Raw genomic sequence first — 42350 nt, 5'->3', positions numbered from 1 at the left:
TCGCCGCCGGACAATTGTTGCGGGAAGGGGTTCCACCCTTGGGGTGGGGCCCCTTCCTGGTGTGTGGGGGGCCTTCGCCGGTGGCGGGGGCCTTTTTTGCGTTTCCGCCGGGCTTTGGGGAAGCCCCCACCCGGGGAGTATTCCCCCCGGAAACCGTGTACCGCTCTGCTGTGGGAGTCGCTGCGCGCGGGAGGCGTTCTGCCTTTCTGTCCCGGGAGCGTCCCGGGAGCCCGGCCGTCCTGGAAAACGGTCTGGACAGGGGTTCCGGGGGTGCGGAGGGGTGCTCCCCTCGGGGGTTCCGGGAGGTTCCCCGGGGTGTCGGACCCGGGGTGTCGGACCCGATGTGCGGGCGGCGGCGTTCCACAGGCCCGGGGGCTCCGCCGGCCCGGGGGATTCCCGGGCCCGGACCCGGGATGCAGGATCCGATGTGCGGGCGGCGGCGTTCCACAGCCCCAGGGGCTCCACCGGCCCGGGGGTTTCGGAGGCCTGCACCAGGCCCCGGGTCTTCATGGGCCCGGCCGTTCGGGCGAGCCCCGGCCGCTCGGGTGGGCTCCGGCCGTTCGCGGCGGGTCAATTCATCGGCTCCAGGGCCTCGGCGATGGCCATGGGGTTCTGGTACTCGCGCCAGAGAATCGTCTTCCCGTTCCGCACGCCGAGAATCGCGATGAAGGGGGCAGAGGCCTGGCGACCCGTGGTGGTGACGGTTCCGGAGAGCTCGTACTCGACGACGATCACTTCGGGGTTCCCGGTGTCGTGAATGACGATGTTGCGTACCTCGTCAAAGCGGACGGGGAAGGCGGCCCTTCCCGGAACGGCGAAGGACAGGAAGTCCTCCCGCCCTTCGAAGCGCCGGCGTCTGCCAGGTGGGGCGAACGGCACTTCCACGATGACATCGTCGGCCAGGTCCTCCCAGCTGTCGGGGATGAGGCCGAGCCATTGCTGCCGCATGCGCTCGAAGATCTCGTGAGGACCCGGTATGGCGGGCGTGGTGGATTCGGTCATGGCTGGCCCCTTCCCCGGCGGCGATAAGATGAGTGGAGACTCATTTTCATGATGTTGAGTAGAGACTCACTTTGTCAATGCCACTCGTTTGTCGGTGTGGCATGGAAGGCTGACCGGATGACTCCGTCCATGCCGTCCCCGGAAGCGACCGGCGACAGACCGTTGCGCGCCGACGCCCGGCGCAACAGGGAACGCATTCTCGCCGCGGCTGAGGCGGTTTTCGCCGAGAAAGGGGCCACTGCGTCGACCGACGAGGTCGCCGCCCGCGCGGGGGTGGCCATCGGCACGGTTTTCAAGCACTTCCCGACCAAGCAGGCCTTGCTGCAGGCCATCATGAAAGGGCTGCTGGCCCGGCTGACCCGAGAACTGGAGGCGCTCGCCGCGGACGGCGCACCCGCCGAAGGGCTGTTCGCCTTCATCGCCCGCATGGTCGAGCAGGCGGCGCAGAAGCGAACCGTTGTCGGCCTCCTGGCTGAGGCGGGCGTGGGCCTCCAGCTCGGTGACTCGGTTCAGATGCTTCGTGAGGGCATCGGGAACCTCCTCCTTCGCGCGCAAGACGCCGGTGTCGTCCGGGAGGACGTCCGGCTGGACGAGGTGGTCGCTCTGCTCGTCGGCGTCTGCCAGGGTGCGCTCCACGCGGGGTGGGACCCCGACCTCCAGCGTCGTACTCTCGCCATCGTCTTCGACGGTCTCCGTACGTCTGAGGCACGCGCGAGCGCCACCGGTTGCTGACGGCGCGGGGGTTCCGAGAGGCAGAAGAAAGCGCGGGGTCCCCGAGAGGCGAAGGAGGAGGGCGGGGTCAGGCGCCGACGGTGGCCCGGAGGAGGGGTTCGATCCGGAAGGGCACCTGCACGGACAGGGCGATCGTGGTGTCGGTGCGCTGCACCGCCGGGGAGGCCAGGATGCGGGCGATGATCTCCTGGAGGTCGGGGGTGCTGCGGGCGACCACACGGCAGAGCAGGTCGGCCTGGCCGCTGGTGCCGTAGACCTCCAGGATCTCCGGAAGGGCCTTCAGCGCCTGTACTGCCTCGGTCAGACGTCCCTGGGCGATCTGCAGTGAGACGAACGCCAAGATCGGATAGCCGGCCCCTTCCGGGGTGACCGTGGGGCCGAAGTCGGAGATGACGCCGCGTGCGGTCAGTTTCTCCACGCGGGCCTGCACGGTGCCCCGGGCCACGCCGAGGAGACGGGCCAGCTCGGTCAGGCCGATGCGTGGATTCGCGCGCATGGTGATCAGAAGGCGGCTGTCGAGCGCGTCGAGTGGCATCGCATCAGAGTAGGCGATACGACCAGCTTGGAGAAGGTTTGATCATACATTTCTATGCGGATTGCCTAGAAAAACTGCACAGTCTTGTCAAGCTTTCCGAGAATTGCTGTCATTTCATACATGTTCGAGGAAGCGCAGTACTTCGCACCGGTGGCCACCAAGGACGACGGCACGATCGAGGTCAAGCTCGCCGCCAGTCATCCCGGTTTCGCCGACCCGGTCTACCGCGCCCGCCGCAACGCGATCGCCGCGCTGGCGGTGGGATACGTGCCCGGTACGCCCATTCCGACGGCCGAGTACACCGATCAGGAGCATGAGGTCTGGGCCCTGGTCAGCAGAGAGCTCGCTACCAAGCACCGCAGGTATGCCACCGCCGAGTACCTGGGCGCGGTGGAACGGCTGGGACTGCCGGCCGACCGGATCCCGCAACTCCAGGAGGTCGGCGACCTGCTGGAACCACTGACCGGGTTCCGTTACATCCCAGCAGCCGGGCTGGTTCCGCTGAGGGAGTTCTACGGTGTGCTGGCCGACGGGCTCTTCCACTCCACGCAGTACATCCGGCACCACTCCACGCCGCTGTACACGCCCGAACCGGACGTCATCCACGAGGTGATCGGTCACGCCAACGCGCTCGCCTCCGACCGGTACGCGCAGTTGTACCGACTGGCCGGGCAGGCGGCTCGGAGGGTCGAAAGCCAGGAGGCGCTGGAGTTCGTCTCGAAGGTCTTCTGGTTCACGCTGGAGTTCGGCGTGATGACGGACCAGAACGAGCTCCGGGCGTACGGTGCGGGCATTCTCTCGTCGTACGGCGAGATCGAGGAGTTCAGGGGCATGGACATCCGGCCGCTCGACATCACCGCCATGGGCACCACGCACTACGACATCACCAAGTACCAGGACGTGCTGTTCCGGGCCGAGTCGCTGGAGCATCTGGAGGATGTGGTCGGTGGGTTCTGGGCGACCTGCGACGACGAGATGATCGCCCGGCTAACCGCCGGCACTCGTTAAGGCTCGGTATCCGTTCCGGAGAAAGGATCCAGATCTCACCCTCTTACCACCGATTTTCTGGTTCGTCGCCTTTCTTCCGCTTCTTGGTGGATATATCCCGATCTTGAGGGATGAAAGTAGCGGTTGGGATCGGTGATGGGTGTGGGCTATCAGATCTCCACGGTGATAGTGCTGGTGTCCGTGCTGGCCGGTGGTTGCACGTGCCAGGATCTGACGCCGGTGAGCGACACCGCAGTGGTCGGTTCCGCCACGCCCGGCCCCGTCTCCGAAAGGTCGGCCTCCGCTCCGTCCTCGGCCGCCGCGCCCACCGCCGGATCGGCGCGGCGGGCCGAACGGTCCACTACGGCCTTCGGGGGAAGGACGAGGCCCGCGGCGCCATCGGCGGCCGGTGGCGCGGCGTCCCTGGTCCTGGGGCCGCTGGGACGGCCCGTCGCAGTGCTCGCGTTTCCCGGAGCCGACGCCTCGCGAGCGCGTACCTCGCCGCGGATCTCCGCCGGGAGGTTGACCCGTACCCTGGACCGGTTCCTCGGCAGGTACGGCGGCCGGGTCACCGCGGCGGCGCACGACCTGACCACCGGCCGCTCCTACCGTTACCGTCCCGGCCTGCAACTGCCGACGGCCAGCACTTCGAAGATCGGCATCCTGATGGCGCTGCTGCTGCGCACGCGGTGGCAGGACCTGAGCCGGCCGGTGAGACAGGACGCGGAGCAGATGATCCGCCTCAGCGACAACGGGGCGGCCGACCGGCTCTACCGGCGGATCGGCCTGCAGGCCGGTCTGGCCGGGGCGAACCGGCGGTTCGGCCTCACACGTACCTTCACCCCCGCCGGGCGGTGCCTGGATCTGCACTGCTGGGGTATCACGCGGACCACCGCCGAGGACCAGGTCCGCCTCGTCAGGGCGCTGGCCGTCGCCGCGAGCCCGCTGGCGGACGAGGATCGGCGGCAGGTGCTCCGGCTGATGGAGAAGGTGACCCCGGACCAGAAATGGGGCATCAGCGCGGGAGCGTGCGAAGGCGACCGGGTGGCGTTGAAGAACGGCTGGCTGCGGCACGTCTCGAACGGGCGCTGGGTGACCGCCAGCACCGGGCTGATCCGTGGCCACGGGCACGACTACGCCATCGCCATCATCGCCGAGGACAGCGCGAACATGGCGGTGGGCGTCGCCAAGGTCGAGGGCACGGCGGAGCGTATTCTGAACGCCTTTCGGGGACGGCGGGGATGCGTGGCGGGCGGTCACTGAGCCGCACGCCCCCCGTTCGACCCCGGAAGGCGGGTACCGGCGGCGCGGGCCGGGAGGGGCGGTGCGGCGCCGGTTATACGGTCTTGCCGGCCGGGCGGTACGGATGCCCGGCGGTACGGATGCCGGCTACGCGGTCTTGTCGACCAGGCGGTAGCCCACCCCGCGCACGGTCTGAATCAGCTGGTCGTCGGTGTCGCCCAGACGGGCGCGGAGACGCTTGACGTGCACGGCGATGGTGTTGGTCGACGTGGTGTCGGTGGAGTTCCAGACGTGCCGCATGATCTGCTCGCGCGTCACCGTGCGGTGCGCGTTGCGCATCAGGTAGTGCAGCAGCTCGAACTCTCGCAGCGGAAGGTGGACGGTCCGGCCGCCGACCCTGACCTGGTAGGCGTTCACGTCGAGCTCCACCTTGCCGACCACGAGCGTCCTGCGGGTCCCGGAGTCGCCCGCGAACGCGGCATGGACCAGGGGGAGCAGTTCCGGCACCCGGTAGGGCCGGGCCACGCACGCGGTCGCCCCGGCGGCCAACGCCTGAACGGCCTGCTGGGCGTGTCCCTCGCCCACGCCCAGCAGGACCGGGATCGCCCGCGTCAGCCGTACGGCGCGGACGAACTCCACTGCCCCGATCACCGGCAGCGAGGCGCTGACGAGGACCACGTCAGGCCGGAGCGCCCCGGCCTGTAACAGGGCCTGGGCGCCGTCGGTGACGCCCATGACCTCGACACCCTCGCGTTCCAGGGCGGTGGCCAGGCCCTCGACCATGGCCGACTCCGGATCGGCGACCAGCAACATTGGCGCTGTCCGTGTGTCCCCGTCCACCTCGGGTGCCGTCTGCGGCTGGATCACCCGGATCCTCCAAGTATCGGGTTAGCCGAAGCGACCGGTGATGTAGTCCTCGGTCCGCTTGTCGCTCGGGTTGGTGAAAATGCGGCTGGTCTCGTCGAACTCCACCAGGCGGCCGTGCCGTACGCCGGCCTCGTCCACCTCGGCGGTGAAGAAGGCCGTGCGGTCCGAGACACGTGCGGCCTGCTGCATGTTGTGGGTGACGATGACGATCGTGTAATCGCGCGTCAGCTCCTGCATCAGGTCTTCGATCTTGGTGGTCGCGATCGGGTCCAGGGCCGAGCAGGGCTCGTCCATCAGGATCACGTCGGGCTTCACCGCGATCGCCCGCGCGATGCACAGGCGCTGCTGCTGACCGCCGGAGAGGGACAGTCCGCTCTGCTTGAGCTTGTCCTTGACCTCTTCCCAGAGGGCCGCCTTGGTCAGCGCCTCCTCGACGAGGTCGTCCAGGTTGCCCTTGACCCCGTTCACCCGGGGGCCGTAGGCGATGTTGTCGTAGATCGACTTGGGGAAGGGGTTCGGCTTCTGGAAGACCATGCCGATCCGGCGGCGGACCTCGATCGGGTCCACGTGGTCGCCGTACAGGTCCTCGTCATGGTAGAGGATCTTTCCGGCGGCGCGAGCGCCGGGGATCAGGTCGTTCATCCGGTTGAAGCAGCGGAGCACGGTGCTCTTGCCGCAGCCGGACGGGCCGATCATGGCGGTGATCTCGCGGTTGCCGATGGTCATGTTGACGTCGCGCACCGCCTCGTAGTCGCCGTAGAAGACACTGAGGTCGGAGACGGTGAAGACGGGGTCGAGGGCTTCGATGGTGCGGGGGACTTCGGGGCCGCGCACGTGGACGTTCGGCACGGAGATTCCAATTTCGGACATTGCTTACCTCACCAGCGCTTCTGGTAGCGGTTACGGAGCCAGATCGCGACGGAGTTCATCAGGAGCAGGATCGCCAGCAGAACCACGATCGCGGCGGCGGCGAGGACGGCGAACTCAGCCTGGGGACGGGTGATGAAGCTGTAGATCTGGAGAGGGAGGACGGTGAAGCTGCTCCAGACGCCCTCGGGGTTGAACCGGACCAGCGTCGCGGCGCCGAGCATCAGGAACGGGGCGGCCTCGCCGATCGCCCGGGAGAGGGCGAGGATCGAGCCCGTGGCGATGCCGGGGATCGACGCCGGGAGGACCTGGCGATATATGGTCTGCCACTGGGTCGCGCCCAGCGCCAGCGAGCCCTCGCGGATCGACGGCGGCACCGCCCGGATGGCCTCTCGGGCAGAGATGATCACGATGGGCAGCACGAGCAGCGAGATGGTGATCGCGCCGGTCATGACGGTGAAGCCGAACTGCATCCAGCGGGCGATGATGCCGAGCCCGAGGATGCCGTAGACGATCGAGGGAACGGCCGCCAGGTTGGAGATGTTCAGCTCGATCAGCTTGTTGTACCACTTGGTCTTGTCGGCGTACTCCTCCAGGTAGACCGCGGCGAGGATGCCCGTGGGCAGTGCCATCAGGGCGGTCAGCGCGATGATCCAGAGAGTGCCGAAGATGCCCGACTGGATGCCGGAGGTCTCCGGGCGCCGGATCGAGGGCTGGTTCTCCCACAGCATGGAGTTGAGCCGGGGCCAGCCCTCCTGCACAACGTAGACCAGCAGCATGGCCAGGAAGAGCAGGGCGATCGCGAGGCTGGCCAGCAGCGCGACGCGGAAGAGGTGCTCCTTGAGCGGGCGTCCCTTGCTGGCCAGCTGCACGGCCGAGCGGGGGGTCGAGAGGATGGCCATCAGTCGTAGACCTCGCGATACTTCTGGACCAAGCGGGCGCTGAGGTAGTTCATCGCGAAGGTGATCACGAAGAGCAGCGAACCCACCGCGAAGATGGTCTTGTAGGCGATCGAGCCGACCGACGCGTCACCGGAGCCGGCCTGGGCGATGAAGGCCGCCATCGTGGCCATCTCGTTGCCGGGGTAGAGGGTGAACACCGATTTGAAGCCGCCCGCGATCGCGACGATCATCGTCTCGCCCGCGGCCCGGGAGATCGCGAGGATGATGGCGGCGACGATGCCGGAGAAGGCGGCCGGGACGACCACCCGCACCGAGGTGAGCATCTTGGACGCGCCGAGGGCGAAGGAGCCCTCGCGCAGGCCGTTCGGCACCGCGGCCATCGAGTCCTCGGAGAGCGACGCGACGATCGGGATGATCATCACGCCGACCAGCAGGCCGGCGCTGAGCGCGTTCTTGGCCTCCAGTTGGAGGAAGGGGAGGAAGTCGCGCAGCACCGGGGTGACGAAGGTCAGGGCGAAGAAGCCGAAGACCACGGTGGGAACGCCCGCGAGGACCTCCAGCACCGGCTTGAAGATCTTGCGGGTCCGGGCGGAGGCGTACTCGGACAGGTAGATCGCGGCGGCCAGGCCGAGCGGCACGGCGACCACCACCGCGATGAGGGTGATCTCGAAGGTCGCGACGATGAGCGGCCACACGCCGAAGGCAGGGGGGTTGAACAGCGGTCCCCAGTCGGTGGAGCCGAAGAACTCGGCGATGCTCACCGAGCCGAAGAACTCGATGGTCGGCTCGACGAGCGCGACGACGATGCCGATCGTGGTCGCCACCGAGACCAGGGCCGCCGCCAGGAGGATGACCTTGACGGCGACCTCACCGTAACGCGGGCGCGACCGCGCCAGGGACCGGGGGGCCCCTGGGGCGGTCGTGCGGTGCTCCGCCTTCATCAGCCGGCGCTCTTCAGCGAGGCGATGTCGGCCTTGAGCTTCGCCTCCTGCTCGGCGTTGAGCGGGATGAACTTCGCGTCCTTGGCGATCGCGTTGATGTTGTTCGCGTAGTAGTCGAGGAAGGCCGCGACCTCGGGTCGCTTCGCGGCGGCGGCGGAGGGGTAGATGAACAGCGGGCGGGCCAGCGGGGTGTACTTGCCACCCTGGGCGGCCTCGACGCTCGGGGCGACGCAGCCGCTGCCCGAGTCGATCTCGACGGCCTTCAGCTTGTCGGCGTTCTCCTCGAAGTAGGTGAAGCCGAAGTAGCCCAGGCCGCCCTTGGCGCCGGCGACGCCGGTGACGATGTCGTTGTCGTTCTCGCTCGGGCTGTAGTCCTTGCGGCTCGCGCCCTCCTCACCGTTGATCTCGTCGGTGAAGTAGTCGAACGTGCCGGAGTCGGTGCCGGGACCGTAGAGCTTCAGTTCCTCGGCCGGGAACTTGGCGTCGACGTCCTTCCAGGTCTTGACCTTGCCCTCGGCCGCCGGCTCCCACATCTTCTTGAGCTGGTCGGTGGTGAGGCAGGTGACCCAGTCGTTCTCCTTGGAGACCACGACGGTCAGCGCGTCGGTCGCCACCGTGAGCTCGGTGAACTTGATGCCCTTCGCCTCGCAGGCCGCCTTCTCCTCGTCCTTGATCGCGCGGGAGGCGTTGGAGATGTCGGTCTCGCCGGCGCAGAACTTCTCGAAGCCGCCACCGGTGCCGGAGGTGCCGACCGGCACCTTGACCTGGGGCTGCTCCTCGCCGAAGAGCTCGGAGGCTGCCTGGGTGAGGGGCGCAACAGTGCTGGAACCGTCGATCTTGATCTCGCCGCTCAGAGCCGCGCCGCCGCCGGACTCGGCGGGGGAGGCGGCGGTGGTGCTGCCGTCACTGGCGGGCTTGGCGTCGCCGCCGCATGCCGCCGCGAGCGAGACGACGAGCGCGGCCGTCGCCACCGCGCTGAGCCGGCGCTGTGCACTGGTCACGGTATGTTCCTTCTCCGTAGTGAGACCCGTTCTCGATGTCTTCGATGAAACCCAGGCAAAGTGAACGGAAGTGAAACGAGCCGTGACCGGGGCTGGAAAAGGTGCGCCCGCACGTGTGAATACCGGGTCTTTGCCGGGGGTTTGATCTACGTTGTGGTTCCCGTGCGGCGGGTGTGCGGAGCCTTGGAGGTTCCCCGACCAAGCCTCGATCCGGGGTGGTGGTGTGGGCCGCTCGGGGTGCGCCCGCCGCGGTGGAGATCCTTTACCTGTGTCCTTTCGTTCACCTTTCCGTCATGCGGCGGGGCCTGTTCCGTCATACGGCGGGGCCTGGCACGCGAGGGGACGCCGGATCGGTCGGCGGGGGGCCTCGCCCGCGCCGCTCCGTCCTGTAGGGGAGTGGCTCGTCCACTTTCTGCACCTTCTGTGCCTTCTGGTGCGGACGGCTCAGGATCTCTGATGCGGTGGTCGTGCGGTGGCGGGGTGTACGAGCCGTGCGGCGGGCGATGGGGGTCAGGAGCCGGGTGGCGGGGTGCACGAGCCGTGCGGTGCGCGGCGGGGGGGGCGTACCGGTCGTGTGGTGGAAGGTGCGGAGGTGCGGGTACGCCGGGAGACCGGCAGGTGGAGAACCACGCGACGCGGACGGCGGGATCGCGTCGGTGGAGGCTCGTGCGGGGCCGCAGGGTGGGGGATCGTGGGGTGCGCAGATGAGGTTCGCCCGGAGCCGCGCCGGTGGAGTTCACGCGGGGGCGTAAGGCGGTTCGTACGGGGTTGCGTAAGGCGGATGTGGGGTCGGCGCGGAAGTGCTACGCGGGGCGGACGTAGGGCAGGCGGAGCCGACGCGGGGTGCCTGCGCAGGGCGGATGTGGAGCCGACGCGGGGTGCCTGCGCAGGGTCGACGCGGGAAGGCGAGGGCTACACCGGCAGGGTGAGGGGGCCGCTGCCGAGGCGCTTGAGGGCTTCGTTGTGCAACGGGCCGTTGGTGCACAGCAGGCTGCCGCCGTCGATGCCGGGGACGCCGGACAGGTCGGTCCAGATGCCGCCGGCCTCCTCGACGATCACGGTCAGCGCCGCGATGTCCCACGGGGACAGCTCGGGCTCCGCGGACATGTCGACCGCACCCTCGGCGACCAGCATGTGCGACCAGAAATCGCCGTAGGCGCGGCTGCGCCAGACGGAGCGGTTCAGGTCGAGGAACGCGTCGAGCTTGCCCGCCGTCTCCCAGCCGTCGAGGCTGGAGTAGGAGAACGACGCGTCCTCCAGGCGGGTGACCGAGGAGACGTGGCAGCGGGTGGCCTTGGTGAGGCTCCGGCCGGTCCAGGCGCCGCTGTCGCGGGCGGCCCACCACCGGCGGCCCAGGGCGGGGGCGGAGACCAGGCCCACGACGACGCGGCCCTGGTCCATCAGTGCGATGAGCGTGGCCCAGACGGGCACGCCGCGCACGTAATTCTTGGTGCCGTCGATCGGGTCGACGATCCAGGAGCGGGCGCCGTAACCGGTCGCGCCGAACTCCTCACCGAGGATCGCATCGCGCGGCCTGGCCCGGTTGAGGGTGCTGCGAATCGCCTCCTCGACGGCCTGGTCGGCGTCGCTGACCGGCGTGAGGTCCGGCTTGGTCTCCACCCGCAGGTCGATGGCCTTGAACCGGCGCATGGTCAGGTCGTCGGCGGCGTCGGCCATGACATGTGCCAGCCGCAGGTCGTCGTTGTAACCCGTCACGGGTGGTAACGCTATCGCGTCGAGGACGGGGAGGTGGAGAGCGGGGAGCATGTGGAGGAACTGTGTCGCCTCCAGCCAGTGGCTGGAATGCCTCGCAAATCGCTCGCAAATCATGCGTTGGCAGTTGTGTTACTCCAGAGTATTATTCTGGACATGAGTTTTGACGCCGGTGCCTTGATGCTGCAGAGCGTTCCGTTCGCCAGGACGCTGGGAATCTCCTTCGACAAGGTGGAGCCGGGCCTGGCGATTGCCCGCATGCCCGACCGGGGTGACCTGCACAACCACGTGGGCGGTCCGCACGCCGGAGTGCTGTTCAGCGTGGCGGAGGTCGCGTCGGGCGCCGCCATGATCGCCGCCTTCGGTGACCAGCTGTCCCGGGCGGTCCCGCTGGTCACGAACGCGACGATCCGCTACACCAAGCTTGCGAAGGGGGAGATCGTGGCCGAGGCCCACCTGCGGTCTTCCCGCGAGGAGGTCGTGGCCCTGCTGGACGCCGGGAAGCGCCCCGAGTTCGAGATCGCCATCGAGGTCAGGACCGCCGACGGCACACCGGTCTCCGAGATGACCGTTTTCTGGACTCTCCGGCCCAACCGCTGAACCTCCGCCCCGGGGCGGTGCGGGTCGCTCCAGGCCTGACCTGGACGGGGTGAATTGCCCGGACAAGGGCGGGACGGGCTGGATTGCGCTGGGCCGGACCGAGGCGGGGTGGATTGCCCTGAGCAAGGGCGGGACGGGTCGGGCGGCCCTGGACGGGAACCGAGCCGGCCGGATCGGGTCGTTCCGGCCGGGTCGGTGTGGCCGCCGGCCCTTCCTCTTCAGGCCAGGACGTCGCGGGCCCGGTCCGGCAGCTCCGGGTCCGGCCGTCGCGGGTGGGGCCCGGCACGGTTCGGGGCCGGGTTCATCCCAGGCCGGGTGCCGGGTCCGCCGCGGAGCGGGCCTGGTCGTCGTCCGAGGCGCCCTCGCGGCTGGCGAGCAGGCGCCGCAGGGACTCCAGTCGCGCCGGGTCGGCGTGGTCGTCGGCCACCCAGGCGTCGAGGGCGCACTCCTCGGACAGGTGGGTACAGCCCTTGGGGCAGTGGACGGTGCCCTCGATGAGATCGGGGAACCCGGCGAGGACGGTCTCCACGGAGACGTGGGCCAGACCGAAGCTGCGCACGCCCGGGGTGTCGATGATCCAGCCGCCGCCGGGGAGCTCCAGTGCCACCGCCGAGGTGGAGGTGTGGCGGCCCCGGCCGGTCACCGCGTTCACGTGCGAGACCGCCCGGTTGGCGTCCGGCACCAGGGCGTTGACCAGAGTGGACTTGCCCACACCGGAGTGGCCGACGAGCACGCTGATCCGGTCTTTGACGCGCTCACGCAGCTCGTCCAGGTCGCCGCCCTTCTGGACCACGACGTACGGCACTCCGAGGGGAGCGTAGAGAGCGACCAGCTCGTCGGGCGGGGCCAGGTCGGACTTGGTCAGGCAGAGCATCGGCTCGATGTCGGCGTCGAACGCGGCGACCAGCATCCTGTCGATCATGCGGGGCCGGGGCGGCGGATCGGCCAGGGCGGTCACGATCACCAACTGGTCGGCGTTGGCGACCACGGGACGCTCGATGCCGTCGGTGTTGTCGGTGTCGTCCGCGGAGCGGCGCAGCATCGAGGTGCGGGGTTCCACACGGACGACCCGGGCCAGGGTGTCGGGTCTGCCGGAGACGTCGCCCACCAGGGCCACCCGGTCGCCGACCACGATCCCCTTGCGGCCGAGCTCGCGGGCCTTCATGGCGACCACGGTCCGGTGGCCCGTCCCGGTGCCGTCCGCCTGGCTCTTCCTGCGGCGGCGGCCTCGCTCGCCGGCCGGCTCGACCAGGCAGGTGTAGCGCCCGCGGTCGACGGCGATCACGAAACCCGGGACCGCGTCCTCGTGGGCAGGGCGGATCCGGGTCCGGGGCCGGGAGCCCTTGCCCGGCCTGACCCTGACATCGTCCTCGTCGTATTCGCGCTTTCTCAGCTTCGCCGCCTTATCCGGCCCGGCCGGCCCTCATGAGGGGGCCGCGACGGTGGTCCGTCACCACCGGGCATCTCCTCCGCGACCTGTCGGCCGGTCGCCTCTCATCGCGCATCGCGCAGCATGCTCGCCCACATGGAGGCGAACTCCGGAAGGGTCTTACCCGTGGTGGCGATGTCCTCCACCTCGACGCCGGGCACGGCCAGGCCGATCACCGCTCCGGCGGTGGCCATCCGGTGGTCGGCGTAGGAGTGGAAGACCCCGCCGGTGAGCGGGCGCGGCCGGATCTCCAGGCCGTCCTCGGTCTCGTTCGCGTCGCCCCCGAGACCGTTGATCTCGGCGACCAGCGCGGCCAGCCGGTCGGTCTCGTGCCCGCGGATGTGGGCGACGCCGCTGATCCTGCTGGGGGAGTCGGCGAGCGCGGCGAGCGCGGCGAGCGTCGGGGTCAGCTCGGCCACGTCCCGCAGGTCGGCCTCGATGCCGGTGATCCGCCCGGTGCCGGTGACCGCCAGCCCCTCGGGCGTGCGCTCCACCGAGGCGCCCATGGCGGCCAGCAGGGTGCGGAGCTGGTCGCCCGGCTGGGTGGTCTCCGCGGGCCAGCCGGGGATCGTGACCGTGCCGCCGGTGACCATGGCGGCCGACAGGAACGGCGCCGCGTTGGACAGGTCGGGCTCGACCGTGAACTCCCGGGCCGCGATGGCGCCGGGCTCGACCCGCCAGACGTCCGGCTCGGAGTCGTCGACCCGGACGCCGTACTCGCGGAGCATCCGGACGGTCATCTGGATGTGGGGTTGCGACGGGATCGGCGGGCCGTCGTGGCGCACCGTCACGCCCTTCTCGAAGCGCGCCGCGGTCAGCAGCAGGCCGGAGAGGAACTGCGACGACCCGGAGGCGTCGAGCGTGACCTCCCCGCCGGTCAGCGGACCCCGGATCGTGAACGGCAGGGCGTCGCCCGTCACCTCGGCGCCCAGCGCCCGCAGGGCGCGGAGGATCGGGCCCATCGGGCGCTTGCGCGCGTGCGGGTCGCCGTCGAAGGACACCTCCCCGTCCGCCAGCGCCGCCATGGGCGGCACGAAACGCATGACGGTGCCCGCGAGCCCCACGTCGATCCGGGCCCCACCGGTGACGGGGCCCGGCGTGATCATCCAGTCGACGCCGGAGGCGCTCTCGTTGGCGGGGGTCATGACCGTGCCCAGCGCCCGCAGCGCGTCGGCCATCAGGTCGGCGTCGCGGCTGCGCAGCGCCCGCCGTACCGTGCCCGGACCTTCGGCCAGCGCGGCGAGCAGCAGCGCGCGGTTGGTCACGGACTTCGACCCGGGCAGGGGAACGGTCGCGCGGACGGGTTCGGTCGCCGTCGGGGCGGGCCACAGCGGAGCGGACATGGCCAAAAGCCTACCGGGACCGCGGCCTGCACTCTCTGAGACGTGTGCACGGCCGGTTTCACGGGGCGGGCACGCGCACGGCGGGGCCGGTTTCGCGGTACGGGCGCATGCGAGGCCATTCCACGTCGTTCCGTGCGGGGCGGGATTCCGCGCGGGGAAAGATCAAAAACTGGGGTTGCCGGGTTTTGGCGTGCTCAAGCGTGGCAGGGTGGAGATATGTGCGGGAGATATGCGTCTGCGCGGGCCAAGCAGGAGTTGCTGGAGGAGTTCCAGGTCGAGCTGGACGCCGCCGACCAGGAGCTGAGGCCCGACTACAACGTCGCGCCCACCAAACCGGTCTACGCCGTGCTCAGCCGGGTGCCGAAGAGCGCCCCGGAGAGCCGCCCGATCCGGCAGTTGCGTGTGCTCCGCTGGGGTCTGGTCCCCGCCTGGGCGAAGGACCCGTCCGTCGGCTCGAAGATGATCAACGCCCGGGTGGAGACGGTGGCGGAGAAGCCCGCCTACCGCAGGGCGTTCGCCGAGCGCAGGTGCCTGCTCCCGGCCGACGGCTACTTCGAGTGGGCGGTCCTCGACGAGAAGGACGCCAAGGGCAAGCCGAAGAAGCAGCCCTATTTCGTCCGTCCCAAGGACGGGGGCGTGATGGCCATGGCGGGGCTGTACGAGTTCTGGCGAGACCGGGGCAGGCCCGAGGACGACCCCCTCGCGTGGCTGACGACCTGCACGGTCATCACCACCACCGCGGTGGACGAGGCCGGCACGGTCCACGACCGGATGCCGATGCTGATCGAGCATGATCGCTGGGGCGAGTGGCTTGACCCGGGGGTGCCCGACGCGCGGGATTTCCTGATTCCCGCTGGTTCCACCGGCCTGGAGATCTACCCGGTCTCCACCGCGGTCAACTCGGTGCGCAACAACGGCCCGGAGCTCGTCGAGCCGCTGAAGGAGGGCGGGGGCGACAGCCAGGAGCTTTTCTGAGGCTTTTTGTGGAAGTTGCGGAAGCTTGCTGAGGGTTAGACATCTTTAGTCCGCTTTTGTGGGCTAATTTCCCTCGGTAAAACCCATTGATCTGTGAAAAGCCCGCCGATCGGTGTAGAACGCGCGGTGAATGGGCATTCGCTCAGAAAGCGTGGTGCCCTGTCACAGGTCGCCACGCAGAGATCATCCCCTTTGCGCCTGACGGGACAGTCGGGGATCCCTTCACAGGCCGCCCCCGAACCCTGGAGGTGCGGATCCGTGGACGTCGTGACCGCGCGCGAGCGCCTGGAGAGCATGCTCGTAGAGCTCGACCGGTCCATCGGAGTGCTTCGCGGAGATCCCGGGGCACTGCGGGACCGGTCCCCGGCGGACGCGGGCGCCGATCTGACCGACGCCGACCGCAACCAGGCGATGCTGGAGGTGGCCACGCGGCAGCGCAGCTCGGTGCTGGAGGCGCTCAAGCGCATGAACGAGGGCCGCTACGGCCTGTGCGTCGACTGCGGTGTCCCGGTCCCGGAGGGCAGGCTGGAGGCACGGCCCGAGGCCGCCCGCTGCGTGCAGTGCCAGTCGAAGCGCGAGCGCAGGCGCTGACGCGCGGGCGCGGTACGGGGGCCGGGTGCGGTACGGGGGCGGGCGCGGCCCCGACGCGCGGGCGCGGTACGGAGACCGGGCCGTCCCGCGCTGCCGGGCGCGGAGGGTTCAGCGGCGGCGGGCGCTGGCCACCAGGTGGATGCCGACCGTGTCGTCGTCGGCCGGGTGGGTGTCGAGCTCGGTGTTGACCAGCCAGGCGAGCGCCCGGGGGTCGGAGGCGAGCACGTGGTCGACCGTCGAGGGCGACAGCACCGTGCGAGGCCGGATCCACTCGACCTCCAGCCCGGCGCTGGTGAGCAACTCGCGGAGCTGGCCGCTGCTGAAGCAGCGGGTGATGCTGCCGTCGGGCCAGGGCACGAGCATGACTTCGCCGGTCTGGCGCAGGTGGGCCCAGTAGTTCTGCTCGGCGAGGATCGCCATGCCCAGCACCAGGGAGTCGACGCAGACCAGCGCCCGCCCGCCGGGGCGCAGAACCCTGGCGATGTCGTCGACCGCGGACTCGGCCATGAGCTCGATGGACATCGCACGTTCCTCGGCGAGCACGGCGTCGACGCTGCAGTCGGGCAGGAAGCGCAGATCGTCGGCGCGGACCTGGCTGACCTTGGAGGCGTCGTGCAGGGAGCGGCCCTCCGCGGGGCGGCGGAAGTCGACCACCTCGATCACGCGGTGCCCGGCCCGGGCCGCCTGGGCGGCCCAGCGGCCCTTGCCACAGGACATGTCGAGGATGGTCGAGGGGCTCTCCGGCAGCCAGCGGTTCAGTTGCTCGGCCACGACCGCGTGGTAAAAGGTCCAGTACGGCCCGAGCGCACCTGAGCCGTTCAGCTCTTCGGCCGGGATGGGCAGCACAAGCAGCTCCTGGCGTCGGGAGGATCCGGTGGTCTACCAATTACCTACCGGTACGTATGTTCTTTTCCCCGTACCGGGCCTTTCGTCACCTTCTATCTTGCGGGAACAGATGCCTGAGCGGGCGTGTTGCAAGCGGACAACGCACAATCCTTCCGGAGGGTCGGCACGCAAATGCTCGCCTTGATCGAACCGGTCACCCGCCCCGGTGACCCGCCTTTCCGTGTTGAGCGGGTATCCTCCGCTCAGTACGGTGTCCCGCGTCAGCAGGACTCCGGCGATCTTAAGGGGGTGGGTCCGGTCCCTGCGACAGAAGAGGAGACTCTGGAGCAGCGGAGCATGCGGTTCGAGCGGGATGTGATGCCCTACCTCGACCAGCTTTACTCTGCCGCGCTTCGGATGACCCGGAACCCTGCGGATGCCGAAGACCTCCTCCAGGAGACGTTCGCCAAGGCCTTCGCGTCCTTCCACCAGTTCCAGCAAGGCACGAACCTCAAGGCCTGGCTGTACCGCATTCTGACCAACACCTTCATCAACAGCTACCGCAAGAAGCAGCGGGAGCCCAAGCAGTCGGGTGCCGAGGAGATCGAGGACTGGCAGCTCGCCAGGGCCGAGTCGCACACCTCGGGCGGGCTGAAGTCGGCGGAGATCGAGGCGCTGGAGCACCTCCCCGACACGGATGTGAAGCAGGCACTGGCCGCGCTCCCCGAGGAGTTCCGCATCGCAGTCTACCTGGCCGATGTCGAGGGCTTCCCTTACAAGGAGATCGCCGACATCATGGGCACCCCGATCGGGACCGTGATGTCGCGGCTGCACCGTGGCCGTCGCCAGCTGCGGACCCAACTTGAGGACTACGCGCGCGAGCGCGGCCTGGTTCCGGCGGAGGGTGCGAAGTGAGCGAGCGAGACAGCCACCGGGCGTCCGCGGGCGCGGGCGCGGTATTTCTGGGCGGGGTGATCGCATGAGCTGCGGCAACCACCACGACACCGACTGCCGTGAGGTCCTGGAGAAGGTCTACAGCTATCTCGACGGTGAGCTCGACGAGGGCAAGTACGCCGACATCCGCCAGCACCTCGACGAGTGTCACCCGTGCCTGGAAGAGTACGGCCTGGAGCAGGTCATCAAGCAGCTGATCGCCAAGCACTGCGGCTGTGACCAGGCCTCCGCCGATCTGCGGGCCAAGGTGCTCAACCGCATCGACCAGGTCCGCTCCGAGCTGGCCAGCTGACCTCCTAGGATCTTCGGTACGGCCGTGGCCATACCGAAGATAGGGGTTCACCATGCGGATACTCGTGACCGGCGGGGCGGGGTTCATCGGATCCACCCTGGTCGACCGGTTGCTGGCCGACGGTCACGAGGTCGTGGCGGTGGACGACCTGTCCGGGGGCGACCGGGGCAACCTGGCCCGCGCCGCGGAGAGCCCTCACTTCGCCCTGCACGTGATGGACATCCGCGACCCGGCCCTGATCGGCCTGGCCGCCGAGTGGCGGCCCGAGGTCGTCTGCCACCTCGCCGCGCAGATCAGCGTGCGCAAGAGCGTGGCCGACCCGGTCCACGACGCCCGGCTCAACGTCGAGGGCACCGCCTCGGTGCTCACCGCCGCCCAGCGCGCCGGCACCCGCAAGGTCGTCTTCGCCTCCTCGGTCGCGGTGTACGGCAGGCCGCCGGTCATCCCGGTCCCCGGTGACGCGGCCACCGACCCGCGCTCGCCGTACGCGGCCTCCAAGCTCAGCGCCGAGACCTACCTGGCCACCTTCAAGGCGCTCTACGGCATCGACTACACGACGCTGGTGCTCTCCAACGTCTACGGCCCGCGCCAGTCGCCCGACGGCGAGGCCGGGGTCGTCGCCATCTTCACCGACGCGTTGCTCAACGGCACGCCCACGGTCGTGTACGGCGACGGCGGCCAGACCCGCGACTACATTTTCGTCGACGACGTGGTCGACGGGTTCGCCCGCGCCTGCGGCGACCGGGGCAACGGCCGCCGCTTCAACCTGGGCACCGGCGTGGAGACCACCGACCGGGCGCTGCACTCCCTGGTGGCCGAGGCGGCGGGTGCCCCCGACAGCCCGGAGAGCGCCCCGGCCCGCCTGGGCGACCTGCCGGCGATGGCCGTCGATCCGGCCCCCGCCCTCGAAGGGCTCGGCTGGCGTCCCCAGACCGACCTGGCCACCGGCCTGAAGGCCACCGTCGACTGGGCGCGGGCCCGCCTGTCGGAGCGGTAGGTCCCCTCCGAGGTCTTCTCCGCCAGTCCTTCTCCGCGGTCTTCTCCGCGACGGTCTCCTTCACGGTCCCCGCCGTCGTCCTCCGTACAGCTGGTGGACTTCCGCCGCGCCGACGCCGGGCCGTTGGCCGCTCACTGCGGTCTTGTCGTCGTCCTCCGTGTGACGGGTGGACTTCCGCCGCGCCCCTCCCACGGCGACCCTCCGGCGCGGTTCCGCATTCGCCGCGTCCCCGCCCGCCGCGCGGGTGGGCGGGGACGCTCCGGTCCGGCGAGCGCCGATGGCGGGTGGTGATGGGTTGATTACGCTTTGCTTGCGATTCGCGGTCTCTCTCTCCCCGCCTGGTTCGCTTCTGTAGCCTGAGTGCGAAATCGACGTGGAGGCAGCGCATGTTGAAGGAAACGGTCAACCCGGTCTTCCCCGGGATTTCCTGGACTTGAGCACGCGCCCGTAGGACCCAAGGGTGGCCGCTTTGCGTGGACTGCCGTGGTTTGCCAAGGTCTATCTGACCGTTGTCATCGGAGCCGCGTTCGTGCTGCTCGGATACAGCGTGGCAGCGGGCGGCCGGTTCGAGCGGCTTGACTGGTCCAACCTCATGGTGCTCGCCCTGCTGTTCCTGGTGTGCGAGTCGGTGCCCACCCTGCTGAACGTGAAGCAGGCCGCGGTGTCGGTCAGCTTCTCCGCGGTGCTCGCCGCGGTGGTGCTCCTCGGCCCCGAGGGGGCGGCTCTGGTCGGCATGACGGCCATGTTCAGCGTGCGGCCGGGTCTGCCACTGGTGAAGCGGCTGTTCAACAGCGCCCAGTTCGCCATCTGCGGCTATGTCGCGGGCCGCGTCTACGTGCTGCTGGGCGGCACGACCGACGTACCGGGGGTCGCCGGGTTCGACGACCTCATTCTGCCCTTCGCGGGCGCGGCGGCGGTCTTCGTACCGCTCAACTTCCTCCTGATCGCGCTCGTGCTGGTGCTCACCGGCCAGGCCGACCAGGTCCCGTTGCGGGGACTGGCCCAGTTCATGATCTCCTACCTCGGCTACGCCACCTTCGGACTGCTGATCGCCGGGCTGTGGGCCACCGTCAACTCGATCTCCGCCGTGCTCGTGCTGCTCCCGCTCTTCGTGGCCCGCTGGGCCTTCGGGCAGTACCACGCGCAGCAGCGCGCCTACGACGCCACGATCGCCGCGCTCTGCCAGGCGGTCGAGACCAAGGACTACTACACGCGCGGCCACTGCACCCGCGTCTCGCTCGCCGCCGGAATGATCGCTCAGGAGATCGGCATGGGGTCCGAACGGCTGCGCGCGATCCGTTACGCGGGCATGCTCCACGACGTCGGCAAGCTGGGCGTGCCGACCAAGGTGCTGCAGAAGGACGGCCCGCTCACCGAGGAGGAGTTCGCCGCCATTCAGCTTCACCCGATGCGCGGGCTGGAGATCGTGCGGGGCATCGACTTCCTGGACGAGGCGTTCGCCGGGATCATGCACCACCACGAGCGGCAGGACGGCAAGGGCTATCCGATGGGGTTGGCGGGTGACGAGATCCCGGAGTTCGCGAGGATCATCGCGGTGGCCGACGCCTTCGACTCGATGACCTCCGACCGCTCCTACCGGGGCGCCCGGCCGATCGACGTGGCCGTGGCCGAGCTCCGCAAGAGCGCCGGCACCCAGTTCGACCCCGTGATGGTGGTGGCCTTCATCAAAGCTCTCGACCGTCACGGCTGGGAGCCGCCGCGCAAGGTCGTCGCCCCGCCGGCCGATGAGGCGCAGACCACCACCAAGGACCACGACGATCCGACCATGCCCATCCAGGTGGTGTCGGAGCGATGAGCGGTCTCGGCGCCAACCGGGCCTTCCAGACGCTCGACTCGGGTCAGCTGCTGCTGATCTGCGCGGCGGGCCTGCTGGCGGTGGCCGGGGTGGCGCACACGGCCGCGACCGGGCTGGTCGAGCCCGAGATCGCCATCGGCTTCGGCGCGCTGATCGCGGTCGGGGAGCTGGCCAGGCTCACCATGCCCGGCAACCGCGAGGTGGCGCCCATCGGTTCGGCCGCCGCGCTCGGCTACACGCTCCTGCTGGACATGGGCGGCGTCCCCGTCCGGCACTCCGCGCTCCAGGTCGTCGCCGTGCTGTCGGTCGGCATGATCGCCGGGGCGCTGCCGCATCTGGCGGTGGGGCGCCCGCCCCGCCTCGACGCGATGGCGCGCAGGCTGCTCACCGGGGCGCTGCTCGCGCTGGCCTACCGGCCGCTGGCCGGGTCGCTGTTCGAGGTCGCCAGCGGGGGCGAGAGCGGCTGGTGGCCGGCGCTCGGCGTGATGGCCGTGCTCATCGTCGTCATGGTCCTGGTCGACGTGCTGCTGGCCGCCGTGCTCCGCGCCGAGCAGGTGCGCGCGGCCTTCGGGGTGGCCGTCCACGACGAGCTGCGGATGGCCGGGCCGCTGGGGGCCGCCGTCGCCGCCTCCGGAATCCTGCTGGCGCTCGCCTCGCACAGCATGGGCATGGCCGCGCTGCTGGTCTTCGCCGCGCCGCTGCTAGTCACCCAGGTCGCCTTCCGCAAGTACGCCGGGATCAGGGCCACCTACCTGCAGACCGTCCGTGCGCTGTCGCGGGTCACCGAGGTCGGCGGTTACGTCGAGCCCGGCCACTCGCGCCGGGTGAGCCGGCTGGCCGTGGCGGTCGGGCGCGAGCTCGGCACGGCCGAACCCGAGCTGCTGGAGCTGGAGTACGCCGCGCTCATGCACGACATCGGCCAGCTGTCGCTGCGCGACCCCATCCCGGGCGGCGCCACCGTGCTCACCGATCCCGAGCAGGCCCGGCGCATCGCCGAGCTGGGTGCGGAGGTGATCCGGCAGACCGGCGTGCTGGACCGGGTGGCCGAGATCGTCCGGCGCCAGTGCGACACCTGCGTCGAGATGCCGCCGCTGGCCAGCCGCATCATCAAGGCCACCAACGCCTACGACGACCTGGTGGGCGGTTCCACCGACCGCGACCGGGCCGGCGCGGCGCTCGAAAGGCTCCGACTGGGTGTGGGCCGGGAGTACGATCCGGCGGTCGTCGAAGCGCTGGCCCGCGTGATCGACAGGTTGGCTCCACTCCATCGACTCTGAGATTTCCATTCCCGCACAGTTGTGGGGTTCCTACAGATCGGGTTGCCGCGATCGGTGGTTTCGGGCGAAGGGTGCGGCGAATGTCCCAGTCGTAGGGTGGAGCGGTCGAAAGGGGTCCACCAACGTGTTCGAGTCCGTTCTGGTCGCCAACCGTGGCGAAATCGCCCGGCGAATCATCCGCACGGTCCAGCGCATGGGGTTGCGCGCCGTCGCGGTGTACTCGGAGGCCGACGCCGACCTGCCGTTCGTCGCGGAGGCCGACGAGGCGGTCCTGCTGGGGCCGGCCAACCCGGCGCAGAGCTACCTCGACGCCGACAAGGTGCTGGCGGCCGCCCGCGAGTCGGGCGCCCAGGCGATTCACCCGGGTTACGGGTTCTTCTCGGAGAACGCCGCGTTCGCCCGCGCCGTCGTGGACGCCGGCCTGGTCTGGATCGGCCCCTCTCCCGAGGCGATCGAGCGGATGGGTGACAAGATCAACGCTCGTAACCTGATGGAGAAGGCGGGCGTGCCCGTCGCCGCGGGCACCCGCGAGCCCGTCACCGACCTGGAGCAGGCCGTCGCGGCCGCCGCGGAGATCGGTTACCCGGTCATGGTGAAGACGGCCGGCGGGGGCGGCGGCATCGGCATGGGCGTCGCCCGTGACGAGGCCGGGCTGGCCAAGGCCTTCGATCAGGCGTCCCGGGCCGCCGCCCGCTTCGGCGGCACGCCGGCGATCCTGCTGGAGCGCTACATCGAGCGGGCTCGCCACGTCGAGGTGCAGATCCTCGGCCTGACGGACGGGACCGTCGTCGCGCTCGGCGAGCGCGACTGCTCGGTGCAGCGCCGCCACCAGAAGGTCGTGGAGGAGACGCCGTCGCCCGGCATCGGGCCGGAGCTGCGCGAGCGCATGCTCGCGGCGGCCGTGCGCGCGGGGGAGGCGGTCGGCTACCTGGGCGCCGGGACCGTCGAGTGCCTCGTCGACGCCGACAAGCAGGACTTCGTGTTCCTGGAGATGAACACCCGGCTCCAGGTCGAGCACCCGGTGACCGAGCTGGTCACCGGTATCGACCTGGTCGAGCAGCAGTTGCGGATCGCCGCGGGCGAGACGGTGCGGCTCTCGGCGGTCCCGAGCGGCCACGCGATCGAGTTCCGCGTCTACGCCGAGGACCCCAAGCGGTTCTTCCCGGGGCCCGGGAAGATCGACGTGTGGGAGGAGCCCTCGGGCGAGGGCGTCCGGGTCGACTCCGGCTACGCCGCGGGCAACACGGTCACGCCGTTCTACGACCCGCTCATGGCCAAGCTCTGCGTGTACGCGCCGACCCGGGCCGAGGCGCTGCGGCGCGCCCGCGAGGCCGTGGCGGGTTTCCGCGTGGAAGGTCCCAAGAACAACCTGCCGTTCTGCGCGGAACTGCTGGACCGGCCGGAGTTCGTCGACGGGAACTACGACACAGGACTGGTGTCCCGTATGAGGGCATGATCGGTTCTGTCTGGCACAGTTGAAGCAGGTTGAACGAGGGGAGTTCCCGGTGGCTGAAGTACGCGCGGAAATGGTGGCGAACGTCTGGAAGGTCCTCGTGGCCGAGGGTGACTCCGTCGAAGACGGCGACACCTTGATCATTTTGGAGTCCATGAAGATGGAGATCCCGGTCATCGCCGAGGACGAGGGCGTGATCGCCCAGCTCAAGGTGGCCGAGGGTGACGTCATCCAGGAGGGCGACCTGATCGCCGTCATCGAGTAGCCGCCCGGCCGGACGTGGCCGTTCCCGAGAGGCCGCGTCGCGCACGGGTACGGGAACGGCGTCGGTGGGGCACGGGACCCCGGGCGCCGGTGCCGCGTACGGGCCGCGGGGTCGGTGGGTCACGGGACTTCCGGGCGCCGGACGGCGCCGCGTGCGGGTACGTCGTCAGCGGGTTCCGCGGGGCACCGGGTGTCAGGCGGTGTCGTACGGCGGCGTCAGCGGGCGAGCCTCGCGAGGAAGCGCTCGCGGTCGACGACCACGCGTTCGATCGTGCCGGTGGCGACGAGGGTCTCCCGGTCGCGGGCGGTGACGCCGAAGACCAGGCGGCGGCCGTCGACCTCGGTGAGCTCGACGGCGATCTCGACGTGGGTGCCGATCGCGCTGGCCGCCAGGTGTTCCAGGGTGACCCTGGTGCCCACCGAGGTCTGGCCGGGGTCGAGGGCACCCGCCACCGCCTGGACGGTCGCCTGCTCGGCCAGGGCCAGCAGGCGGGGCGTGGCCAGCACCGGGACGTCCCCGCTGCCGACCTTCGCGGCGGTGTCCTCCTTCTCGACCATGATGAGAAGCCGAGCCTGCAGACCGGGAGCGAGCGTCATGTGCGCCAGCATAGAGTCTGATCCGTGACCTCATACTGCGACCACTGCGGCCGCCCCGAGGCCGAGGCCGACCACGCGGCGTGCCGTGCCGCACGCGAGATGGAGCCACCGCGCTACTGCGCCCGCTGCCGCCGCCGGATGGTGGTCCAGGTGACCCCCGGCGGCTGGTCGGCGCGTTGCGCCGAGCACGGCGCGTCGTACGGCTGACCCCTGCGCTCCCCACCCCGGGGCGCTCCCGCCCGGCGGGTTCTGGATACCGCCTGATTCACCTGGTTTATGCTGCCTTTGCCGTCACTTGTAGGCTTCTATGGAGTTCGCTATGGTTGCGCGGTCATCGCTCCCGTGGCGGCGGCGGTGATCGGGACGGCCGTTGCCGACAGGACTTCCGGGAGATTCCGGATGTGAGGGCTTGCAGGGTGTATAAGTACGCCCAAAAGTGGTGGGTTTTGTGCGATGCTACGGCACGCGTCTTATTTGTGAGCCGTACGGTATGCAGGGTTTCGTGACATGCCCGTGACGGTGCCGCGATACAGATCCGCTTTGTTGGAGAACTCTGGGGTGGGAGCGGAGAGGGTTACGGGGGAGTCATGGTGGCCCAAGGCACGACGCTGGCGGGGCGGTATCGCCTGGATACCCGCATTGGCGCCGGTGGTATGGGCGAGGTGTGGCGGGGCGAGGACACGGTCCTAGCCCGTACCGTCGCCGTCAAGGTGCTGCTTCCCGGCCGTACGGACGACCCGGGCTTCCTGGTGCGTTTCCAGGGTGAGGCGCGGGCGATGGCGACGATCAACCACCCGGGGGTCGTCGACGTCTACGACTACGGGGTTCACGAGGTGCCCGGCGCGGGGGCGACGGCGTACCTGGTGATGAAGTTCGTCGACGGCGAGCCGCTCGACCGCCTTCTCGGGCGGCTGGGCCGGATCGCCCCCGGCGCCGCGATGGATCTCATCTCCCAGGCGGCCTCGGCCCTGCAGGCGGTGCACGACCAGGGCATCGTGCACCGGGACATCAAGCCCGGCAACCTCCTGGTGCGCCCGGACGGCGCGCTCGTGCTCACCGACTTCGGCATCGCCAGGTCCGACACCGCCAGCAGGCTGACCGACGCGGGCATGGTGCTCGGCACCGCCGCCTACTGCGCGCCCGAGCAGGCCGAGGGCGCGCCCGTCACGCCCGCGGTCGACATCTACGCGCTGGGTGTGGTGGCCTACGAGTGCCTGGCGGGGCAGCGCCCGTTCGACGGTGACACGCCGGTCACGATCGCCCTCAAGCACATCCGCGAGGCGCCGCCGCCGCTGCCGCCGGACATCCCCCCGGCGGTACGGGCGCTGGTGGAGCGTTCCCTGTCCAAGGACCCGGCCCGCCGCTTCCCTAGCGCCGCGGCCATGAGCACCGCCGCGCGGCAGGCGGTCCTGGGCGGCGAGAGCGGCATGGCCGCGGCGCCCGCGTCACCGGCCCCGGGCGTGCCGGAGACCGGCTGGCAGGCGCAGATGCCGCAGGGCGGCTGGCAGCAGGCCGCTCCGCAGCCGGGCCGGCACGACCAGGGTGCCGCCCCGCAGACCGGCTGGCAGGGGCAGGCGCAGGGTCCCGTCCCGCAGACCGGCTGGCAGGCGGCGCACTCGGCGCCGACGGGAAGCTGGCAGGGGGCCACGCACTCCACCGCCGCCTCCCCGGCAGCGGGCACCGGACCGGCCACCGAGGCTGTCCCGCAGGGCCGCCGCCGCGCCGCGCCGAAGCCCAGGCGCAGGGGCGGGCTGCTCGCGGCGTCCGCGGCGGCCGGCGTGATGTGCGTCGGCCTCGCCGCGGTGGTGATCAACGGGATGATGGTCAGCAGCACCGCCGACCCCGATCACATGGCGAAGGCCGAGCCGACGCTCACCGCCACCGCCCCGACGAAATCGTCACCTGGCAAGCCCAGGAGGTCCACCACCCCCAAGCCCACGGTGACCCAGACCCGCTCATCGGGGAACGACCGGCCGATCCCGACGCGCACCCCCAGTGAGACCCCGGAGCCGACCCCGACCCCGACACCCTCGAAGACGCCGACCGCGACCCCCAGCCCCAGCCCCACTCCGCGGCCGAAGAAACCGGTTCCCAACGTCATCGAGTTGGCACCGGACGCGGCGGTGGCCGCCCTCAAGCAGGCGGGTTTCGTGGCGCTGGTGACCCACAGCGCCGACGTCGACGAGACGCAGTGCCTGAAGGTGGTGGAGTCGCGCCCGGCGGCGGGGACCATGTGGGACCCGGCCAAGAAGGTGGAGATCATCGTGATCAGCTACAAGTGCGAGCCCACGCCGACCCCCACGCCCACTCCCGCCCCGACGTCCACCGCCAAGTAGCGGCGGCCGGCCCGGCGGGCCGGCCGCCGCCGCTACACGCCGGTGGTGGTGCGCGGGTAGGCCACGGCCGGGTCGGTGACGATGTTGACCATGTACGGCACGCCGGAGTCGAACGCGCGGCGCAGCGCCGGGCCGATCTCCGCCGGGTCGGTGACGAGCTCGCCGCCGCCGCCGAGCGCGGTCACCACCTGGTCGTACCGGCACCCCCGCTGGAGCTCGGCGGCCACGTCGTAGCCGTACAGCATCTGCATGGGGTGCTTCTCCAGGCCCCACATGCCGTTGTTGCCGCAGACCATGACGACCGGGAGCCGGTGGCGCACGAGCGTGTCGACGTCCATCAGCGAGAAGCCGGCCGCGCCGTCGCCGAGCAGGAGCACCACCTGCGAGGAGGGCCGGGCCAGCCGGGCGGCGATGGAGTAGCCCAGGCCGGTGCCCAGGCAGCCGTAGGGGCCCGGGTCGAGCCAGTTGCCCGGCTGCCTGGGCTCGACGTACTTGCCCGCGTAGGAGACGAAGTCACCGCCGTCGCCGATCACCACGGCGTCCTCGGCGAGGACCTTCCCCAGCTCACCGTAGATCCGCATCGGGTGGATCGGGTCGGAGTCGGACGCCAGCAGCTCGGCGTCGGAGGCGACGGCGGCCGAGGCGGCCTCGGTGAGGCGCTCCAGCCAGGGCGCGTGGGACTTGGGCGACACGCCCGCCTCGGCGCAGGCCGCGCCGAGGCCCCAGAAGAGCAGCGACAGGTCGCCGGCGGCGGTGCCGGCGGGCTCCATGTGGGTGGTCAGCTGCGACGGGGCGTCGGCCAGGTGCACGACCTTGGCGAGCGGGGCGCCGTCCTTGCCGCCGAACCAGCCGTAGCCGAGGCGGAAGTCGACCGGGGTGCCCGCGATGATCACCAGGTCGGCCTGGGAGAAGGCCAGGCCCCTGGCCCGGGTCACCAGCAGCTCGTGCCCGGCCGGCAGGATGCCGCGGCCCTGGCCGTTGGGGATGACCGGCAGGCGGTACTCCTCGGCGAAGCCGCGGGCGACCTCCTCGGCGCGGTCCATCCAGACATCGGAGCCGAGGACCAGGACCGGGCGCTCGGCCTCGGCGAGCAGGCGGGCGATCCGGGCGAGCGCGTCGGGGTCGGGCTCCAGCGGTGACGGGGTCAGCGTCTCGGGAGCCTGGTCGAGCGGGGGGGCGGCCGAGAAGAGGTGGTCCATGTGGAAGTCGAGGAAGACGGGACCGCGGTGCGGGGCGAGAGCGGTGCGGAAGGCCATCTCCACGTCCTGGCCGATGGAGTCGGCACCGGAGCCGGTGAAGGCGAGCTTGGTGATCGGCGCGAACAGCGGCGGGTGGTCGAGCTCCTGCAGCGCGCCGGACCCCCACCGCGACTGCGGCGCCCGGCCGCCCATGATCACGACCGGGGAGCCGTTGAAGTGCGCGGTGGCCACCCCGCTGACGCCGTTGGTGATGCCGGGGCCCGCGGTCAGCACGGCGAGTCCGGGCTTACGGGTCAGTCGCGCGGTCGCCTCGGCGGCGAACACGGCGCTCTGCTCGTGCCGGACGTCCAGGATGGGCATGCCCTCGTGGACCGCCCCGTCGTACAGCGGGAAGACGTGCCCGCCCGACAGGGTGAACATGGTCTCGACGCCGTATGCCTTGGAGACGGCGACGGCGATGTCGCCTGCGTGCTTGGGGGACTCCATATAGCGCAACCTACCAGTCAGTCACCACGGGCCCGGCTGTCCTTTGCCGAGCGCCTACCGCGTGGATGTCCTGCCCTTTAAGGAATGGGGGAAACGCGGAGGGGCCCCGTGGCGCGGCCTCCGGCCGCATTGGGAACGGCCGAGCGCGGTGGCCGGTCCGGCGTCGTCCGCCACCGTTCCGGGGGACGGGGTGGCGGTACGGGGGCGGCCGGGAGGAGGCGGCCTGTGGGAGGGCCGGGCCGCGGTGCGGGGAATCCTCCGGCCGGCAGGTGGGGAGTCCTCCGGCCGGCAGGCGGGGTGAGGGTGTGTGCCGGTGGGCCGGGTCCGGTGCCGGGCCCACCCGGCCCGCGTGGGATCAGAGCGTGTCGGAGAGCGCCTTGATGGGCATCCTGAGGTCGGCCAGCAGGTCGAGGTCGGCCTGGGCGGTGCGGCCCAGCGTGGTCAGGTAGTTGCCCACGATGATCGCGTTGATGCCGCCGAGCATGCCGTCGCGGGTGCCCAGGTCGCCCAGGGTCAGCTCGCGCCCGCCGGCGTAGCGCAGGATCGTGCGCGGCAGCGCCAGCCGGAAGGTGGCGATCGTCTGGAGCGCCTCGGCCCCCTCCAGCAGGGGGAGGGACGCGAAGGGCGTGCCGGGACGCGGGTTGAGGAAGTTCAGCGGCACCTCGTCGGGAGCCAGCTCGCCGAGCTGCCCGGCGAACTCGGCCCGCTGCTCCCGCGTCTCGCCCATGCCGACGATGCCGCCGCAGCACAGTTCCATCCCGGCCTCGCGCACCATCAGGCAGGTCTCCCAGCGCTCCTCCCAGGTGTGGGTGGTGACGACCTTCCCGAAGTGCGACCTCGCGGTCTCCAGGTTGTGGTTGTAGCGGTGCACGCCCATCTCGGCGAGCTCGTCGACCTGGGCCTGGGTGAGCATGCCCAGGGAGCAGGCGACGTTGATGCCGACCGCCTCGCGGATCGCCTTCACGCCCTCGCGGACCTGGTCCATCAGGCGCCGGTCGGGGCCCCGTACGGCCGCCACGATGCAGAACTCGGTGGCACCGGTGCGCGCGGTCTCCTTGGCGGCCTCCACCAGGGAGGGGATGTCCAGCCAGGCGGCGCGGACCGGGGAGGAGAACTGCCCGGACTGCGAGCAGAAGTGGCAGTCTTCGGGGCAGCCGCCGGTCTTGAGGGAGACGATCCCCTCGACCTCCACCTCCGGGCCGCACCACTTCATCCGTACCTCGTGGGCGAGAGCCAGCAGCTCGGCCAGGCGGTCACGGGGCAGTTCCAGGCAGCGCAGGGCCTGCGCGGCGTCGAGACCACGGCCCTCCTCCAGGACCTGGACCCGGGCGATCTCGAGGATGTCGCTCATCAAATGCCTCCAGCGTGGCGATCCCGGGTGCCGGCCCCGGGGGAAGGGGTGTATCCCCGGCTGCCGCCGGGCGAGGACGTCGGGTCGTGCCGGTCTGGCGTCTGTCGCCTACGGGGCAAGCCTAAAGGTGGCCCGGAAGGCCGCGGGATCGAACCCGCCGCCCAGCGCGGGCCCCAGCCCGGCGCGGGCCACGCGGGCGAAGGACTCCCGGTCCAGCCGCCCCGCGCCCTCCGGGAGGGCGCCCGCCAGCGGCCGGGCGGCCAGCATCTCCAGGTCCGCCACGTTGCACCGCTCGGCCAGGCCCGGTTCGGCCGGCCACGAGCCGATCACCACCCCGGCCGGCTCCAGCCCCCGGTGGGCCATCGCCTCCAGCGTCAGCGCGGTGTGGTTGAGCGTGCCCAGCCCGGCCCTGGTCACCAGGAGCACCGGCGCGGACAGCGCCCTGGCCAGGTCGGCGAGGGTGGCCCCCTCCTCGTCGAAGCGGACGAGGAGCCCGCCCGCCCCCTCGACGACCACCAGCCGGTGCGAGGCGGCCAGTTCCCCGATCCTGGCCACGGCGCGGGAGAGGGAGACCGGCGGCAGGCCGGAGACGCGGGCGGCGGCGGCAGGGGACAGCGCGGCGGGATACCTGGCCAGCTCGAAGGTCGTCCGCACCCCGGAGAGCCGGATGACGTCGTCCAGGTCCCCGGGTTCGGCCTCGCCCACCCCGGTCTGCGCGGGCTTGACGACCGCGACGGAGGCGCCCCGCTCCTCGGCCAGCACCGCCACCGCCGCGGTGACGACCGTCTTGCCCACCCCGGTGTCGGTCCCGGTGACCACGAGAATGCTCACCCGCCTCACCTTAGGCGCGGTCCGGCCCGGGACGGTCCGGCGCCGCGGATCTCCGGCCGCGTCCTGGACCCCGGCCCGCCGTCTCCGGGACGGTCCGGCGCCGCCGGTCTCGGCCGCCGGTCCACGTCCGGTACGGGGCCCGGAGCGGTGGGACGGGCGTTCGGGCCGGTCGCTCGGGGGTCAGGGCCGGTCGGGACCGGGCCGGCGCAGGCGGGTGACGAACTTGTACCGGTCGCCCCGGTAGAGGGACTGGGCCCACTCCACCGGGTTGCCGTCGGCGTCGAAGGCGTGCCGGGTGAGCAGGAGCATCGGCAGCCCGACGTCCACGCTCAGCACCTGGGCGTCGTACGGTGTGGCCAGCACGGTCTCGATGATCTCCTCGGCGTCGGTCAGCCGGACGCTGTAGGCGTTGTACAGCGTCTCGTACAGCGAGGAGTGCACCTCGAGCTCCCGCCTGAGCCGGGGGAAGCGCCGGGCCGACAGGTGGGTGGTGTCGATCGACATCGGTTCGCCGTTGGCCAGGCGGAGCCGGTGGATGCGGAGTACCCGCCCCCCGGCGTTGATGGCCAGGCGGCGGGCCAGGGCCTCGTCAGCGGTGATGTAGCTGATGTCGAGGATCTTGGTGTCGGGTTCGAGGCCGACGGTCCGCAGGTCCCCGGTGTAGGAGGTCAGCTGCAGGACCTGGGCGACCTTGGGCTGCGCGACGAACGTCCCCTTGCCCTGGATGCGCACCAGGCGGCCTTCGACCACGAGTTCCGACAGGGCCTGGCGCACGGTGGTGCGTGACGTCTCGAAGCGCACCGCGAGGGTCCGCTCCGGGGGCAGCGCGCTGCCCGCGGGCAGGCTCTTCGTGAGAGCCAGCAGGTTCCGCTTGACGTCGTAGTACTTCGGGATCCTAGGGGAGTCTTCGCTCACATGGTCACCTTCATCTCGGCCACGGCGGTGAGTGCACCCCTGATCACCGCTAGATCATCGGAACTCAGATTGGCCCTTGCGGTCAACCGCAGGCAAGAGCGGCCGACCGGTACCGAGGGCGGCCGGAAGCATCCGGCGCGCACCCCCCGTTCCGCGCAGATGAGGGCGGCCCGAAGTGCGGCCTCGGGCGGTCCGAGCACGATGGGGACGACCGCACCCGCCGGCTCGCCGGTCTCCAGGCCGAGTTCGCGGGCCATCCCGGCCAGCTCCCTCGCCCTGGTCCGCACGAGTCTAGGCAGTTCGGGCTGATTGTGAAGGATATCGACAGCGGCGAGTGCCGCCGCCGCGCTTCCGGGCGCCAGGCCGGTGTCGAAGATGAACGAGCGACCGGTGTCGACGAGGGTCTGGATCACCTCGGGGGCGGCGAGCACGGCACCTCCCTGGGCTCCCAGCGACTTGGAGAGTGTGATCGTTCTCACAATTCCCGGCTCGCCCGCGAGTCCCGCCGCGTGCACCGCGCCCTGCCCGCGAGGGCCGATCACCCCGATCGCGTGGGCCTCGTCGACGATCAGCAGCGCGCCGTGCCGCGCCGCCGCCGCGTGCAGCTCGCCCAGCGGCGCCAGGTCCCCGTCGACCGAGAAGACCGCGTCGGTGACCACGACCGCGTGCTCCTCGTCCCGGCCCGCCAGCGCCTTCTCCACCGCCGTGACGTCTTTGTGCGGGGTGACCACCACGCGGGAGCGCGAGAGCCGGCAGGCGTCGACGATCGAGGCGTGGTTGCCCGCCTCGGAGACCACCAGCGCGTCCCGGCCCAGGGCCGCGACGGCCGCGAGGTTGGCCAGGTAACCTGAGGAGAACACCAGGGCGCCCGCCGCGTCGGTGAAGGCGCACAGGCGTGCCTCCAGGTGGGCGTGCAGGGCCGTGGAACCGGTGACCAGGCGTGAGCCCGTGGACCCGGTGCCCCAGGTCCGGGTGGCCGTGACGGCGGCCTCGACCAGCCGCTCGTCCCTGGCCAGGCCGAGGTAGTCGTTGGAGGCCAGGTCGATGAGACCGTCGTCGTCAGGGGTACGGGCGCGCAGGACCCGCCGCAGTCCCGCCGCCTCCCTTGTGGCCGCCGCCATGCGCAACCGCGCCAGCGGATCGGGGATCTGCTCCATAGGCGGCATTTTCGCAGTCGAAGTCACCCGATTCGCGTTCGGGCCTGCAAAGAACGCATGATGCACGAGTGCCGACTCTAAGCGACCTGGCGGTTCGTCACACCGCGCTCGACGATGCGGACCTCGAATGGACGCACTCGCTGGTCTCCGACTGGCAGCTCCTGGCGGACCTGTCCTTCGCCGACCTGATCCTGTGGATCCCCCTCAAGGACGGTTCCGGATGGATCGCGATCGCGCAGATGCGTCCCACCACGGGGCCGACGGTCTACCACGACGACATCGTGGGCATGATCGTGCCCAAGGGGGAGCGGGTGCTCCTGGAGACCGCGTGGAACGAGCGGCGCATCTGCCGTGAGGGCGACCCCGACTGGTCGAGCGGGGTCCCGGTCCGGGAGGAGACCATCCCGGTCCGACGGGCCGACCGCTTCCTGGGCGTCATCCAGCGCTCGACGAATCTCTCCTCCGCGCGCACCCCCTCCCGGCTGGAGCTGACCTACCTGCAGAGCGCCTCCGACCTGGCCCAGATGGTGGCCGAGGGCCGCTTCCCGTTCTCCGGCGCCGAGCCGATCCTCGTCCGCTCGCCGCGCGTGGGCGACGGGCTGCTCCGGCTCGACCGGGCCGGCCGCGTCACGTACGCCTCGCCGAACGCCCTGTCGGCCTACCGGCGGCTGGGTCTCAACGCCGACCTGGTCGGCGCCGAGCTGGGCCGCACGACCGCCACGCTGTGCTATTCCGACGAGCCCATCAACGAGAACCTGATGATCGTCGCCAGTGGGCGCGAGCCCAGGGAGACGGAGGTGGAGTCGGGCGGCACGGTCGTGCAGCTGCGGGCGATTCCCCTGGTCGTCGGGGGCGGCAGGATCGGCGCGCTGGTGCTCATCAGGGACGTCACCGAGCTGCGTCGCCGCGAGCGGGAGCTGATGACCAAGGACGCCACCATCCGTGAGATCCACCACCGGGTGAAGAACAACCTGCAGACGGTGGCCGCGCTGCTCCGGCTCCAGGCCAGGCGGCTGCAGGTGCCGGAGGGGCGGGAGGCGCTGGAGGAGGCGGTGCGGCGGGTCGGGTCGATCGCGATCGTGCACGAGACGCTGTCCCACACGCCGGAGGAGCAGGTCGACTTCGACGACATCGCCGACCGCGTGATCGCGATGACGGGGGAGGTCGCGTCCCCGGAGGCGAAGGTCGTGCCCCGCCGGATCGGGACGTTCGGGGTGCTGCGCTCGGAGATCGCGACGCCGCTGGCGATGGTTCTCACCGAGCTGCTGCAGAACGCCGTACAGCACGGGCTGGCGCAGCGGCCGGGCCGGCTCCAGGTGATCGTGTCGCGCGGGCCCGAGCGGCTGGAGGTCATCGTGTCCGACGACGGGAGCGGGCTGCCCGAGGACTTCGACCTCGACAGCACGACCAGCCTGGGCCTGCAGATCGTGCGCACCCTCGTGGTGGGGGAGCTGTCCGGGCGGCTCGCCATCGAGCCGCGCCAGGGCGGCGGGACCGAGGTGACCCTGTCCATCCCCCTCCCCGCGGCCTGAGCGGCGGGGGAAGGGGGAGGTGCCGGGTCGTCCGGCGCGGCGCCGCCGCGGGGCGCGCCGCGGTTCGGGGTGCGGCGCCCGCCCTGGCCCGGACGCCGAGGGGGCGGGTCTCAGCCGGAGGGGCGGACACCGGACGCGGGGCGCGTCCGGGGGTCGTGTGTCAGGTACGTCAGACGTTCGCGCGGGCGCGGGCGCGAGCCGTGCGGCGCTTCAGGGCGCGGCGCTCGTCCTCGCTCAGGCCGCCCCAGACGCCGGCGTCCTGGCCGGACTCCAGGGCCCACTTGAGGCATGCTTCACTGACGGTGCACGTGCGGCACACCTGCTTGGCCTCTTCGATCTGCATCAGGGCGGGGCCGGTGTTGCCGATCGGGAAGAACAGCTCGGGGTCCACGTCACGGCAGGCAGCTCGGTGGCGCCAGTCCATGCGTCCACTCCTTCGTAACAGGAGCCCTTGCGGTGGCTCCGTCGGCTCACTTTGTGAAGAGTTTCACTAGCAGTCGCGAACGAGCCCCCGAGCCGTGGTCGGTCGGGGTCCTGTCCGCTCGATCGCCGGTGGCCTGGGAGCGAGGTAGCCGCTCAAAGGTCCTACGTTCCGACGTCAATGTTGAGATTGTCAGCCACGCTCAGTACACGCAAGAGGTTTGGACGAAGGTTTTGCCCGCCATGTATGTCGGATGCGTCACACAATGACCGCATGTAACGGATTAGACCAAGACTTGTAACGCATCGGGGATAGAACAAAACGTTACGCGCTCGACCTCTCCCAGGTAGTCGCCGTCGAGCTGGAAAGCCACCGGCCGTTCGGCGCTCAGCGTGAACTCCTTCTCGTCATGGAGCTGCACCAGGTGCCGGCCGGTCGGAAGAGTGTCGCGGACCCCGATGATCTGGGGCATCAGATTCAGCATCGACGGCAGGCCGAGGCGTTGGAGCCCCAGCATGTCGAGCCCGGTCTCGAAGCTCGCCCAGGGGGTCGGGCAGACCGGCCGCGGTCCCACGTACGTCCACGGGGAGGTGTTGGAGATCACGGCCATGAAGATGCCGCCGGCCGCCGGCACGCCCGGCCCCTCGACCGTCATCGCGGGACGGCGCTTGTCGGTCAGGAGATAGTGCTGCAACGCGGTGTTCACATAGCGGGCGGGCGTGGCCTTGCGGCCGGTGCCCCGCATCCCCTCGACGGCCCGGATCACCTCGGCGTCGTATCCCAGGCCGCTGCAGAACGTGAAATACCTGCTCTGGTCCTCCCAGAGCGCCCGGCCCAGCCCGACGGTCCGGCGCCGGCCCTCGCCGATCGCCTCCAGGACCGCCCCGACCGCCTGAACCGGGTCGTTCGGCAGGCCCAGGGCCCTGGCGAAGACGTTCGCGCTGCCGCCGGGGATCGCCAGCAGCGCCGGCCGGCCCGCCGCGCCGCCCTCGTCACCCCCGCCGTCCACCGGGTTCAGCAACCCGTTGACGGTCTCGTTGATGGTGCCGTCGCCGCCGAGCACGGCCACCGCGTCGAAGCCGGAGGCGTGCGCCTTGCGCGCCAGCAGAGCCGCGTGCCCTCGGTAGGCGGTCTCCTCGACGGTCAGGTTCATGGCGGCGCTCAGCGCTTTGGTGAGCACGTCCCGGGTCCGGTGGTTGGTCGTGGTCGCCTTCGGATTCACCAGGAGCATCGTGCGCATGAGGCCAGCGTATCCACCCGAAACGGTACGTAGGCGGCGGAGAAGAGAGCGGCATGTCCCGGCGATAGGGTTGGGCCGTGCCGAACCGTCCGATGACCCTCACCGTCGCCGCAGCCGTCATGGCGCTGGAAGGCCTCACCGCACTGCTGCTCGGCGGCTACGTCGGGGTGGAGACCGTGATCGGCGCGCCGTCCGACCTGACGAGCTCGATCGCCGTCGCCGGGTTCGGGCTCCTCATCGGCGCGGCACTGCTCTGGGTGGGCTGGGGCATGCTGCGAACCGAGCGGTGGACGCGGAGCCCGGGCGTGCTGACGCAGATCTTCACCGTTCCGATCGCGGTCACGCTGATCCAGTCCGACCAGCAGGCCATCGGCATCCCGCTGATCGCCGTCGCGGTGATCGGACTGGTCGCGCTGCTCTCACCCCCCACGACCCAGGCCCTCTACGGGGACCAGGACAGGGCCTGACTAGTCGTCCACGGTGAGGCCCTCGCGAAGCTGGGCGAGGGTTCTGGCGAGCAACCGGGACACGTGCATCTGCGAGATGCCGAGCTCGGTGGCGATCTGGGACTGTGTCATGTTGCCGAAGAAACGCAGCAGCAGGATCCGCTTCTCACGCGGGGGCAGGCGTTCCAGCAGCGGCTTGAGCGACTCGCGGTATTCGACGCCCTCCAGCGAGTCGTCCACGATGCCGAGCGAGTCGGCCACCGCGGGCGCGTCGTCGTCACCGGAGTCGGGCGCGTCGAGGGAGACCGTGGAGTAGGCGTTGGCCGACTCCAGCCCTTCCAGCACCTCCTCCTCGCTCATCTTCAGGAACGCCGCGAGCTCGGTCACCGTGGGCGCGCGCCCTTCCCGCTGGGAGAGCTCGCTGATGGCCTTGGTGAGCGAGAGCTTGAGCTCCTGCAGCCGGCGCGGCACGCGGACCGCCCAGCCCTTGTCGCGGAAGTGCCGCTTGATCTCACCCACGATCGTCGGGGTGGCGTACGTGGAGAACTCCACCCCGCGGGCCAGGTCGAAGCGGTCGATCGACTTGATCAGCCCGATGGTCGCGACCTGGGTGAGGTCGTCGAGCCACTCGCCCCGGTTGCGGAAGCGGCGGGCCAGGTATTCGACAAGGGGAAGGTGAAGCTCGACGAGCTCGTCACGGATGCGCTGGCGGCGCGGGTCGTCGGCGTTCAGCTCCACCAGTTCCGCGAAGAGCAGGCGCGCACGCACCCGGTCGGGCACCGCGTGGTCACTGGCGGCCATGGCACGAGTCCTTTCCGTCACGCCGGCCTCGCCGCGCCTCGGCGCTTGCGCAGGACGATCGCCATACGGTCGGGGGAGTCGGTTACGGCATCCACGTCGTCAGCCAGGGCGGTGAGCACCATCCACGCGAAGTCGTCGCGCTTGGGAGCCGCGTTCCCGACCGTGCTGACCTCGACCCGGATCTGCATGAGCTGCCCGGTGAGCTCGAAGTCGGCGGTCAGGTCGGTGCCCGGAACGGCCTCGGTCAACAACATCGCGCACGCCTCGTCGACCGCGATCCGCAGATCCTCGATCTCGTCCAGCGTGAAGTCCAGCCGTACGGCGAGCGCGGCCGTCGCCGTACGCAGCACGGATAGATAGGCACTCGCCGCCGGCAACCGCACGCTCACCACGTCGCGGATCCCGCCCATGCCGACCGCGGGCGCCTCGGTGTGTTCGGTCACGTTCCTCCTCGCAGAGTCGCTGACTGCAACCTACAGCCCCGAGACGGTGGTTGGCCCGATTGGACTCGCGATCGGGGCGATTTGCCACCGTCAAGAACACCTGAAGATACCCGAATAGGACACCTGAACAGGCCAGGCCCCGTGTGGTCGCACTCCACACGGGGCCTGGTTGTCCAACATTTCAGCGCTGTTTAAGCGGCCTTGGCCTCCTACGCGGCGGCCTTGGTCTCCCAGAAGATCTTGGAGATCTCGTCGATCTTCCCCAGGAGCTCGTCGGCCTTCGCCACGTCGACGGTGCCCTTGCCGCCGGCCGCACCCGCCAGCTTGGTGGCCTCCCAGAACAGCTGGTGCAGCTGCGGGTAGGTCTCCAGGTGCGGAGGCTTGAAGTAGTCGGTCCACAGCACCCACAGGTGGTGCTTGACCAGCTCGGCCCGCTCCTCCTTGATGGTGAGCGCGCGGGACCGGAAGACCGGGTCCTCGTTGGCGGCGTACTTCTCCATGATCGCCTTGACGGACTCGGCCTCGATACGGGCCTGAGCCGGGTCGTAGACGCCACACGGCAGGTCGCAGTGCGCCGACACGGTGCGCTTGGGGCGCAGAAGTCGTGCGAGCATCGGAATCCTTCCTTGATGCCAGGGTCAGAATGGTCCGGTTAACGACCTTACTCGTCTCCGAACACCTGCGTGGGAGGGGGTTGCGCTCAATGATGGTGCGCGTCACCGGTGAGTCGATGCTGCCCGCGCTGCGGCCCGGCGACTGGCTCTGGGTGCGGCGCGGCGCGCCTGTGCGCCCCGGCGATCTGGTCGTCGCCCGGCTGCCGTCCGACCCCTCCGTCCTGATCGTCAAGCGGGCCGCCTGGGAGGAGGGCGGGGGATGGTGGCTGGAGAGCGACAACCAGCGCGCCCCCGGCCGCCGCGACAGCTGGGACTTCGGCGCGCTGCCTGCGTCGGCGATCGTCGGCCGGGTGGTGCTGCGCTACTGGCCGGACTTCCGGCGGATCAGGTAGGCGGCGGGCCGTCCGTGACCCGGTGGGCCGCCCGTGACCCGGTGGCGCCGGGCGGTGACGTCACTGACTCACCTTCTGCCGGGCCCGGTAGGCGGCGACGTTGGCCCGGCTCGCGCACCGCTCCGAGCAGTAGCGGCGTGAGCGGTTGGAGGAGGTGTCGAGGTATGCCCGGCGGCAGGGCGGCGCCTGGCACAGGCCGAGCCGGTCGACGCCGTGGTCGGTGACCATCGTGGCCAGGCCCATGACGGCGCCCACGGCGTACTGGTCGGCCATCCGGCCGCCCTCCGTCAGGTGCATGTGCCAGCGCTCGCCGTCGTGACCGGAGATCTGCGGTTGGACCGGGTGGTGGATCAGCAGTGAGTTGAGCCGGTCGACCACCGTTTCCTCGTCGCCGGCTTCCGCCGTCTCGAACACGGTGATGAGCTCTTCGCGCAGGTCGCGCAGGGCTTCCAGGTCGCCGCGGGTGATGCGGCAGCCGGGCCGGTAACGGCCGCCCTCCTCCAGGAGAGCGCGGAGCCCTTCGAGGCCGGTCAGCCGGTCGGGGCTGTTGATCAGCAGCACGGCCAGCTCGGCATAGGAGGTCAGGTCCATCGGAGGATCCGTCGATGTAAGAGACGACAGGGACTTCGAGTATTACACGGTGACGAGGCTAACACCATGTCAACGGGAGCGAGCGGATTCTGTCCCCTGCCGGAGTCTCAACATGTGGCACAATCGAGCAACGGGTGACCCCCGTACCCCTCCAGGCGACCGTGCTCAGTGAGCAGGCCCCGAGCGGCTACCGAAGCCCGGGACAGGCTTCCTACGGCCGCCTCCGAAGGAACTGTCCGTCTGCCTGACTGAACTACAGGGGTCGCTGTGGCTGTTACGCCGTCCTCTCATTCCCTCGAAGCCCTCCAAGCCCTCGATCTGGATCCGGCCTTCGCCCTGCACCGCGGGGGCAAGCTGGAAGTCCGCTCCACCGTCCCGGTCCGCGACGCCGACGACCTCGCGCTCGCCTACACCCCGGGAGTGGCCAGGGTCTGCAGCGCGATCGCCGACGAGCCCGCGCTGGCGAACGAGTACACCTGGGTGTCCAACGTCGTGGCCGTCGTCTCCGACGGCACCGCGGTGCTCGGCCTTGGAGACATCGGGCCGTCCGCCGCCATGCCCGTCATGGAGGGCAAGGCGCTGTTGTTCAAGGAGTTCGCCGGCGTCGACGCCGTGCCCATCTGCCTCGACTGCACCGACGTCGACGCGCTGGTCGAGACCGTCGTGCGGCTCGCGCCCTCCTTCGGCGGCATCAACCTGGAGGACATCAGCGCACCGCGCTGCTTCGAGGTCGAGAACCGCCTGCGCGAGATCCTCGACATCCCCGTCTTCCACGACGACCAGCACGGCACCGCGATCGTCACGCTCGCGGCGCTGAAGAACGCGGCGCGGCTGACCGGCCGCCCGCTGGGCGAACTGCGCGCCGTGGTCGCCGGCGCCGGTGCCTCGGGGATCGCCGTCAGCCGGATCCTGCTCAACGCCGGCATCGGCGACATCGCGGTGGCCGACTCCAAGGGCCTCATCCACGAGGGCCGCGAAGGGCTCAACCCGGTGAAGGAGGCCCTGGCGCGCGAGAGCAACCGGGCCGGTCTGCGCGGTTCCACCGAGCAGGCGCTGGCCGGGGCCGACGTGTTCATCGGCCTGTCGGGCTCGACGGTCTCCGAGGAGGCCATCGCGTCGATGGCCGAGGGCTCGATCGTCTTCGCGCTGTCCAACCCGACGCCCGAGGTGCACCCGGACCTCGCCCGCAAGCACGCCCGGGTGGTCGCGACCGGCCGCTCCGACTTCCCGAACCAGATCAACAACGTGCTGGCCTTCCCCGGCGTCTTCCGCGGGGCGCTCGACGTCCGCGCCACCACCATCACCGAGAACATGAAGGTGGCCGCGGCCGAGGCGCTGGCCGGGATCGTCTCCGACGACGACCTGTCGCCCGAGTACGTGATCCCCAGCCCGTTCGACGAGCGCGTCGCCCCGGCGGTCGTCGCCGCGGTCTCCGCGCAGGCCCGCGTCGACGGCGTCGCCCGCCTCTGACGCGCCTGCCGAGCGCGCTCCGGCCCGTCCGTCCTGCCGGGCGCGCTCCCGTCCCACGGCCGGTACGGCGTTTTCCGGTACCCGGTTCGCCGCCGTACCTGGTTCGCAGCCGTACCTGTGAGCACGCGCGTGTGAGCGCGCGCTGAGCGCGACCGTGCCCACCCAGGCGCAGACACGATCGAAGGCGCCCCCCGCCCGACCGGCGGGGGGCGCCTTCGCTTTCCCCGCGCCTTTCGGGAAACGCCGATATTCGTCACAGATCGTGCTATAAAAAGAGCGCTCCGTTACCTATGCACTCAAGGTGTGCACGGGCGGAGGTGACGTGCGCTCGGACGCCTCGTGCGCGCCGTCGGTTCTCAGGATCAGGGGAGCTATGGAACGCCAGCCCAACCGGTCACTCCAGAGGCTCATCGCCGAGGCGGGCTTCACCCACAAGGGGCTGGCCCGCAGGCTCAACGATCTCGGGGCGGCCCGCGGCCTGCCCGGTCTGAAGTACGACCACAGTTCCGTCCTGCGCTGGATCGCCGGCCAGCGGCCGAGAGACCCCGTCCCGGGGCTGCTGGCCGAGATCTTCGCACTCCGGCTCGGCAGGCCGGTCAGTCCCGAAGACCTCGGCCTGCCGGTCGCGCTGACGCCTCTCGGTCTCGGGCAGGAGTTCACCCACACCTGGCAGGAGGGAATCACGACCGTGACAGCACTGTGGCGCGCCGACGTGGAACGGCGCAGGTTCCTGCTCGACTCGACCTTCGCGATCGGCGCCGGCTCCGCCGGGGCGCTGCGCTGGCTGACCCTGCCGCAGGACGGTCGCCCCGAGGGGCGGGGCACCCGGCGCGTCGGCATGGACGACATCGCCGCGATCCGGGAGGTGACCCGGTCCTTCGGCGAGCTGGACAACAGGTTCGGCGGCGGCCGGATCCGCTCGGCGGTCGTGAAATATCTGGATACGGCGGTCACCCCGTTGCTGAGCGACGGCTCGTACGCCGAGGACACGGGCCGGGCGCTGACCTCCGCCGCGGCCGAGCTGACCCGGCTGGCCGGGTGGATGGCCTACGACCTGGAACAGCACGGTCTCGCCCAGCGCTACCTCATCCAGGCCCTGCGCCTGGCCCGGAGCGCCGGCGACCACGGCCTCGGCGGGGAGATCCTGGCCGGCATGAGCCACCAGGCCATATATATAGGACAACCCGCGCACGCCCTCGACCTCGCCAGGGCCGCCCAGCTCTCCGCCCGCCGGGCCGCGGTCTTCGCCCTGCTGGCGGAGGCACACGTGCTGGAAGCCCACGCGCACGCCCTGCTGGCCGACCGCGCGGCCTGCGCGCGCTCCCTCCACGAGGCGGAACTGGCCTTCGACCGGCGCGCGGCCGACGACGAACCCTCCTGGATCTCCTACTTCGACGAGGCCTACCTGTCGGCCAAGTTCGCCCACTGCTTCCGTGACCTGGGCGACGGCCCCGAAACCGTACGGCACGCGAGACGGTCGCTGGAGATGGACGGCCGCTACGTGCGCGGACGCATGTTCAACCTGTCGCTGCTCTCGGCCGGCCTGCTGGCCTCGGGGGAGCTGCGCGAGGCCTGCTCGGTCGCGGGGCAGGCGCTGGAGCTGGCCGAGGGCCTGCAGTCGGCCAGGACCCGGTCGTACGTGACCGATCTGCGGCGGAGGCTGGACCCGTACGCGGCCGAGGCGCCGGTGGCGGAGCTGAACGAGCGGGCGAGGGAACTCAGCACGGCCCTGAGCGCCTGAGCGGCCCGTCCCGGGCACCTGAGCGATCCTGTCCGAGAGGAGAGGGGTGAAAACACAAGGCCGGAGAAAAGGAAAAGTGGGATCCGACGGCACCAATCGGATCCCACTTCTCTTCAGTTCTGAACCGGGGGCCCGGTGTGTGCCGGGCCCCTCGGGTGGTGCTGGGGTGAGTGGCCGGGGTT

General features: G+C 70.6%; 43 protein-coding genes. 20 read left to right on the top strand and 23 right to left on the bottom strand.

Annotated elements, in window-relative coordinates; genetic code table 11:
* Positions 1-570 precede the first annotated feature (570 nt).
* Positions 571-1002: a nuclear transport factor 2 family protein gene (locus tag ABD841_RS33985; RefSeq protein WP_344980363.1), complete on the bottom strand. Its 432-nt coding sequence runs from the start codon at positions 1000-1002 to the stop codon at positions 571-573.
* Positions 1003-1131: 129 nt separating this feature from the next.
* Here ABD841_RS33985 and ABD841_RS33980 point away from each other — a divergent pair, with 129 nt between their 5' ends.
* The gene (locus tag ABD841_RS33980) at positions 1132-1734 is read left to right on the top strand and encodes a TetR/AcrR family transcriptional regulator (RefSeq protein ID WP_344980361.1); all 603 of its coding nucleotides are present in this window, start codon (positions 1132-1134) and stop codon (positions 1732-1734) included.
* A gap of 67 nt (positions 1735-1801) precedes the next feature.
* Here the strand turns inward: ABD841_RS33980 and ABD841_RS33975 are convergent, their stop codons facing one another.
* Complete coding sequence (locus ABD841_RS33975) at positions 1802-2269, bottom strand: Lrp/AsnC family transcriptional regulator (protein ID WP_344980359.1); 468 nt, start codon at positions 2267-2269, stop codon at positions 1802-1804.
* A gap of 120 nt (positions 2270-2389) precedes the next feature.
* Between ABD841_RS33975 and ABD841_RS33970 the strand changes: the two genes are divergently transcribed.
* Entirely contained in the window at positions 2390-3277 is an 888-nt protein-coding gene (locus ABD841_RS33970; RefSeq protein WP_344980357.1) for a phenylalanine 4-monooxygenase, read from the top strand.
* 501 nt (positions 3278-3778) lie between these two features.
* Positions 3779-4519 (top strand): serine hydrolase, encoded by a 741-nt coding sequence (locus ABD841_RS33965; RefSeq protein ID WP_344980355.1) that lies wholly within the window; start codon positions 3779-3781, stop codon positions 4517-4519.
* A gap of 126 nt (positions 4520-4645) precedes the next feature.
* Here the strand turns inward: ABD841_RS33965 and ABD841_RS33960 are convergent, their stop codons facing one another.
* From ABD841_RS33960 to hisN, 6 genes are all read right to left on the bottom strand, one after another.
* Positions 4646-5311, bottom strand: coding sequence for a response regulator transcription factor (locus ABD841_RS33960; protein ID WP_344980353.1), 666 nt, complete (start codon positions 5309-5311; stop codon positions 4646-4648).
* A 75-nt stretch (positions 5312-5386) separates the two neighbouring features.
* Positions 5387-6235: a phosphate ABC transporter ATP-binding protein PstB gene (pstB, locus tag ABD841_RS33955; RefSeq protein ID WP_344980351.1), complete on the bottom strand. Its 849-nt coding sequence runs from the start codon at positions 6233-6235 to the stop codon at positions 5387-5389.
* 8 nt (positions 6236-6243) lie between these two features.
* Complete coding sequence (gene pstA / locus ABD841_RS33950; RefSeq protein WP_344980349.1) at positions 6244-7134, bottom strand: phosphate ABC transporter permease PstA; 891 nt, start codon at positions 7132-7134, stop codon at positions 6244-6246.
* Entirely contained in the window at positions 7134-8075 is a 942-nt protein-coding gene (gene pstC / locus ABD841_RS33945; RefSeq protein ID WP_344980347.1) for a phosphate ABC transporter permease subunit PstC, read from the bottom strand. The genes pstA and pstC overlap by 1 nt, the downstream gene beginning before the upstream one ends.
* Entirely contained in the window at positions 8075-9076 is a 1002-nt protein-coding gene (locus ABD841_RS33940; protein WP_344980345.1) for a PstS family phosphate ABC transporter substrate-binding protein, read from the bottom strand. Before ABD841_RS33940 ends, pstC begins: the two co-directional genes overlap by 1 nt.
* A 912-nt stretch (positions 9077-9988) precedes the next feature.
* Positions 9989-10792 (bottom strand): histidinol-phosphatase, encoded by an 804-nt coding sequence (gene hisN / locus ABD841_RS33935; protein WP_344980343.1) that lies wholly within the window; start codon positions 10790-10792, stop codon positions 9989-9991.
* A 153-nt stretch (positions 10793-10945) separates the two neighbouring features.
* Here hisN and ABD841_RS33930 point away from each other — a divergent pair, with 153 nt between their 5' ends.
* On the top strand, positions 10946-11389 hold the full coding sequence (locus tag ABD841_RS33930) for a DUF4442 domain-containing protein (protein ID WP_344980341.1): 444 nt from the start codon (positions 10946-10948) through the stop codon (positions 11387-11389).
* A 301-nt stretch (positions 11390-11690) separates the two neighbouring features.
* Here the strand turns inward: ABD841_RS33930 and rsgA are convergent, their stop codons facing one another.
* On the bottom strand, positions 11691-12782 hold the full coding sequence (rsgA, locus tag ABD841_RS33925) for a ribosome small subunit-dependent GTPase A (protein WP_344980369.1): 1092 nt from the start codon (positions 12780-12782) through the stop codon (positions 11691-11693).
* A gap of 101 nt (positions 12783-12883) precedes the next feature.
* Positions 12884-14161, bottom strand: coding sequence for a 3-phosphoshikimate 1-carboxyvinyltransferase (gene aroA, locus ABD841_RS33920; RefSeq protein WP_344980339.1), 1278 nt, complete (start codon positions 14159-14161; stop codon positions 12884-12886).
* A 216-nt stretch (positions 14162-14377) separates the two neighbouring features.
* On the opposite strand from aroA, the gene ABD841_RS33915 reads away from it, so the two are divergent.
* Positions 14378-15136: an SOS response-associated peptidase gene (locus tag ABD841_RS33915; RefSeq protein ID WP_344980337.1), complete on the top strand. Its 759-nt coding sequence runs from the start codon at positions 14378-14380 to the stop codon at positions 15134-15136.
* Positions 15137-15394: 258 nt separating this feature from the next.
* On the top strand, positions 15395-15727 hold the full coding sequence (locus ABD841_RS33910; RefSeq protein WP_344980335.1) for a TraR/DksA family transcriptional regulator: 333 nt from the start codon (positions 15395-15397) through the stop codon (positions 15725-15727).
* A 108-nt stretch (positions 15728-15835) separates the two neighbouring features.
* On the opposite strand, the gene ABD841_RS33905 is transcribed toward ABD841_RS33910, so the two are convergent.
* Positions 15836-16573 (bottom strand): class I SAM-dependent methyltransferase, encoded by a 738-nt coding sequence (locus tag ABD841_RS33905; protein WP_344980333.1) that lies wholly within the window; start codon positions 16571-16573, stop codon positions 15836-15838.
* 336 nt (positions 16574-16909) lie between these two features.
* Between ABD841_RS33905 and ABD841_RS33900 the strand changes: the two genes are divergently transcribed.
* From ABD841_RS33900 to ABD841_RS33870, 7 genes are all read left to right on the top strand, one after another.
* Positions 16910-17467, top strand: a complete 558-nt coding sequence (locus ABD841_RS33900; protein WP_246473502.1) for a sigma-70 family RNA polymerase sigma factor — start codon at positions 16910-16912, stop codon at positions 17465-17467.
* Positions 17468-17531: 64 nt separating this feature from the next.
* Entirely contained in the window at positions 17532-17798 is a 267-nt protein-coding gene (rsrA, locus tag ABD841_RS33895; RefSeq protein ID WP_344980331.1) for a mycothiol system anti-sigma-R factor, read from the top strand.
* 52 nt (positions 17799-17850) lie between these two features.
* On the top strand, positions 17851-18795 hold the full coding sequence (locus ABD841_RS33890; protein WP_344980329.1) for an NAD-dependent epimerase/dehydratase family protein: 945 nt from the start codon (positions 17851-17853) through the stop codon (positions 18793-18795).
* Positions 18796-19264: 469 nt separating this feature from the next.
* On the top strand, positions 19265-20611 hold the full coding sequence (locus tag ABD841_RS33885; protein WP_425582087.1) for an HD-GYP domain-containing protein: 1347 nt from the start codon (positions 19265-19267) through the stop codon (positions 20609-20611).
* Positions 20608-21888 carry an HD-GYP domain-containing protein gene (locus ABD841_RS33880; protein WP_344980325.1) on the top strand — a complete coding sequence of 427 codons (1281 nt, stop codon included), beginning with the start codon at positions 20608-20610 and terminating at the stop codon, positions 21886-21888. The genes ABD841_RS33885 and ABD841_RS33880 overlap by 4 nt, the downstream gene beginning before the upstream one ends.
* 124 nt (positions 21889-22012) lie before the next feature.
* Complete coding sequence (locus ABD841_RS33875; protein WP_344980323.1) at positions 22013-23344, top strand: acetyl-CoA carboxylase biotin carboxylase subunit; 1332 nt, start codon at positions 22013-22015, stop codon at positions 23342-23344.
* Positions 23345-23393: 49 nt separating this feature from the next.
* Entirely contained in the window at positions 23394-23606 is a 213-nt protein-coding gene (locus ABD841_RS33870) for a biotin/lipoyl-binding carrier protein (RefSeq protein WP_344980321.1), read from the top strand.
* A 215-nt stretch (positions 23607-23821) separates the two neighbouring features.
* On the opposite strand, the gene ABD841_RS33865 is transcribed toward ABD841_RS33870, so the two are convergent.
* Complete coding sequence (locus ABD841_RS33865; RefSeq protein ID WP_344980319.1) at positions 23822-24202, bottom strand: thioesterase family protein; 381 nt, start codon at positions 24200-24202, stop codon at positions 23822-23824.
* A 24-nt stretch (positions 24203-24226) separates the two neighbouring features.
* Here ABD841_RS33865 and bsaP point away from each other — a divergent pair, with 24 nt between their 5' ends.
* Complete coding sequence (gene bsaP, locus ABD841_RS33860) at positions 24227-24409, top strand: biotin synthase auxiliary protein BsaP (RefSeq protein WP_344980317.1); 183 nt, start codon at positions 24227-24229, stop codon at positions 24407-24409.
* Positions 24410-24855: 446 nt separating this feature from the next.
* Positions 24856-26538, top strand: a complete 1683-nt coding sequence (locus ABD841_RS33855; protein ID WP_425582086.1) for a serine/threonine protein kinase — start codon at positions 24856-24858, stop codon at positions 26536-26538.
* A gap of 32 nt (positions 26539-26570) precedes the next feature.
* On the opposite strand, the gene ABD841_RS33850 is transcribed toward ABD841_RS33855, so the two are convergent.
* The 5 genes from ABD841_RS33850 to ABD841_RS33830 all read right to left on the bottom strand — a co-directional run bounded on the left by ABD841_RS33850 (position 26571) and on the right by ABD841_RS33830 (position 32477).
* Positions 26571-28223 carry an acetolactate synthase gene (locus tag ABD841_RS33850; RefSeq protein WP_344980313.1) on the bottom strand — a complete coding sequence of 551 codons (1653 nt, stop codon included), beginning with the start codon at positions 28221-28223 and terminating at the stop codon, positions 26571-26573.
* Positions 28224-28578: 355 nt separating this feature from the next.
* A complete protein-coding gene (gene bioB, locus ABD841_RS33845; RefSeq protein ID WP_344980311.1) occupies positions 28579-29574 on the bottom strand; it encodes a biotin synthase BioB in 996 nt (331 codons plus the stop codon).
* A gap of 108 nt (positions 29575-29682) precedes the next feature.
* Entirely contained in the window at positions 29683-30405 is a 723-nt protein-coding gene (gene bioD / locus ABD841_RS33840) for a dethiobiotin synthase (protein ID WP_344980309.1), read from the bottom strand.
* A 180-nt stretch (positions 30406-30585) separates the two neighbouring features.
* Positions 30586-31320 (bottom strand): GntR family transcriptional regulator, encoded by a 735-nt coding sequence (locus ABD841_RS33835; protein ID WP_344980308.1) that lies wholly within the window; start codon positions 31318-31320, stop codon positions 30586-30588.
* Positions 31317-32477 carry an 8-amino-7-oxononanoate synthase gene (locus ABD841_RS33830; RefSeq protein ID WP_344980306.1) on the bottom strand — a complete coding sequence of 387 codons (1161 nt, stop codon included), beginning with the start codon at positions 32475-32477 and terminating at the stop codon, positions 31317-31319. The genes ABD841_RS33835 and ABD841_RS33830 overlap by 4 nt, the downstream gene beginning before the upstream one ends.
* A gap of 68 nt (positions 32478-32545) precedes the next feature.
* Here ABD841_RS33830 and ABD841_RS33825 point away from each other — a divergent pair, with 68 nt between their 5' ends.
* Positions 32546-34009 carry a sensor histidine kinase gene (locus tag ABD841_RS33825; protein ID WP_344980304.1) on the top strand — a complete coding sequence of 488 codons (1464 nt, stop codon included), beginning with the start codon at positions 32546-32548 and terminating at the stop codon, positions 34007-34009.
* Positions 34010-34178: 169 nt separating this feature from the next.
* On the opposite strand, the gene ABD841_RS33820 is transcribed toward ABD841_RS33825, so the two are convergent.
* Entirely contained in the window at positions 34179-34433 is a 255-nt protein-coding gene (locus ABD841_RS33820; protein ID WP_344980302.1) for a WhiB family transcriptional regulator, read from the bottom strand.
* Positions 34434-34713: 280 nt separating this feature from the next.
* Positions 34714-35670, bottom strand: coding sequence for a diacylglycerol/lipid kinase family protein (locus ABD841_RS33815; protein ID WP_344980300.1), 957 nt, complete (start codon positions 35668-35670; stop codon positions 34714-34716).
* Between the two features lie 77 nt (positions 35671-35747).
* On the opposite strand from ABD841_RS33815, the gene ABD841_RS33810 reads away from it, so the two are divergent.
* On the top strand, positions 35748-36137 hold the full coding sequence (locus tag ABD841_RS33810) for a hypothetical protein (protein WP_344980298.1): 390 nt from the start codon (positions 35748-35750) through the stop codon (positions 36135-36137).
* Here the strand turns inward: ABD841_RS33810 and ABD841_RS33805 are convergent, their stop codons facing one another.
* From ABD841_RS33805 to sodN, 3 genes are all read right to left on the bottom strand, one after another.
* The gene (locus ABD841_RS33805; protein ID WP_344980296.1) at positions 36138-36917 is read right to left on the bottom strand and encodes an RNA polymerase sigma factor SigF; all 780 of its coding nucleotides are present in this window, start codon (positions 36915-36917) and stop codon (positions 36138-36140) included.
* Positions 36918-36934: 17 nt separating this feature from the next.
* Positions 36935-37360 (bottom strand): anti-sigma factor, encoded by a 426-nt coding sequence (locus ABD841_RS33800; protein ID WP_425582084.1) that lies wholly within the window; start codon positions 37358-37360, stop codon positions 36935-36937.
* Positions 37361-37569: 209 nt separating this feature from the next.
* Positions 37570-37974: a superoxide dismutase, Ni gene (sodN, locus tag ABD841_RS33795; RefSeq protein WP_344980294.1), complete on the bottom strand. Its 405-nt coding sequence runs from the start codon at positions 37972-37974 to the stop codon at positions 37570-37572.
* Between the two features lie 80 nt (positions 37975-38054).
* Between sodN and ABD841_RS33790 the strand changes: the two genes are divergently transcribed.
* Positions 38055-38366, top strand: a complete 312-nt coding sequence (locus tag ABD841_RS33790) for a S24 family peptidase (RefSeq protein ID WP_344980292.1) — start codon at positions 38055-38057, stop codon at positions 38364-38366.
* A 60-nt stretch (positions 38367-38426) separates the two neighbouring features.
* On the opposite strand, the gene ABD841_RS33785 is transcribed toward ABD841_RS33790, so the two are convergent.
* Entirely contained in the window at positions 38427-38957 is a 531-nt protein-coding gene (locus tag ABD841_RS33785; protein WP_344980290.1) for a CGNR zinc finger domain-containing protein, read from the bottom strand.
* Between the two features lie 267 nt (positions 38958-39224).
* On the opposite strand from ABD841_RS33785, the gene ABD841_RS33780 reads away from it, so the two are divergent.
* Both ABD841_RS33780 and ABD841_RS33775 read left to right on the top strand, forming a co-directional pair.
* A complete protein-coding gene (locus ABD841_RS33780) occupies positions 39225-40427 on the top strand; it encodes an NAD(P)-dependent malic enzyme (RefSeq protein WP_344980288.1) in 1203 nt (400 codons plus the stop codon).
* A gap of 373 nt (positions 40428-40800) precedes the next feature.
* Positions 40801-42168 (top strand): NsdA family TPR-like regulatory protein, encoded by a 1368-nt coding sequence (locus ABD841_RS33775; protein WP_344980286.1) that lies wholly within the window; start codon positions 40801-40803, stop codon positions 42166-42168.
* Positions 42169-42350: the final 182 nt, after the last annotated feature.

Origin of the sequence: Streptosporangium fragile, assembly GCF_039534445.1 — a bacterium.
GTDB classification, from domain to species: Bacteria; Actinomycetota; Actinomycetes; order Streptosporangiales; family Streptosporangiaceae; genus Streptosporangium; species Streptosporangium fragile.
This window is presented reverse-complemented; position numbering and strand designations above follow the sequence as displayed.

Excerpts from the sequence above, each read along its gene's own strand:
- ABD841_RS33985 (WP_344980363.1), bottom strand. The coding sequence starts at position 1,002 with ATGACCGAATCCACCACGCCCGCCATACCGGGTCCTCACGAGATCTTC.
- ABD841_RS33980 (WP_344980361.1), top strand. The coding sequence starts at position 1,132 with ATGCCGTCCCCGGAAGCGACCGGCGACAGACCGTTGCGCGCCGACGCC.
- ABD841_RS33975 (WP_344980359.1), bottom strand. The coding sequence starts at position 2,269 with ATGCCACTCGACGCGCTCGACAGCCGCCTTCTGATCACCATGCGCGCG.
- ABD841_RS33970 (WP_344980357.1), top strand. The coding sequence starts at position 2,390 with ATGTTCGAGGAAGCGCAGTACTTCGCACCGGTGGCCACCAAGGACGAC.
- ABD841_RS33960 (WP_344980353.1), bottom strand. The coding sequence starts at position 5,311 with ATGTTGCTGGTCGCCGATCCGGAGTCGGCCATGGTCGAGGGCCTGGCC.
- pstB (WP_344980351.1), bottom strand. The coding sequence starts at position 6,235 with ATGTCCGAAATTGGAATCTCCGTGCCGAACGTCCACGTGCGCGGCCCC.
- pstA (WP_344980349.1), bottom strand. The coding sequence starts at position 7,134 with ATGGCCATCCTCTCGACCCCCCGCTCGGCCGTGCAGCTGGCCAGCAAG.
- pstC (WP_344980347.1), bottom strand. The coding sequence starts at position 8,075 with ATGAAGGCGGAGCACCGCACGACCGCCCCAGGGGCCCCCCGGTCCCTG.
- ABD841_RS33930 (WP_344980341.1), top strand. The coding sequence starts at position 10,946 with ATGAGTTTTGACGCCGGTGCCTTGATGCTGCAGAGCGTTCCGTTCGCC.
- aroA (WP_344980339.1), bottom strand. The coding sequence starts at position 14,161 with ATGTCCGCTCCGCTGTGGCCCGCCCCGACGGCGACCGAACCCGTCCGC.
- ABD841_RS33915 (WP_344980337.1), top strand. The coding sequence starts at position 14,378 with ATGTGCGGGAGATATGCGTCTGCGCGGGCCAAGCAGGAGTTGCTGGAG.
- ABD841_RS33900 (WP_246473502.1), top strand. The coding sequence starts at position 16,910 with ATGCGGTTCGAGCGGGATGTGATGCCCTACCTCGACCAGCTTTACTCT.
- rsrA (WP_344980331.1), top strand. The coding sequence starts at position 17,532 with ATGAGCTGCGGCAACCACCACGACACCGACTGCCGTGAGGTCCTGGAG.
- ABD841_RS33890 (WP_344980329.1), top strand. The coding sequence starts at position 17,851 with ATGCGGATACTCGTGACCGGCGGGGCGGGGTTCATCGGATCCACCCTG.
- ABD841_RS33880 (WP_344980325.1), top strand. The coding sequence starts at position 20,608 with ATGAGCGGTCTCGGCGCCAACCGGGCCTTCCAGACGCTCGACTCGGGT.
- ABD841_RS33865 (WP_344980319.1), bottom strand. The coding sequence starts at position 24,202 with ATGACGCTCGCTCCCGGTCTGCAGGCTCGGCTTCTCATCATGGTCGAG.
- ABD841_RS33855 (WP_425582086.1), top strand. The coding sequence starts at position 24,856 with ATGGGCGAGGTGTGGCGGGGCGAGGACACGGTCCTAGCCCGTACCGTC.
- ABD841_RS33850 (WP_344980313.1), bottom strand. The coding sequence starts at position 28,223 with ATGGAGTCCCCCAAGCACGCAGGCGACATCGCCGTCGCCGTCTCCAAG.
- bioB (WP_344980311.1), bottom strand. The coding sequence starts at position 29,574 with ATGAGCGACATCCTCGAGATCGCCCGGGTCCAGGTCCTGGAGGAGGGC.
- ABD841_RS33830 (WP_344980306.1), bottom strand. The coding sequence starts at position 32,477 with ATGGAGCAGATCCCCGATCCGCTGGCGCGGTTGCGCATGGCGGCGGCC.
- ABD841_RS33820 (WP_344980302.1), bottom strand. The coding sequence starts at position 34,433 with ATGGACTGGCGCCACCGAGCTGCCTGCCGTGACGTGGACCCCGAGCTG.
- ABD841_RS33815 (WP_344980300.1), bottom strand. The coding sequence starts at position 35,670 with ATGCGCACGATGCTCCTGGTGAATCCGAAGGCGACCACGACCAACCAC.
- ABD841_RS33805 (WP_344980296.1), bottom strand. The coding sequence starts at position 36,917 with ATGGCCGCCAGTGACCACGCGGTGCCCGACCGGGTGCGTGCGCGCCTG.
- sodN (WP_344980294.1), bottom strand. The coding sequence starts at position 37,974 with ATGCTCGCACGACTTCTGCGCCCCAAGCGCACCGTGTCGGCGCACTGC.
- ABD841_RS33785 (WP_344980290.1), bottom strand. The coding sequence starts at position 38,957 with ATGGACCTGACCTCCTATGCCGAGCTGGCCGTGCTGCTGATCAACAGC.
- ABD841_RS33775 (WP_344980286.1), top strand. The coding sequence starts at position 40,801 with ATGGAACGCCAGCCCAACCGGTCACTCCAGAGGCTCATCGCCGAGGCG.